Source organism: Streptomyces sp. NPDC043176 (assembly GCF_056436715.1).
Genome location: NZ_JBWKCA010000002.1, coordinates 1 through 55,228 on the forward strand (window position 1 = coordinate 1; position 55,228 = coordinate 55,228).

A 55,228-nucleotide genomic window follows, 5' to 3' on the forward strand; every position below is an offset into this window, starting at 1 on the left:
TTCATGCCGCCGGAGTAGGTGGAGGCGGGTTTCCTGGCGGCGTCGGTGAGGTCGAAGCGTGCCAGGAGTTCGGTGGTGACGCGGCGTCCTTCCTGTCGGGGGAGGTGGTGCAGGTCGGCCATGAGGAGCATGTTCTCCTCGCCGGTGATCAGGCCGTCGACGGCGGAGAACTGGCCGGTGACGCCGATGGCGGCGCGGACCTTGTGGGGGTCGGTGGTGAGGTCGTGGCCGGCGATTCGTGCCCGGCCGCCGTCGGGGGCGACGAGGGTGGAGAGGATCTTGACGGCGGTGGTCTTGCCGGCGCCGTTCGGCCCGAGCAGGGCGAAGACGGTGCCCTCGGGGACGGTCAGGTCGATCCCGTCGAGGACGGTCTTCTCGCCGTAGGACTTGCGCAGACCGACGGCGGAGATGGCGGGGTGCGACGGGGAGCTGTCCGCGTTTTTGGACGTGGACATGACAGACGAAGGCATGGAGCCCTCCTGTTTCGAGGGGCGAAGGGGTGGGGCGGGGCTGGGGTCCGCCGCGGGTCGGCGGGTGCGGGGGCGGCGGGGTGGCGCGTGTGGGGGTGGTGGGGGCCGCGGTCAGCCGCGGGCGCGGCGGATGTCGATGTTGCCGTGGCGGGTACGGGCACGGACCTCGACGGTGTCCTCGGTCTCCGCCGGGCTCTCGGACGCGGTGAGGGAGTTGCGCACCTGGCCGGAGCTGGAGTTGACGTCGAGCCAGGCGGCGGTGCCCTCGCGGATGCCGACCTCGATGGCGCCGTAGGCGGTCTCCAGCTGCACGGTACCGCGAGCGACCTCGCCCACGCGCAGGGTGCCGTGCGCGGTGGTGGCGACGACCGAGCCCCCGGCACGTGCGATGTCGATGTCGCCGTTGGCGCCGCTCACCCGCAGGTCGCCGGTCGCGGTGCCGACGGTCGTGGTGCCGTGCGAGTTCTTCAGGACGGCGGGGCCGTCGACGAGGCCGACGCGCAGGCTGCCGGAGCTGGTGGTGATCTCGGCCTTGCCCTCGACCCGGTCCACGGTGATCGAACCGTGTGCCGCCGTCAGGTGCAGCGGGCCCGTGGTGTCGAGGCGGACGTCACCGGCCGAGGTCTTCACCCGCACCTCACCGAGCCGGCCCTCGCCGAGCACCTGGGCCCAGGCGCCGGTCAGGTCGACGTTCGAGCCCGTGGGCAGTTCGACGGTCACGTCGACGGTGCCGGTGCGCCCGACGAGGTAGCGCTGCTTGGGCGTCTTGATGGTCAGGGCGCCGTTCGCGTACGAGACCTCGGTCTGGTCCGCCGTGCGGACGTCCTGGTCCTTCTTCGGGTCGCGGGGCCGCACCTCGACGACGGTGTCGGGGCGGTCGCCCGCGGTGAACTGGATGGAGCCGGCATCCACGCGCGCCGTGGCCGAGATCGGTGCGGGAGTGTCGAAAGAAGGCATGGCTGTCCCGTCCTCTTGGGTCTTCGGATCGTCCCCGCTGGTGGGACGTGGTGTGGGTGAGGTGGTGCGGGCCGGTGGGCAGGGGGCCTGTCGCTCCCTGGGAGTCGTCTTGCCGATCAGGCCGGGCTGATCGCCAGGCCCTAGCGCACCCATCCGGTGAAGGTCTGTCCGACGGTCTTGGCCTTCTCCGCCGTACGCGGCCGGGTGCCGCCGTCGACCGCCGCCGACACGGCGCGGACCAGCCACGCGTTGACCGACAGGCCTTCGCGGGCCGCGGCCTCCTCGGCGCGGGCCTTGAGGTGGGCCGGCAGGCGCAGGTTCACGCGGGCCGTGCCGCCCTCGTCGCCTTCGGCGGGTGCCGGGGCGGGGAGCGGTTCGACGGAAGCGGCGGGTTCGGCGGGGGTGGTGGTGCCGCTGGGCGGCGGCGTCACGACGAAGTCGGGGTCGAGGCCTCGCAGCCGTACGTCGACGGATCCGGGGGCGAGCTCGCGAGTGATCTCGTCCGTCGCCGCGGACAGCACGTTGAGCATGGTCAGCCGGGCCGCCGACTCCAGGGGAGCGGTCAGCCTGTCGGCCAGCTCGCGGGCCTCCTCGCCGCCGGCTTCGGCGGCCACCGCGAGTTCGCGGCGGAGGGTGTCGACATACGGGGTGAGGTCCATGACGCCATGATGGCACCATAATGGCGCCATGCGCAAGTGTAGAGCGGCCACTTCGTGGCGCTGGTTCCATGGTGTGGCTCTGACCTGCTGGAATCCGTCGCCAGTGGTGTGTTTGTCCATGGCGCCATGCGGGCTGGGGTGGTGTCAGGTGGCACTGGGTGGCGTCATGTGGTGCCACCTGGCGCCATTTCCGGCGCGGGCCGGCTCGGCCGGCGACTCGCAAGGTGCTGCTGCCTGAGTCGACCAGGGTGCTGCCGCCTGATCCGACCGCGGCGCTGCGGTCTCGTCCGACTGTGTGGCTGTTGCTCACCGAACAGTTCCGATATATCGTTGAAGCATCGCGACAGTTCGACGATGAATCCGATGGAAGGAGCGTTGCGATGCGTTCACATGGACACGAGTACGGAAACGGACACGGGGCCGGGCGTGGGGGTTGCGGGCCCGCGTTCCGGGGGGACTTCGAAGGGCGGCGGGCCGCGTTCGGCCCCTTCGGGCCCGGCTTCGGAGGCGGTCCCTTCGGGCCCGGCTTCGGGCGGGGGCGCGGTGGAGGCAGGGGAAGGGCGCGGCGCGGTGACGTGCGGGCCTCGATCCTGGCGCTGCTGAAGGACCGGCCGATGCACGGGTACGAGATGATCCGCGAGATCGGCGAGCGCAGTGACGGGGCCTGGAAGCCCAGCCCCGGCTCGGTCTACCCGACCCTCCAGATGCTGGAGGACGAGGGGCTGATCAGCAGTGCGAGCGAGGGCGGCAAGAAGCTGTTCACGCTGACCGACGCGGGGCGCGCCGAGGCCGAGGAAGGCCCGGAGGCTCCGTGGGAGGAGGCGGGTCGCGGGGTCGACTGGGAGGCCGTGAACGAGATCCGCCAGGCCGGCTTCGGCCTGATGGAGGCGTTCGGGCAGGTCTGGAAGACCGGCACTCCCGAGCAGCGTCAGAAGGCGGTCGGCGTGATCAACGAGGCCCGCAAGAAGCTGTACCTGATCCTGGCCGACGAAGACTGACCCGTACCCGTACCCGTACCCGTACGCGCGCGTGCGTGTGGGTGCGCGTGTACGGAAACGGAACGGATGGGCATGAGGAGGGCCCCGCGGCGGTGTGCCGCGGGGCCCTTCCGGTCGTGCGGGTCAGACGACGAGGCCCGACAGCTTGCGCAGGGACTCGGTCAGCGCCGCCGTCGCCGAGTCCCTCAGCTTGCCCGCCATGAGGGAGACCGCCGCACCGGTGAACTCCCCGTCGATCCGCACGGTCGTCGCGTCGCCGTCGGCCGCCAGCGAGTAGCGGGTGGAGACGATGACGCCCATCGGGCCCTTGCCCTTGATGGCGAAGGCCCGCTCGGACTCCAGCTCCTCGACCGTCCAGAGCACCTCGGCCGGGAAGCCCATGAGCTTCATGTTCTCGGTGAAGGTGGCACCCGCCTCCAGGGAGGCGGGGCCGCCGTTCGGGAAGTTGGTGTGGGTGGCGTTCCATTCGCCGTACGAGGCGAAGTCGGTGAGCTGCGCCCAGACCTTCCCCGTCGGCGCCTCGATCCGTGCCTCCGCGCTGACTTCGGCCATGAGACCACCCCTTCACGCGCGCCAACTGGGTTCCGGTGTCGCGGAACGTAGCGGGGCGGCCGTGAACATTCAATACTGATGAACCGTCAGTTCCACGGCGGCCGGGCCCGCCCCGTCGCCGATCCACCAGATCTCCGAGGCGTCGAAGCTGTCGGACGCGCGGGGCGCCCCGTCCTCCTCGTGGCAGTGGAAAGCGGCCCAGAAGAGATCGGCCGGCAGTGCTTCCCGGGGTGCGTACACCCGGTACACGTACTGCCGCCCGTCGATCGCGAGCAGAGCCACCATCCAGAACACGACCGGAAGACGTGCGGGGCGGGATCCGTGGTTGCGACAGGGGCGTGAGGCAAGGCGGCGCGCGCCCCTCGGAGGCGACGGGCGCGATCTCATCCGCAAGGAGGAGGAACCGCGCACCCGTGCCCAACTCCGGTGGGATGCGGACATGCTTCTCCCCGGTGATGCCCCGGCCGCTTCCGCCTGATGAGGTGGGAGGGTGCACCATCCCGTCCCGCTCCCTCCGCCCGTCCGGCAGCCCGTCGCCCTGCGCGCGGAGCTCGCGTCCTTCCTGGCGCCGTCGCTGGAGACGGTCGTGACGGGCGCGCGCCGCAGGGCGCTCCGGGGCGGTGACCGCCAGATCGACACCGCGCACCTCCTGCACGCGCTCGTCGAGTCGGACCCCGAGACCGCCGCCGCGTTCGACGACGGCCGCCGGCTCGCCCGGGTCCTCGGCTACCTGGCCCAGCGGTCCATCGGCTACGGCCTGCGCTGGCAGCGCACGGTCGAGGACTCCGCCGCCGGGCGCCTGCTCCCCGCCGTCCGAGGCGCCGCACCGCAGGGGGCCCGGGCCTCCGGCTGGTCGCCCGCGGCGGCCGTCGCCCTGGAGGGAGCCTTCCGGCGGGCCGCGGGGCGCGGCGAGGACCGCGTCCGCGGTCTCGACCTGCTCGTCGTGATGGCCGCCGACCCGGAATGCCGTGCCGTCGAGGTGCTGCGCCACGCGGGCGTGGACCCGGTCGCCCTGGTCGCCGGGATCGACGGCCGTACCAAGATCCCTGTCGACGTCGGCGCCGAGGGCCGTGGCGATGTCGGCGCCGAGGTTCGTGTCGACGTCAGTGCCGGGAGTCGTGTCGGGACCCGCGTCGACGCCCGTGGTGGCGCCTCTGCGGACGCCCTCGTGCTCGGCGGTGCGGACGTCCGTGCCGACACGCGCGGCGAGGAGCTGTCTCAACAGGTGTAACGGGGGTTACGCACCTGACGCCGTCCTGTCATCATGGCCGGATGCACGCGTCTCAGGGGAGAAGCGCAGGCCTGGGACTCGCCCTGGCCTCTGCCTTCGCATTCGGTGGTTCAGGTGTGGCGGCGAAGCCGCTCATCGAGGCGGGACTCGACCCGCTCCATGTGGTGTGGCTCCGGGTGACGGGCGCCGCGCTGGTCATGCTGCCCGTGGCCTGGCGCCACCGGGACCTGCTGCGCCGCAAACCCGCCCTCCTCGTGGGCTTCGGCCTGCTCGCCGTCGCCGGTGTCCAGGCCTTCTACTTCGCCTCGATCTCCCGGATCCCGGTCGGGGTCGCTCTGCTCATCGAGTACCTCGCCCCCGCGCTCGTCCTGGGGTGGGTCCGGTTCGTCCAGCGCCGCCCGGTGACCCGCGCCGCCGCCCTCGGCGTGGTCCTCGCCGCCGGCGGTCTGGCGTGCGTCGTCCAGATCTGGTCCGGGCTGAGCTTCGACCTCCTCGGCCTGCTCCTGGCGCTCGCCGCCGCCTGCTGCCAGGTCGGCTACTTCGTCCTCTCCGACCAGGGCTCCGACGAGGCCGGGCAGGCCGATCCGCTCGGCGTCATCGCGTACGGCCTGCTCATCGGTGCGCTCGTCCTCACGGTCGTGGCGCGCCCGTGGGGCATGGACTGGGCGCTCCTCGGCGGCCACGCCGACATGGACGGCAGCAGCGTGCCCGCGTGGCTGCTGCTGGGCTGGATCGTGCTGATCGCCACGGTCCTCGCGTACGTCACCGGCGTCATCTCGGTGCGTCGGCTGTCCCCGCAGGTGGCGGGCGTCGTGGCCTGCCTGGAGGCCGTCATCGCGACGGTCCTGGCCTGGGTCCTGCTCGGCGAGCACCTGGAGGCCCCGCAGATCATCGGCGGTGCGGTGGTTCTCGTCGGTGCCTTCATCGCCCAGTCGTCGACGCCGAAGGCGCCCGCGTCCGCGCCGGTGGCGGGCTCCGGGACCGCGCCGGGGGCCGTCGCCGAGGCAGGCGGGGACGGGGCCGGGACGGCGGACGCCGCCGGTGCCGGTGACGGCGTCGGATCGGAGTTGTCGGCCGGCCGGACCGCCCCCTAGGGTGTCGGCCATGCATTCGACCGTGCTTCCGCCTCCCGCCGCCTAGCGCGCGCGGAGACACTCCTCGACGAAGACCGGGCTCGGCCGGCCGTTCCTCGCCCCCGAGCGGTTCGTCGCTGCCCGCGCGCGGACTCCAGCGACCACCTTTCCCTCCTGTCTTCCACGGAGAAGTCACGTGTCGAACTCCTCGGAATCCGCCCTGTCCGTCGGGCGGAGCCTGCTCTATCTGATCGTCGCCGGGATCGCCTGGGGCACGGCCGGTGCCGCGGCCTCGCTGATCTTCCGGGTCAGTGACATGGGCCCGCTGGCCCTCTCGTTCTGGCGCTGCGTCGGAGGCCTCGTCCTGCTGCTGGGCGCGCTCGCGCTGCGACCGCGACGGGCCGCGTCCCGCACCGCCGGCGAGTCGCGCGGGCGGCGCACGGCCCGCGTTCTCGGCACGGGCATCGGACTCACCGTCTTCCAGAGCGCGTACTTCGCCGCCGTCCAGGCCACCGGTCTCGCGGTGGGCACGGTCGTCACCCTCGGCGCGGGTCCCGTCCTCATCGCGATCGGCGCCCGCCTCACCATGGGGGAACGCCTCGGCCGCGGCGGGTTCGCCGCCGTCGCCGGCGCGCTGGCCGGACTCGCCGTGCTCGTGCTCGGCGGTGGCGCGGCGGAGGTCAGGCCGGTGGGCGTCGTCCTCGCGGTCGTCTCGGCGGCCGGCTACGCGGCGATCACCCTGCTCACCCGGTGGCTCGGCAGGGACGGCAGCGGTACGGACGCGCCGGCGACCACCACCTGGGCCTTCGCGATCGGGGCCGTCGGCCTGCTCCCGGCGGCGCTCGCCGAGGGACTCGTACCGCACACGGACGCGCCCGTGAGCGTGGTGCTGCTGCTGGTCTACGTGGCGGCGGTGCCCACGGCGCTCGCGTACGCGCTGTACTTCGCCGGGGCGGCCGTCGTCCGGGCCGCCACCGTCTCCGTGATCATGCTCCTGGAGCCGGTGAGCGCGGCCCTGATCGCCGTCTCGCTGCTCGGTGAGGAGCTCACCGCCGCGATCGTCCTCGGGACGCTGCTGCTGCTCGCCGCCGTCACCGGTCTCGCGTTCGCGGAGGCCCGGACGGCCGTCGCGGAACGGAAGAGGGAGGCCGCCGTCGCGGTCTAGCCCGGGGTACGCGTGCGGGTGCGCGTACGACGACGGGGCGCGGGCCTGGTGGCCCGCGCCCCGGTCCGGGTGGGTGTCCATGGGGTGGCTGGGTGCCGCCCGTGCGGGTGGGGACGGGCGGCGCGGCCGGGTCGTCACGGTCCGGTCGGGCGCGGCGGTCCGGTCGGTGTCAGCCGGTGGCGCGGGCGGTCCGGTCGGTGTCAGTCGGTGGCGCGGCGGCGGAGCTGGTGGGAACGGGCGGCGTGGTCGTCGGGGCCGGCGCGCTCGGCGAGACGGTCGGCGACGCGGTCCTGGACGTCCCGCGGCTTGTTGCCCGCGTACTTGAACTTGGCCCGCACCTCGGTGACCGCCAGGTCCAGCACCCGGATTCCCGGGAGCATGCGGCCGAACGGCGCCTCGCCCGGGGCGACGGGCGCGGTGCCACCGTCCGGCTGGAAGTGCGCGACCTGACGGTTCAGGAGCGCGGCCTTCTCCGCCGGGTCGTCGACCACGCGCGCGGTGCAGCGCAGCTGGACGGCCGCGTAGTACGAGGTGGGGGTGCCGTGCTCGCTCGGCGCGCCCTCGGGGGCCGTCCACGGACCCGGTACGAAGACGTAGTCGTCGACCACGCTCAGCAGCACCGCCGGGTTCGCCCCGAGGGCGCGCCACAGGGGGTTCGGGCGGGCGAGATGCGCCAGCACGCGACCGTACGGGCCGGGCTCGGAGTCGTACCGGAAGTGCATCGGCTGGACCCAGGGCGGGTCGCCGGGCAGGCCGTTGACGGCGAGCTGGCCGAAGTCGTGGCGGGAGAGCCACGCGCGCCACTCGCCCTCGTCGCGGGCGGCGTCCCAGGGATGGATCAGCATCGTCGGTCCCCGTCCTCAGAGCGCGGCGAGGTAGTCGGGCAGGGGGACGGCCGGGTCGAGGTCGTCGGAGGGGACCGGCGTGCCGTGGGCGGTCCGTACGGGGACCACGCCGGACCAGTACGGCAGGGCGAGGTCCTCCGGGTCGTCGTTGGGGCCGCCGGTGCGGACCTTCGCCGAGACCTCGTCCAGGTCGAGCCGGACGACGGCGGTGGCGGCGAGCTCCTTGGCGTTCCCCGGGCGCGCATCGGCGGAGCGGCCCGGGACGACGTGGTCGACGAGGGCGTCGAGGGCGGTGCGCAGCTCCTCCGGGTCCGTCACCTGGTGGGCGGTCCCGTGCACGACGACGGAGCGGTAGTTGAGGGAGTGGTGGAACGCGGAGCGGGCGAGGACCAGGCCGTCGACGTGGGTCACGGTGAGGCAGACGGGCAGGCCGGGGGCCTTCACGCCGTCGCCCGCGGCGCGCAGCGGGCGCGAGCCGGTGGAGCCGTGGACGTAGAGCCGGTCGCCGACCCTGCCGTAGAGCGTCGGGAGGACGACCGGGGCGCCGTCGCGGACGAAGCCGAGGTGGCAGACGTACGCCTCGTCGAGTATCGAGTGGACCAGGGCCTTGTCGTACGAGGCCCGCTCCCGGGAGCGGGTGGGCACGGTCCGGTCGGTCGGCGCGTAGGTGTCGGCGGCGGTCATTGCGTACTCCATTGCACTAGTGCATAATCTCTTTTGTGCTAGGAGATTATCGGATCGAAGGTAGTCGCGCATCGGACATCGCCGCCAGCGTCGAGCGGGGGGTCGGCACGGGTGCGCTGGAACCCGGCCATCTCCTGCCGCCCATGCGGGAGTTGGCACAGACGCTCGGGGTGAACCCGAACACGGTCGCCGCCGCCTACCGCACCCTGCGCGAGCGCGGCGTCATCGAGACGGACGGCCGTCGAGGCAGCCGGGTGCGGCCGCGGCCCGCCACGACCGCGCGCGGTTCGATCCGGGTGGACGCGCCCGCCGGGGTGCGGGACGTGAGCAACGGCAGCCCCGACCCCGCCCTGCTGCCACCGCTCGGCGAGGCGTTCGCAGAGGTCGCGCGGGGATACGCCGAACACCCCGGGCTGTACGGAGAGGCCCCGGTCGACGAGGAGTTCGGGCGGCTCGCCCGCGCCGCCTTCGACGCGGACGGCGTTCCCGACGGCCCCGTCGGCGTCGCCTCGGGCTCCCTCGACGCCGTCGAACGCGTCCTCGCCGCCCGCCTCAGACCGGGCGACGCCGTCGCCGTCGAGGACCCCGGCTGGGGCAGCCTCCTCGACCTGGTGCCCGCGCTCGGACTGCGCCCGGTGCCGGTCGCCGTCGACGACGACGGACCGCTGCCCGACGAGGTCGAACGCGCCATCCGGCAGGACGGGGCGCGCGCCGTGATCGTCACCGACCGGGCGCAGAACCCCACCGGCGCGTGCGTCACGGCGGACCGGGCACGGGCCCTGCGCCGCGTCCTCGCCGCGCACCCCGACGTCCTCCTCGTCGAGGACGACCACGGGCACGGTATCGTCGCCCAGCCGCTCCACCCGCTCGCCGGCGTCACCGACCACTGGGTCCTCGTCCGCTCCGTCGCCAAGGCCTACGGCCCCGACCTCCGCATCGCCGCCTTCACCGGCGACGCCGAGACCGTCGACCGGGTGCTCGGCCGCCAGCAGCTCGGCCCCGGCTGGGTCAGCCGCCTCCTCCAACGCACCGTCGCCCGTCTCTGGGCCGGCTCCGCCGTCGATCCCGACGTCGTCGCCCGCTCCTACGGCAAGCGCCGCGACGCCCTCGTCCGCGCCCTCGCCCGGCGCGGCGTCACCGCCCACGGCCGCAGCGGCATGAACGTCTGGGTTCCCGTCGCCGACGAGACCGGCGCCGTGGCACGGCTCCTCGCCGACGGCTGGGCCGTCGCACCGGGCGCGCGGTTCCGGATGAACGCGGGGCCGGCGGTGCGGGTGACGGTGTCCGGGCTCGCGGCGTCGGACGTGGAGGGGTTGGCGGACGCGCTGGCCAGGGGGTCACGGGGGGTGCCGGCGCGGAGTTACGGGTGAGGGGGCATGGGGCGGTGCCCTGGGCCCCGGTCCCCGCGACGACCGGTGCGGGAGGTCACCCGGGCCCGGTGCGGGAGGCCACCCGGGCAGGGAAAACGCAACTTCGACAGGGGCCGCGGAGGCGGCTACCTTCACCTGGTCTTCGGCGAGCGCCCACGGTCGCACGGGAGTTCCTTCAGGCCGAGCCGCTCGCGACGGGACGAGCCGGTCATGCCGTGCGGATCCCGGCCTCCACCGCGTAAGCCACCGAACCGGGTTCGTACCCGGCACCCCCGACCAGGGAGAGACGCATGCCCCATCTTGCTCTGTACACATTCGGCGTCCTGAAATCACCTCTCGCCGATCCCGCACCTGCCACCCGCGAGTTCTACGACATCGGCGGGGCCGTCTACCGAGAGATCGGTCAGCATCCCGGGTACGTCGCACGTGCCGAAGCGGCAGGCGGTGACCGGGGCATGCTCTTCGAGGCGGACTGGGGGGCGTGGGGAGAGTTCGCCGTACCGACGTGGTACGGCAAGGGCCGGACCGTGGAAACCACCGCCCTGGCGGCGACCCTGTCGCTCTGGACCGACCTGAGCCTCGCCTTCGACGCCGTGTACGCCGGGTCGCACCGTGCGGCGCTGAGCCGGCGCCACGACTGGTTCGAGAGGACGGGGCATCCGAATCACGTGATCTGGTGGGTTGCCGAGGGGGTGATACCCACATGGCGGGAGGGGGTTTCCAGGCTGGAGCGACTCCGCGACCGCGGCTCGGTGCCGGACGCCTTCACTTTCCAGCGGTCGTTCGGCCCGGAGGGACGTCCGGTGCCTGGGCCCGCGCCGGTGGTGCGCCCGGCACCGGGGGCGGATTCGGGCGCGGAAGCCTAGGCCCGACAGGGGGCGCCGTCCGTCGTGGCCACCTGGTCCGCTCCGGCGGAACGACTGCCCACCACGGGGCGGGCGGGTACGGGGGTGGGCTCTGCTCCGGGGGAGCGGTTGCCGGCGACGGGGGTGGGGGTGGCGACGGGGGTGGGGCGGGGGCGGGGACGGGTGGGGGCTTGGGTGAGGGCGGCGCCGGCGAGGACGATGAGGGCGCCGAGAGGGGTGTTCCAGGTGAGGTGTTCGTCGAGGAGGGTGACGCCGGCGGTGGCGGCGATGACGGGGATGAAGTACGTGACCATGGAGGCGGTCGTGGGGCCGACCTCGGCGACGACGCCGTACTGGAGCAGCATCGCGTAGCCCGTGCCGAGCGCGCCGAGGGCGATCACGGCGAGGAGGGGGAGGGGCTCGACCGAGGTCGGGAGGGAGGTGAACAGGGGTGTGACGACCGCCAGTTGAAGGGTGGCGAGGCCGACCTGGGAGGTGGCGAGGGACAGGTGGGAGACGCCGGTGCCGGCGAGGGTGCGGCGGACGTAGATCCAGCCGACGGCGTAGCTGAAGGAGGCGAGGAGGGCGAGGGCGGTGCCGGTGACGTCCAGGCCGGAGAAGCCCTGCCAGGCGCCGAGGACCGTGAGCACTCCCATGAAGCCGATGCCCAGGCCGGCCGCGCGGACCCTGGTCGGGCGGTCCTCGGAGAGGGCGACGAGGGAGAGCAGCATGCCCCAGAGGGGTGTCGTCGCGTTGCAGATGCCCGCGAGGGTCGAGGGGATCGTCAGTTCCGCGTACGCGAAGAGGGAGAACGGCAGCGCGTTGAGGAGGAGGGCCGCGACCGCGAGGTGACCCCAGACGCGGGCACCGCGCGGCAGGCGGTCGCGCTTCACGACGAGGGCGACGGCGAGGACCACCGTGCCGAACAGGAGTCGGCCGAAGGTGACCTGGAACGGTGCGAAGCCCTCCGTGCCGACCTTGATGAAGAGGAAGCTGAAGCCCCAGATCAGTGCGAGCGCGCCGAAGCGGACGCGCCAGTCGAGCAGACGTGAGGGGCGGGCGGAGGGCGGGGCTGCGGGGCTCATGCACTCAGGGTGACCGGCTCCACGTCTTAGGACAAGCGAGATTTCCTCGACCCCTTCCCTTAGTATCGCTTACATGTTGAACCTGGAGCGCCTGCGCACCCTCGACGCCGTCGCCCGGCACGGTTCGGTCAGCGGCGCGGCCGACGGCCTGCACGTCACGACCTCCGCGGTCTCGCAGCAGCTGTCCAAGCTGGAGCGCGAGGTCGGCCAGCAGCTGCTGGCCAAGAACGGCCGTGGCGTACGGCTCACGGACGCCGGGCTGCTGCTCGCCGAGCACGCCGCCCGCATCCTGTCCCAGGTCCAGACGGCCCAGGCCGACATCGAGGCCCAGCGGGGCCAGGTGGTCGGCGAGGTGCGGGTCGCCGCCTTCCCGACGGCGGCCCGGGGACTGTTCCCGGCCGCCCTCTCCGCCCTGCGCGAAGGGCACCCCGAGCTCCGGGTGCGCACGACCGAGCTGGAGCCCGAGCAGGGGGTGCGCGCGGTGCTGCGCGGAGACGCGGACCTCGCCCTCGTCCTGGACTGGAGCAACAAGCGGGCCCCCGTGCCCGGAGGCCTGGAGCGCGCCCACCTCCTCGACGACTCGGCCGACGTCGCCCTGCCCGCCGGACACCGGCTGGCCGGCCGCGAGGCGGCGGACCTGGAGGACTTCGCCGACGAGGAGTGGGTGTCCTGGCCGGAGGGCGAGTTCTGCCACGACTGGCTGATGTTCACGCTGCGCTCGCAGGGCATCGAGCCGCGCATCGGGCACCTGGCCGGGGAGCACCACACCCAGCTGGCCCTCGTCGCGGCCGGACTCGGGGTGTGCGTCACGCCCCGGCTCGGCCGCCCGGTGCCCGACGGGGTCGTCTTCGTGCCCGTACGGCAGAAGGTGCGGCGGCACATCTACGCCACCTGGCGCGCCGACGCCGGACGCCGCCCCTCCGTGCGGGCGGTCGTCGCGGCGCTGCGTGCCGCGGCCGAACCGCTCGGCAGTTAGAGGGGTGTCCCGCCGATGTCGATCAGGCGCCGGCCTGATCGACAGGACACCCTCCGGGGCCTGTCCGGAAAGCCCCGCCCAACTCGTCCGCGGGGAGGGCCTTCCGCAAAGCCCCGCCCGGCTCGTCCGCGGGGAGGGCCTTCCGCGGTTCCCCCGCGGTCAGAGGCCGGCGAGTTTGCGGAAGTCCCAGGAGGCGATGGCGTCGGGGGTCAGCCGGAGCCAGGCGTGGCGGCCGTCGTGGGGCATGGTGTCCAGGCCGAAGTTCTTGGCGGCGAAGAGCTGCTCGGGGACGTCGAGTTCGGGGCACGGCTCGCCGGTGCGCGGGGCCTCGCCGACGAAGACGGCCGTGCCCGAGAGCTCCACCCCGCGGAGGTCGCCGTACTCCACGCCGTCGTCCACGACCACGGCGATCCTCGGGTCGGCGCGCAGTTCCGCCCAGCGGCGGCTGCGGGTCACCGAGTAGAGCCAGAGAGAGGTCCCGTCCCAGGCGAACCAGAGCGCGCTCACGTGCGGGCGACCGTCGGCGGAAACCGTCGCGACCCGGCAGGTGCGCTGTTCGGCGAGGAAGGAGTCGAGCTCGGCCGGGGTCATCATGATCCGGCGTCCACGGCGCTGTGCGACGGTCATCGTCCGCACCCTTCTGGATTTCTGATGAGACGTCAGAAAGCATGGAGGGTCATCCGCACGCGTGCAAGGGGAGACCATGGGTCAGAGTTCGACAGAACGGCTCGGGGAGCGGATCCGTCCGGACGGCGGCGTCGTCCTGCTCACCGTCGAATGTCAGCAGGGAGTCGTGGGGCCGGACGGCGCACTGCCCGAACTGGCCGCCGCCGCCCGTGGATCGGGCGCGCTGGACAACGTCGCCCGGCTGGTCGCCGCCGCCCACCGGGCGGACGTCCAGGTCGTGCACGCCGTCGCCGAGCGCCGCCCCGACGGGCGGGGGGCCAACAGCAACGCCCGGCTGTTCCGGGCCGCCGGCCGGCTCCCCGTCCAGCAGCTCAGCGGCAGTGCGGCGGTGCGGATCGCCGCACCGATCGAGGTCGCCGAGGAGGACCTCGTGGTCCGGCGCCTCCACGGACTCTCGCCGCTCGCCGGCACCGACGTCGACGCGCTGCTCCGCAACCTGGGCTGCCGGACGCTGATCGTCACCGGCGTCTCCGCCAACGTGGCCGTGCCCAACGCGGTCTTCGACGCCGTGAACCTCGGCTACACGGTCGTCGTGCCCGGGGACGCCATCGCGGGGGTGCCGGCCGACTACACCCCCGCGATGATCCGTCACACCCTCGCCCTCGTCGCCACGATCACCACGACGGACGAGGTGCTGGCCTGCTGGAAGGCGCCCCGGAGTTCAGGGGCGCCGGGCGGCGAAGCCAGGGGGTGACGCCCGGCGGTCGCTGCCGCCGGGGCTGATGCCATGGCGGCAGCGCGAGCGCCGCCGCCGTGTCCGGAGGCTGAGGTCCGGCGGCCGTCAGCCGAAGCTGATCTCCTCGCCGACGACCTGGATCGGGGTCGGCGGCAGGGACGAGGTCGCCGGGCCGGACTTCACGCTGCCGTCCGAGGCGTCGAACTTGCTCTGGTGGCAGGGGCAGACGATGACGCCGTCCTGGACGCTGCCCACGGCGCAGCCGGCGTGCGTGCACTTCGAGGAGAAGGCCTTGAACTCGCCGGCCTTCGGCTGGGTGATCACCACGCCCTTGTCGGCGAGCACCTTCCCGCCTCCCACCGGGATGTCCCCGGTCCGGGCGAGGGCGCCGCCACCGTCCGGTGTCGTGTTCTTGTCGTCCGTGCCGCCCCCGCAGGCGGCGAGCGCCGCCGCCAGGCCCGCGCTGCCCGCCGCCGCGACGACCGTCCGACGTGCCACTCCGCTCATGTACTGCCCCTCTTCCCTCGGTGCACAGGTGTCGGCCACGACGGTACGGCTGTGAGCTGTGTCCCGTTCACAGGATGGCGTCTTCGGCCGCCTTACAGTTCCCAGTAGAGTGTCGGAACTTGGACATCCTTCGATGAAAGTGTCCAGCTCCGGCGAACCCGGGGCCCGACACCGCCGGGACGGGGGACACCCGCATGCCGACGCACTCGGTCAGTGCCCACCACGTACGGGCCGTGCTCCTCGGCGCGGAGCGGCGAGGAGTGGCCGTGGCGTCGCTGCTCGCCCGTGCCGGACTGCCCTCGACCCTCGCCGACGAGCCACGCGCGCGCGTGCCCGCCGAGGAGTTCGGACGGCTCGTCAGGATGCTGTGGGCCACGCTCGACGACGAGCTGATCGGTTTCGGAGGAGCGCCCAGCAAGGTCGGCACCTTCGCGATGATGGCGCACGTCGCCGTCCACGGCAGCCGTGACCTGCGCGAGGCGCTCCGGCGCTGCCAGACGTTCTACTCCCTCTTCCCCGCCGGGCCGCGCTTCCGGCTGGTGGAGCCCGGACCGGCAGGCGGTGGCGAACCCGACGAGGCCCGCCTGGAGTTCGACGTCTCCGCGTACGACGACCCGCTCCACTTCGGCGCGGAGTCCACCGTGCTCGTCGCGCACCGCTTCGCCGGCTGGCTCATCCGGCGCCGGATCGGCCTGCGAAGGGTCGAGTTCGCCCACCCGGAGCCCCGCCACTCCGGGGAGTACGCCCTCCTGTTCGGTGCGCCGCGCGTCTTCGGCGCGGGCCGCACCGCCGCCTTCTTCGACCGGGCCGACCTGGACGAACCCGTGCTGCGTGACGCGGCGGCGCTCAAGGTGTTCCTCCGCCGGGCCCCCGTCGACGTGCTCGTCTGCTCCGACCACGGCAGTACGACGACGGCCCGTGTCCGGCACCTGATCGGGAGGGCGCTGCCCGCCGGCCCGGTGCCGACGCCCGAAGAGCTCGCCGACCGGCTGTCCGTCAGCCCCCAGACCCTCCGCCGCCGACTGGCCGCCGAGGGAACGACGTACCAGCGCCTCCGTGACCAGGTGCGGCGGGATCACGCCATCGCCGAACTGGCCGGCGGCCGGGTCTCCATCGAGCACCTCTCCCGCCGGCTCGGCTTCTCCGAACCCAGCGCCTTCCACCGGGCGTTCCGGCGCTGGACGGGCGAGACGCCCCGGGCGTACCAGGCACGGTCCCGGGTGCGGGGTGCCGTGGCGGACGTCGGTGGCCGCGTTCGGCGACCCTGAGTGCCCTTGAGTGCCCTTGAGCGGTGCGGTGCGGCGTCGGCGGTCGGGGCCGCCGGGCCGGAGCCGTACGGCGTCCGCGGGCGCCTTCGGCGTCTCCGGCGGTACGGCACGGGTGACCGCGGCTCCGGGCCGTACGGCGTCCGCGGGTGCGGTCAACAACCCTGAGCGGTACGGTCACAGCCGCCGCACGGTGCTCGTCCTATCGTCCGGCCATGACCGAAATCGACCGGTCCGGCGTCCTGTGGCCGCCGGCCCTCCTCAGCCGCCGGTGAAGGCGCGCCGGGTGGCCGGCGCCGTGCTCGGGGCCGGTGCGCTGTTCTGTCTGGTGGCCGGCGTGGCGGTGACCGCGCTCGGGGTCCGGGTCGACGGCACCAGCATGGCGCCGACCCTGCACCCCGGCGACCGGATCCTCGTCGCGCCGGGGTCGGCGGGGGAGGCCCGCCGGTTCGACGTGGTGCTGCTGCGGGCGACGGGCCGGGACGCGCTGCTGGTCAAGCGGGTGATCGGGCTGCCGGGCGACCGGGTCGCCGTCGTCTCCACGCCAAAGGAGCCGTTCCAGGTCCTCCTCCAGGAAGGCGGCCGCGGCCCCGTGTACCGGGTGGTGGCGCCCCAGTGGGAGGCCCAGGCCCACCGTACGGGCGCGTGCTGCGCGCCGGACGGCACCCGGTCGGCGCGGTCCGGCCTGCGGACCGTCCCCGAGGGTGCGTTCTTCTACCTGGGCGACAACCCCGATCTGTCGGACGACTCGCGGGCGTACGGCTGGGGAGCCATCGACCGCGTCGAGGGGCGGGTCGGCCTGCGGGCGTTTCCTGTCACGGCGGGGCGGGGCATCGGCAACCGGCCCGTTCTGCGGGAGTACCGGGGGCCGAGTCCGTAGGGACTTTCCCGAGAGTCCCGCCCGGCCTCCGGGCGGACGGCGCTCCTTGCCGGACGGGCCGCCCCCGGCCGCACCGGCCTCCGGGCGGGCGGCGCTCCTTGCCGACCAGGCCCCCCCCGGCCGCACCGGCCTCCGCCGTGTCGCGCCCCGCCCGCAGGCGCTACCGGGGGAGCTTCTCGTGGCCCGTGCTCAGGGCGACCCGCAGCACGGTGTCCGCGATGCGGCGGGCCGACGCCTCCGGCGAGGAGCCGGCCTGGACGATGTGACTGGCGGTCAGCCGGACGGCGGCGTCCACCGCCAGTTCGCGGGCCACCGGGTCGACGGTCGGCCATGCCTCGGTGACGTACGCGTCGGCCATCGCCGTCGCCGTCTCGAACGCCGCCGCCGAGCGGGTCGTCAGATAGGGGAGGAGTCCGTCCTCGCCGGTGCTGGTCAGCATGGCCTTGATCAGCGGGTTGCGGCCGGCCAGCGTGAGGGTGAAGCCGACGGCCGCCTCGACCGCCGCGTGGAGGTCGTCCCGGTGTGCGTCCAGGCCCTGCTGGATGCCGACGAGGCAGCGCTCCAGCTCGCGCTGGAAGAGGGCCTCGCCGACGGCCTCCTTGGAGGGGAACTCGGAGTACAGCGTCTGACGGCTGACGCCGACCGCACCGGCCAGGTGTGCCATCCGCAGCTTGTCGAAGCCGCGGTCCGCGACCGCCTCGTACGCGGCGTCCAGCAGGCGCTCGCGCAGCAGTGTCCGGACCGTTTCCCTGAACCGTGGCATCGGCCAAGCCTAGTCCAGCGGAATTCTTCCCAGGATTGTCCGAAGTGTTGACACTCCTTCCAAGAGTGTCCAATTCTCGAACAGGCAGCCGCAGAGTGTCATTCGACCAGTGCGGCACGACGGTTGGAGATCACATGCAGAACGAGTCCCGAGGTGTCACCCGCTGGCGCAGATCGACGTTCCTCGCCCTGCCGGCGACCGCGGCCGTCGCGGCCATGGCCACGGCGATGGTCCAGGGCGCGCTCGCCGCGAACCTCTCGCTGACCAGCGTCCCCTTCACCCTCAGCTCGAAGACCGTGGCCGCGCCCCAGGGCATCGGCGCCGTCATGCACACCATCGACGCCGGCGGGGCCAAGGGCGCCGCCGAGGTCGGCATCGCCAAGGCGGGCCTCGACGGCATCTGCGTCCACGCCACGCAGTCCGTCGACCTCCCGGTGATCGGCAGCCTCGGCACCTGGTCGCTCAACATCTCCTCGCCGGCCGCGGCGACCCCGCTCACCAGCGACCAACTCGTCGCCGGCGCCGGGCTCCAGGCGAACAAGCTCGTCCTGGACGCCCAGTCGCTGAAGGCCGCCACGGCCACGCTCAACGCGAGCGACACCACCCCGAACGTCATCGGCGCCGCCGCCGACGGCGCCGCGATCAAGGGCACCGGCATCAACGACGGCACCCCGGGCCAGTTCGGCCTGGACGCCACCGGTGGCCGCACCGACATCAAGAACCTGAACGCCGACGCCAACGGCGCCACGATCTCCGGCGCCATCACCCTGCCCGACCTCGCGATCGGCATCGCCCACGGCAACAAGGCCTGCTGACCCGCGCGACCGGACCGCCCCGACGGGCCGGGGCCCCGCGCATCCCGTACGGCGCGGGGCTCCGGCCCCCCTTCCCCGTCGACCCACCGCTGTGAGGCCTTCATGACCACCGATCCGCCGCCCGCGCCGGCCGAGGCGGTACCCTCCGCCGGGCCGGGAGCCTCCGACGTAACGGCCGAAGCGGTACTCTCCGCCGGGCCGGGAGTCCCCGACGTACCGGCCGAGGACGTACCGGCCGAGGCGGCCACCGGCCCTGCCCCCGCCCCGAGCCGACCGCGCCGGGCGCGCCTCGCGTTCCGCCGCTGGCGCCGCACCCGGCCCTTCTGGGCGGCCCTGTGGACCGGGGCCGGCGGCTTCGTCGTCTTCTTCCTGCCCATGGCGCCGCTCGGCAAGATCCTGCAGGTCGGCGTGGGAGGGATCGCCGGCATGGCCGGCGGGATCGTCCTCATGGCGATGGCCCTGCTCATCCTGCTGCTGCCCGGTCAGCGCCACACCGCCGGGACCATGGCGGTGATCGCGGGGGTCGCCTCCTTCCCCCTCTCGAACCTCGGCGGCCTCTTCGTCGGTATGTTCCTTTCCGTCCTCGGCGGCTCCATGGCCTTCGCCTGGCTGCCCGAGAAGCCCGCCGGGAAGCGCGGCGGCCCGTCGCGCCGCAGGAGCCGGCCCGTCGCCGAAACGCCCGTGACCCCCGTGTCCGTGGGGAGTGGATCCGCATGACACGCATGACAGACCGACTCGGCCCGTCCCTCGCCCGCGTCCGCGCGAGCGGCCCCCGCGCCGTCGCCGACTGGAACGCCCGGATGCTCGCCGAGGCGGCGGACGGCACCCGGCGGGGCACCCGTTGGGGACGCGGCGCGTTCGCCCTCGTCCCCTCGGTGCTCGCCGTCGGAGCGCTCGGCACGGCGCTGGCGCAGGGTGCGCTCGCCGCCAACTTCAGCGTCACCGGCCAGCCCTTCACCCTGACCTCCAACGGCGTCGCAGGCACCGGCTTCGGCGCCATCGTCAACACCCCGGCCGTGGGGCGCCCCGACGGCACCTCGACCACCGACACGGCCATGGCGCGGATCGGTTTCGCGAGCGCCGGGCTCGCCGGGCTGTGCGGGATCGTCCACCAGACGATCGCCGGAGTGCCGTACTCGCTGATCCTGACCGGCGGCCAGAAGGTGACGGCCACCCCGCCGGGGACCTTCGCCACCGACATCGACGCGTCGAACCTCTACATCCAGGCGACCGAACTCCAGGCGTACGGCCCCACCACCCTCCAGAACGCGGTGCTCGGCCAGTCCGCCGACCAGGTCACGGTGGCCGGCAAACCCCTCACGGGCGCCCTGCCCGGCGGCTTCGGCCTCGGCTCGGCGGGCGGCGAGGGCGGCAGCTCCATCAGGCTGCACGGCCTGAACGCCACCGCGTACGACGCCGAGATGGCGGGAGCGCTCGTCCTGCCCGACCTGAGGATCAGGGTCGTCGCGGGAACGGCCACGGCATGCTGAGCCGGGCGAAGGCCGCGTACGACTGGTTCCGCGCGTTCCGCCGCACCCGGCCGTTCTGGGGCGGTGTGTGGCTGGTCGCGGGAGGCTGGACCGTCCTCAAGTTCTCCCTCAGCTCCCTGCAGTTGATCGTCAGCACGGGCTTCGGGGGAGTGGCCGGCTACCTCGTCGGCGGCGGGATGATCCTCTGCGGGCTCGTGCCGATCGCGCTGCCCGCCCAGCGGTACACCTTCGGGCTGATCGGCGTGGTGCTCGCGGTCGTCTCGCTCGTCGTCTCCAACCTCGGCGGATTCCTCCTCGGCATGGTGCTCGGGATCCTCGGCGGCTCGATGACGGTGGGCTGGGGCGCCAAGCGGCCGCGCCGGGCGCGCGAGGCGGTGGAGAGGTGACCCGCCGAGCACGGCAGAAGGCGCTCGCGGTGCCGGCCGCGCTGCTGCTCGCGGTCGTCACCGCCGTCTGGTCGGGACGGCCGAGCAGCGCCTCCGCGCCCGCCGCCGCGGCCGCCGAACCGCTGGGAGTGCCCTTCCTCCCCTCGCCCGACCCGCTGCACGTGACGATCTCCAGCATGGTCGCCGTCTCCATGACCGTGGACAAGGACGTCACGATCCGGCTCTCCGACGGCACGACGCGGACGACGACGCAGTACACCTTCACCAAGCTGAAGATCCGCTCGCACATGAACGTCACCCAGCGGGCGGCCGGTCACACCGTCACCATCGACGTGCCCCAGGAGGGTTCCCTCGGCGGATACGACAGCGCGGGGAACCCCGAGACGACCACCATGTGGGGCGACATCACCCACGTCTGCGTCCGGGTCCTGGTCAAGATCTGCGGGGTGCAGGGCCTGCTCGACTTCTTCGGCTCGTTCATCCCCCTCACCGCGGGGGCCGAGGACTTCGTCGGCGACATCTACGCGATCCGGACGGTCGACGACCACGCCGCGCTCGACTCCACGGACAACCCCGTCCATCTCCCCGGGACCATCACGGTGACCACGCCATGACCACCTACCACCGCCTCGTCGAGGGGCGCACCCACTGGCTCCGGTCCCTCGCCGTCGCCGTGCCCGCGCTCGCCGCCGCCGCGGGCATCGGCTCCGCCCTGGCCGCCGGAGCACTGGCCGTCGGACTCCGGATCCAGGACCGGCCGGTCGACTTCACCACCAGCAGCCTGTACGGGACGCAGTACGGCGCAGCGGTCGTCGACCAGACCGTCGTGCGGCCCGACGGCTCCACCGCGACCGTACGGGTGCTCCGCATGGGCTTCGCCGACGGCGTGCTCAACGGCCTCTGCCTCAGCCAGCGCCGGCAGATCGCGGGAGCCACGTACACGCTGCTGCTGACCCTCGGCGACGACGACCCCGGCTCCTGGGAGATCAGGACGAAGAACACCGTCCTCGACCTGCGGGCCGCGACCGGCGTCCTCTACATGGACGGCGTCGTCGACCTCAACGTGGACGGCGCCGACGTGAAGACCGTCAAGGACGCCACCGGCGCGTACGTCCTCAACCCCCTGAACAGCCCGCGGCACCGCTTCGGCATCCAGGCCCGCTACGCCAAGTTCGACTCGATCGTCGGCACCGCCCAGGACTTCCAGATCCCGGGGATCCTCACCACCCCCCGGCTCGAACTCGCCGTGCGGCCGGGCACCGTGGCCTGTCCCGCCCCGGCCGCGCCGACGGGCACGCCCGGGACGCCGTGAGGCGGCCCGGGCGCGGAGGCCGCCCGGCGGGTCAGGAGCGGCGGCTGAGCGCGCCCGGCCACCACGCGCGCGGGCCGAGGTCGCGCACCAGCGCGGGGACCACGAGCGAGCGGACCACCAGGGTGTCGAGCAGGACGCCGAAGGCGACGATGAAGGCGATCTGCACGAGGAACGCCAGCGGGATCACACCGAGGGCGGCGAACGTCGCGGCGAGCACCACGCCGGCGGAGGTGATCACGCCTCCGGTCGCGGTCAGGCCGATCCGGACGCCTTCGCGGACCCCGTGGCGCAGCGACTCCTCCCGGACCCGGGACATCAGGAAGATGTTGTAGTCCACGCCGAGCGCGACGAGGAAGACGAAGCCGTACAGAGGCACCGACGCGTCCGTGCCGCTGAAGCCGAAGACGTGCTCGAAGACGAGCGCCGAGACGCCCAGGGTGGCCGCGAAGTTGAGCGCCACGGTGGCGACCAGCAGCAGCGGCAGCACCACGGAACGCAGGAGCGCCATCAGGATCACCAGGATGATCGCCAGCACCACCGGCACGATGAGCGCGCGGTCCCGGGCGGCGGTGCGCTGGGTGTCGTACGCCTGTGCCGTGGAGCCTCCCACCAGCGCGTCCGCCTCCGGAACGGCGTGGACGGCGGTACGGAGGCGGGCGAGCGTCTCCCGCGCCGCGTCGCTGTCGGACGAGCCGGTCAGGGTGGCGTCGATCCGCACCCGGCCGTCGACCACGAGCGGCGCGCCGGGCGCCGGGCGGCCCGCGGCATCCACCGCGAACGCCGAGTCGACGCCGGAGACCCCCTCGGCGGCGGCGACCACGCGGGCCGCTGCCGGGGCGTCGGCGATGATCACCGCGGGGTTGCCCGCGCCGCCCGGGAAATGACGGCCGAGGGTGTCCTGCGCGGCGACCGACGGCGCGTCGTTCACGAAGATCTCGTCGAGGGGCACGCCCCGGGAGTCGAGGGCGGGCGCGTAGGCGGCGCACGCCAACAGGGCGGCGACGGACACCACCCACACCTTGCGGGGCGCCCGGTCGACCAGGTCGGCGACGCGGTGCCAGACCGCACCGCCGCCCTGCGCGGGGGCGTCGGTTCCGGCGGGCTTCGGGCGGGCCGGCCAGTACGCCGCGCGGCCCGTCAGGACCAGGGCGGCGGGCAGGAAGGTCAGCGTGCTCACCACGGCGCAGACGATCCCGATGGCGCCGACGGGCCCGAGCGCCCGGTTGTTGGCCAGGTCGCTCGCGAGGAGGGCGATCAGGGCCAGGGCCACCGTGGCGGCACTCGCGACGACGGGCTCGAAGGAGCGGCGCAGCGCCTTGCCCATCGCGGCGAAGCGGTCCGCGCCGGGAGCGGAGAGCTCCTCGCGGTAGCGGGCGGCCAGGAGCAGCGCGTAGTCCGTCGCGGCCCCGATCACCAGGATGGACAGGATGCCCTGCACCTGGCCGTCGACCCGGACCAGACCGGCGTCGGCGAGCACGTACACGATCGCGCAGGCCAGCCCGAGGGCGAACACCGCTCCCAGGATGATCATCAGGGGCAGCAGGACGCTGCGGTACACGACCAGCAGGATGAGTAGCACCGCGATCAGCGCGACGCCGAGGAGGAGTCCGTCGATGCCGGCGAACGCCCCGGACAGGTCGGCCTGCGTGGCGGCGGGCCCCGCGAGCCACACCGTCGTCCCCGGCACGGACGCCGCCGCCGCGCGGACCGCGTCGAGCGTGGCCGGCAGCTCGTCGCCGAGCCCGGACCCGAGCGGGACGACGGACCGCAGCGCCTGGCCGTCCTCCGAGGCCACCGCGGGGGAGGGCGGCCCGGCGACGCCCGGACGTCCGGCCAGGGCGGCGACGGACCGCGTCGCCAGGGCCGTGGTCGCGGGATCCAGTCGTCCGCCGTCACGGGCGGTCCACACCACGATCGCCGGCACGGCCTCGGACGTGCGGAACGCCTTCTGTTCCTCGACGACCCGGGTGGACTCGGCGCTGCGGGGCAGGAAGGCGGCCTGGTCGTTGGTGGACACCTCGCCGAGGCGGCCGGCGAACGGGCCGAGCCCGCCGCCCACGACGAGCCAGACGGCGAGGAGTGCCAGGGGCAGGAGAAGGCGGGTCCGGCGCGGGGCGCGGGGCATGGGGACTCCGAACTTTGTCTCGACCATTAACTATCTCAATGATTGAGATATATGTGTACCACGGCTGATCAGCGACGGTTTCCCCGGGGGACGCCGGGGCCGCCCCGACCGCTCGGGACACACGACCTCCGGATACGCCGGGACCCCGAAGGCGCCCGCCGGACACGAAGGCTCTCGGCAGCTCCTTCGGGTCTCGGCACCCGAACGGACGCACCCGATTCAGCGTCGCGGAACGCGCAGCGCGCCCAGCTCCTCGTTCAGGGTGTTCAGGAAGCGCAGGGCCACCACGAGCTCGTCGGCGTCGAACCGCTCCCGCGCCCGCTCCGCGGCCTCCGCGAGCGGCAGGAAGTAGCGCCGCGCCGCCACCTTGGCCCCGTCCTCGTACCGCACGTGCACCACACGGCGGTCCGCGCTCTCCCGCGACCTGCGGATGTGCCCGGCCTTCTCCAGCCGGTCGAGGCAGGCCGTCACCGCGCCCGACGTCAGGCCGAGATGCTCCCGCAGCCGCCCCGGCGTCAGCGGCTCGGGGCTGTCCAGGACGACGGCCAGCGCCTGCACGTCCGTCGGGTGCAGCCCCTGTGCCTGGGCGAAACCGTGCACGAGGCGGTTGATCTCGCCCTGCGTCCGGCGCAGCGCGACGGCGAAACTCTGCAGGTCGCCCGTCACGCCCCCGGGGGCGCCATTCGTGTCTCGGTCTTCTTCGCTGGCCACGCGTCCAGCCTATAGACGTCGCTCCGCCGCATCCGTCCGGGCCGCGAACGGAGAAGAATCGCCGTGGCGCCCGCCCCGCGCGGGCGCGGCAAGCACCCGGGACGGAACGGAGCACAACCCCATGGCGACGCATCCCACGGCCGCGTCATCCGGCCCCCCGTCGGAACCGGATCCCGCGCCTTCCTCCCGGACGGCGCCCGACCCGGAGGAGCGCGCAGAGCCTGATCCGGACGAGCGCGAGGTGTCCGGCACGGACGAGCGCGCGGCGCCCGATCCGCCGTCCGAGCCGCCCGCCGGTCCGGCGCTGTGCCTGGTGACCGGCGCCGGCGGATACATCGGCGGGCGGCTCGTCCCCGAACTGCTCGGCGCCGGACACCGCGTCCGCTGCCTCGCACGTACCCCCGCCAACCTCCGCGACCACCCCTGGGCCGACCAGGTCGACGTGGTCCGCGGGGACGTCACCGACGCGGCGAGCCTGCGGGCGGCGTTCCGTGACGTGGAGGTCGCCTACTACCTGGTGCACTCCATGGGATCCGGGCACGGCTTCGAGGAGACCGACAGGCTCGCGGCCCGGACGTTCGCGAGGGAGGCCCGCGCCGCCGGAGTGCGCCGCATCGTCTACCTCGGAGGCCTCACCCCGGCCGGGGTCCCCGAGCGGGAGCTCTCGACGCACCTGCGCTCGCGGGCCGAGGTGGGCCGGATCCTGCTGGACTCCGGCGTCCCCACGACCGTCCTGCGGGCCGCTGTCGTCATCGGTTCCGGCTCCGCCTCCTTCGAGATGCTCCGCTACCTCACCGAGCGGCTGCCCGTGATGGTGACGCCGAGCTGGGTCGGCACCCGGGTCCAGCCCATCGCCGTGCGCGACGTGCTGCGCTACCTCGTCGGCAGCGCCCGGATGCCGCGGGACGTCAACCGGTCCTTCGACATCGGCGGCCCGGACGTCCTCACGTACCGCGAGATGATGATCCGGTACGCGGACGTCGCCGGACTTCCCCGGCGACTCATCGTCCCCGTCCCCGTCCTCACCCCGCGCCTGTCCAGCCATTGGATCGGACTCGTCACCCCGGTGCCCGCCGCCCTGGCGCGCCCACTCGCCGAGTCCCTCCGGTACGAGGTGGTCTGCGCCGAACACGACATCACCGAGTACGTCCCCGACCCGCCCGGCACCCCCGTCCCCTTCGACCGCGCCCTCACGCTCGCCCTCCAGCGGGTCAGGGAGGCCGGCGTCGCCACCCGCTGGTCCTCCGCCTCGCTCCACGGCGCCCCCAGCGACCCGCTGCCCACCGACCCCGACTGGGCGGGCGGCAGCCTCTACACCGACGAGCGGGAACGGACCGTCGAAGCGGGCCCGCAGGAGCTCTGGCAGGTCATCGAGGGAATCGGCGGGGAGAACGGCTGGTACTCCTTCCCCCTCGCCTGGGCCGTGCGCGGCTGGTCCGACCGGCTCGTCGGCGGAGTCGGGCTGCGCCGCGGCCGGCGCGACGCCCAGCGGCTGCGGGTCGGCGACGCCCTGGACTTCTGGCGGGTCGAGGAGATCGAGCGCGGCAGCCTGCTCCGCCTGCGCGCGGAGATGCGGCTCCCCGGCCTCGCCTGGCTGGAGATGCGCGCCGAGTGCGACGACACGGGCCGCACCCGCTACCGCCAACGCGCCCTCTTCCACCCCCGCGGCCTCGCCGGGCAGTTGTACTGGTGGAGCGTCGCCCCCTTCCACGCCGTCGTCTTCGGCGGCATGGCCAGGAACATCGCGCGGACCGCCGAGAAGGCGGCCGCGGACCTCCCGGCCACCACGGCCCGGACACAGCCGTGACGCATCAGGGCACCCGGCCCGCACGGACCACCCGGCGCGCACCCCGAGCACACGGCGCGCCGAGAGCACCCGGCACCGCCCGAGCTCCCGGCACCGCCCGACCTCCCCGGGCGCCCGGCACCGTTCGCGCTCCCCGAGCACCAGGTATCGCCCGAGTTCCCCGAGCACTCGGCACCGCCCGGGTTCCCCGAGCACCAGGCGCCCCCGAACAGCCAGTCCTCAGTACGTCAGCACACCAGCCCACCGGCTGCGGGCGGCCCTCCCGGGCCCCCGCCCGGTGACCGATCGCCAGGAGTGGCGCCATGACCGTCTCCGTCGTCCTGTTCACCTCCGACCTGCGCCTGCACGACCATCCGCCCCTGCGCGCCGCGGTGGACGCGGCGGACGAGGTCGTGCCGCTGTTCGTGCGGGACCCCGCGGTGGACCGGGCGGGGTTCGCGGCGCCCAACAGGCTCGCGTTCCTCGCGGACTGCCTGGCCGACCTCGACGCCGGGCTGGAGGAGCGAGGCGGCCGGCTCTTCGTGCGTGAGGGCGACACCGTCGACGAGGTGTGCGCCGTGGTGCGGCGGGCGGATGCGGACGAGGTCCACATGGCCGCCGGGCACTCGGCGTTCGCCCGGGGGAGGGAGCTGCGGTTGCGGAAGGCGCTGGAGTCCGCCGGGTGCCGGCTGTACGTGCACGACGCCGTGACCACCGTCGTACCGCCCGGCGACGTCACCCCGCAGGGATCGGACCACTACGCCGTCTTCACCCCGTACCTCAGGCGCTGGTCGACCGAGCCGCTCCGGGCACCGCTCGCCGCCCCGCGGGCCGTACGCGTACCCCAGGGTCTGCGCTCCGAGGGGCTGCCCGGACGCGCCTCGGTGGCGGACGTGTCCGAAGGACTCGCCACGGGAGGGGAGACGGAGGGGCGCCGGAGGCTCGGGGCGTGGCTGTCCCGGTACGCCGACACCTACGAGACCGGCCACGACGACCTCGCCGGCGACGCGACCTCGCGCCTCTCCCCGTACCTCCACTTCGGCGCGGTCTCGGCGACCGAAGCCGTCCACCGCGCGCGGGCCCGCGGCGGACCGGGCGCCGAGGCCTTCGTACGGCAGCTGTGCTGGCGGGACTTCCACCAGCAGGTCCTCGCCGCGCGTCCCGAGACGGCCGTCGAGGACTACCGGCCACGACTGGACCAATGGCGCCGGGGCGCGGAGGCGGAAGCGGACCTGCGGGCGTGGCGCGAGGGCCGGACCGGCTACCCGGTCGTGGACGCCGCCCTCCGCCAACTCGCCCACGAGGGCTGGATGCACAACCGGGGCCGGCTGCTCGCCGCGTCCTTCCTCGCCAAGACGCTCTACATCGACTGGCGGGAGGGAGCCCGGCACTTCCTCGCGCTGCTCGTGGACGGCGACGTCGCCAACAACCAGCTCAACTGGCAGTGGGTGGCCGGCACGGGCACCGACACCCGCCCCCACCGGGTCCTCAACCCCGTGCTCCAGGGCAAGCGGTACGACCCCGACGGCGCCTACGTCCGGCACTGGGTGCCGGAACTCGCCGGACTCCCCGGCGCCTCGATCCACGAGCCGTGGCGGCTGAAGGGCCTCGACCGTGCCTCGTACGACTACCCCGACCCGATCGTCGACCTCGCCGACGGCCTCGCCCGCTTCCGGCACGCGCGGGGCCGGGACTGACGCCCGGGCACCGGCCGTGCGCGGAGTCGGGGGTCCCGTATCTGACGGGCCGTGGGACCTGACAGACTGCGGCTCCCAGGCTCGATGCCCCGCGCGTGAGGGGGACCCGCCCAGCGCGGGGAGCGGCGAAGCGACTGATGGAGGCCTTATGGCGCAGCGGCCCGGTGACGCGCCCCGCACGGCCCGTACGAGCGGACACCACCGCCGGCCCACGAGGCGGCGGGCGCACGGGACGGCCCCGCGATGACGAGGTGCCGGACCCGCCGGGCCGAGTCGGGCCGCCTCGTCGTCCGCAGCGCGCCCTCGGCGCCCTCGGCGGCCGTCCTGCTGCTGCACGGCGGGCGCGCCGACGGGCCGGAGCCGCCGCCCGCGCTCAACCTGCCCGCGCTCCGCATGCGCCCCTTCGCCGCCGCCATCACGCGCGCCGTTCGCGGCCGGAACGTCCTGGTCGCCGAGGTGCGGTACGGCCGACGCGGCTGGAACGGGGACCGCGCCGACGCCGCCCGGGACGCCGAGGCCGCCCTCGCCCGGCTGCGGGAGGAGGCGGGCCCGGTGCCGGTCGTCCTCGTCGGACACTCCATGGGCGGCCGCGCCGCGCTCAGGACCGCCGGCGACCCGGCCGTGCGGGGTGTCGTGGCCCTCGCGCCCTGGTGCCCGGCGGGCGAGCCCGTGGACCACCTCGGCGGGCGCCGGCTGTACCTCCTCCACGACGAGGCCGATCGCGTCACCTCCGCCCGTGAGTCCTGGGACTTCGTGCGCAGGGCGCGGGCGGCGGGCGCCGACGCGGCGGGCATCCCGATGCCGACCGGCGGCCACTCCATGCTCCGGGGCGCGGGCCTGTGGCACCGCCGCGCGGCCGAACTCACCGCCGCGCTGCTCTCCCACGGCTGAGGCCGGTCCCGCCGTGACCCTGGGCGGGCACCGGGGAGCACGGGGTCACGGGTCGGCCCCCGGCGTGCCCGGGGTGCCGTCGTGCGGGCGCGCGTACAGGAACACGTCGCGGTAGCCGGACGCGGTCCGCACGCCGTCGCGCACGAGCCGTTCGCGCCGGAAGCCCGCGCGTTCGGCGGTCCGTACGGACGCCGTGTTCCACGGTTCGACCTGCAACTCCAGCCGTGCGAGGCCCAGGTCCCGCAGGGCCCAGTCCGCCACGGCCCGCACCGCGGCGAGGGCGGCTCCCCGCCCCCGCGCGGACCCGACGACCCAGTAGCCCACCGACGCGCGGTCGGGCTCCGGCCGCAGCCACAGCCCCGCGTTGCCGACGGGCCGGCCCCCGGGGTCCACGATGACGAACGGGTACCCCGTGCCCGTCGCCGCCCGGCCCCACTGCCGCTCGACGAACGCGACCCCCTCCGCTTCGGAGTACGGCGCGGGAACCGTCGTGATCTGCGGGATGTACTCGTCCTCCGACGCCTCGCGCACGAGCGGGAGATCCGACAGCCTCCAGGGCCGCAGCGTGAATCCGCCGCCTGCGGTCAGGCCGGGGACGTCGAGGGCGTGGTCCATCCGGACATCGTGCCGGGGGGCCGGCCCCGGACGCACCCGGATTCCGGCGGGGTGGCCGGGCCTCGGTCACTCGGATTCCGGCGGGGCAGCCGGACTTCGGGTCACTCGGATCCCGGCAGGGCAGCCGGGCCCCGGTCACTCGGATTCCGGCGGGGTGGCCACCGCCCCGGAACACCCGGGGCGGTGGCCACCCGCGGTGTCACCAGGACCGGTGGCCCTCGGCCGCGAGCAGGTCCGCGCAGGCGGAGCGGGTCGCGCGGTGCACGGCGCGGGCGAGGCGGGCGCCCCAGAGCGAGCGCGGTCCGGCGAACGCCTGGGCCTCGGCGCCGGTGGGCGAGGGGGCGGCGACGCACACGGCGTCGGTGGGCGTGCCGGAGGCGTCCGCCCCGAGCTCGACGAGGGCCTGGGTCTTCGCCTCGGTGGCCGTGGCGACGGCGTTCACGAGGGCGGCGTCCGTGAGCGGTACGGGCAGCGACACGATGATGTTGATGGTGCCGGGGCGCGGGGCCACCACGTCCCCGGCCCCCGGCGCCGCGGCCCAGCCGCGTACTCCTATACCGGCGGTCACCACGGCCCGCGCGCCGCCGTCCGCCGCGTACCGCCGGTCCGCGACCGAGGCCGCCGTCATGAGCCCTACGCCGGAGCCTTCCAGCCCGGCCCCCGAGGCCAGCTCGCGGAGATGCGCCACGGGATCGAGCCGGCCGTACCCCGGCGGCACCTGGGCGTTCAGCACCCACGCGCGTTCGCCGACGCCCCCGCCCAGCACGGCACTCGACACCATCCGCACGCCGGGGCCCGGCGCCCAGACCAGCAGCGGCCAGTCCCGTCCCTGATCCTCGTGGGTGAGCAGCGTGGCGTCGGCCAGCGTCGGGCCGGCGAGGAGGGAGCGTGGAGGCACGCCACACCCTAACGCCCAGGGGGAGTCGTACGGCCACAGGTCCGAGGTGACGCCGCGGCGCCCGGACTCGTTGGCCGGTCATGGCTTCCCGTGACACGACCCACGACACCCCGATATCCGGCCGCCGCCCCGCCCGGGAGGCCGCCGAGGCCGCGCTCGTCGAGAACTACTCCGGGCTGGTCCGGCTCGCCTACCTGATCCTGCCGCCCGCGCTGGGCCGCCACCGACGCGTCCTGACCGCCCACGCCCTCGTGCAGGGCGCGCTCCCCGCAGCCGCACGCCGGAGCGGACCGGAGACGTCACGCACCCGGAGGGCGCGTCCCGTGTCGCCCCACGCGGTGTCCCCGGACGCGGCGGACGCGCCGGAACCCGGATCACCGACCGCTCTGTCCGCTCCCTCCGTACCCGGTCGGCGGGGGGCCGAACGGCCCGCCCACTCCTGGCTCCGGGCCACCGTGGTCAGAGCCGCGCTCCGGCCGACCCGCCGGTACGCGGCGCTGGTGCCGCTGCCCCTCGTGCTGGGCCTGAGGCTCTTCCCCCGGGCCGGCGGATCCGAGGAGCTCGCTCTCGACCGCGCCCTGGCCGGGGCGTCGCCGGAGGCCCGGGCCGCCCTCGCACTCCGTACGCTCGAACACCTCGCCGAGGACGCCGTGGTGCGCCTCCTCGCCTCCGCGGGCGTCGCGGAGCCGTCCACCGCCCTGCGCGGAGCGGACCGGCTCGTCGCCGCCCACGGAGCCGACATCGAACGGCTCCTCCGCAGCGCCGAGTTCGACCCGTGCACGGTCCAGACCCGCCCCACGGACCTCCTGCGCCGCGGCAGGCGGGGGCGGCTCGCCGCGCTCGCGGGCGCGCTGCTGCTCGCCGCCACGGCCGCCGTCGCCACCGGAGGACTCCGGCCCGCGGACCAGGCGCCCGCAGGTCCGGTGGGCACCGCCTCCGGCGCCGGTTCCCCATCGGCACTCGACCCCGCCGCCCTGGTCCGCGCGCCCGCCGACCGCTGGGCCGACACCGCGCGGGTCGACTTCACCGTCTGGCCCGCCCGCGGATCCCGGACCGGGGACACGGCTCTGCTGAGCCGCGCCCTGGTGGCGTGGGGGCGCCGCGCCGACGGCGGCGCACGCGTGACGGCCACTCCCGGGACGCCGACGACACCGCCGGCCGACCCGCCCCGGCTCCTCTTCGCGGGCACCGTCGACGACACCACCGTGGTCCTCCTGCACGACGGGCGGCGCCTTGCCCGGTACGCCGAACCGCGCGACGGCCGCGGGCCCGTCACCGTCGGCCTCGCCCGGGCGGACGACGCCGACGTCACCACCGGCGCGGCCGTCGTGGTCGGCCGGACCGGGGCAGGGACCCGGTTCCTCCTCGCACCCTGGATCGCCGAGGCGGGAGTGCGGGACCTCGGCTCGCCCGGCACCGCCGCACGCCCCCTGGAGGTCGACCCGGACGGCGTCACCGCGCCCGTGCCGTACGACGCCGCCCCGGCCGCGGCGGCCAACTGCCCCCGCACGACCGTGCTGCAGCTCCGCTCCTCTCCCCGGATCGTCGAGGACCACGCCTTCCTCCTGGCGGACCTCGGGGAGCCCACCCCGGTCCACCTCACGTGGACGCCTCCGCCGGGCGCGGGCGCCCCGGCGCGCGCGCCGCGCGAGGCGACCGGTGCCCGGGGGCTCGCCGCCTGGGCCCGTTCCGCCTGCTCCCTCGCCGTGCTGCACGGCGCCGGGGTCCGCTCGGTCAACCGCTGGGAGTACGCCGAGCAGGCGCTGCCCGAACGCGCCGGCCGTGCCGTGTGGGTGTGCACGCGGGCGGACACCTGGGAGGGCGGCGGCCGGGTCGCCCTGTCGTTCGAGACCCCGGTCCGGCGCCCGGTGGCCGAGGTCGCGGACACCGCGGCGTGCAGCCGCTTCGGCCGGCACGTCCTCGCCGGCGGGTACTGGACGGCGCCGTCGGGCACGCGGTACCTCCTCGCCGCGGGCAGCCGGCACGTCGTGGGCGTCACCGCCGGGGGAGCGGTCTCCGCCACCGGCCGGGGACCGGTGCTGGCCGCCGAGGCGGACAGGGAGGGGCCCGTCCGGCTCGCGGGGCGCCTCGCCGACGGCTCGGACCTGTCGGGCCTGACGGCGACGGACGACGCGGCGCCGGACCGCGGAGCACGACGTGACGCCGGGACCGCGGCGGACGCGACGGCGGCGGGGCGGGCGGCCGTGCTCCCCGCACGGGGCGGCGGCCCGTAGCCCGTACTCCCGCACCGGACGGCGGGGCGGCGGTCCCTGCTCCCGCCACGGACGGCGGGGCGGCGGACGGGCGGGGCCGCCCCGGCAGGCCGTCACCACCCGTGTCGAGCGGCGGTTAGCCTGGCCGGATGCTTACCGAAGTGACAGCGACGCGCTATGTCACGCCTTTGCGTGAGGGCGGCTCGCTCCCCGGGATCGTCGAGGCCGACGACCTCGGCACGTACGTCATGAAGTTGTCTATCTGGTGGCGCTGACCTGCATCGATGCGGCTATGCCCACCCCTGACCTGCGCCGACAAGTCTTTCAGCGTCTTTCGGGATCGTGTTGCGTTACGCGGTCGATTCTCCCCACGCGCTCCCCAGGACCGTCGATACTCCCCAGATTCTCCCCAGGAAGCGACGTTGCGGCGGGCCTGGCGGCACATGACGTCATGCCACCGGAGGTGCTGCTGAGGGCACGTAGAGTGACTGTCTGCGAGGGCAAGGCAGAAGCCTGGCGCGGCCACCGGCAGGCAACGCATTCAAGCTACTTCTGGTGCGCTGGCGGTATACCCGACCATGCGGTTCCCGGGCCAGCGGGGGTGGGCAGTTCAGGGCCGGAGCCATTGGTCCGAGTCTTGGCCTCTCCCCAATGGGCCGGAGTACGGCCACTTGATGACGTCCCCTGGGTGGCGAGAAGGCCGAGGGGGGCGGGGACGGTACGACGTGGCCTTGGCCAACGTACGGGGCCTCGGGTCTGCGGCGTGGGTCGCACTGACGGGCACCTGCGTCGGGCGGGCGCCACCTTCATGAACTAGCGGACGGCTGTCTGGTCGACCAGGCCATCCGAAGCGCTGTCTGCACGCCCTGAGCGGTCATTGCAGAGGCATTGATCAACCACATCACGACCAATTACGTTGTGTGAGTGGAAGATGACGAGGGGGATCGCTTCTCCGACGCGATTCGGCTTCTGCTGCTCATTGCGGCGGTGTCCGATCCGTTGAACGAAGCAGAGCAGCAATCCGCACCGCAGGATGCGGTAGCTGTGCTGCGCGCTGAGGGGCGGCTGCAGAAGCTCGACTTCTGGCTGCGTAACCCGGACTACCTGGCCGATGAGCTCCTCAACGACTACGAGCGCGAGCAGGAGACCATCAACCTGGAGCTGGCCGGCAGCATCCTGGATTCGGACGAGCCGGAGGTCTGCGCCATACCGATGCTCCGCTACCTGTTCGGGGCGTTCGAGTACATCGACCAGGCCATGAGCATCCTGGCCGCCCCGCGGCTGGTGTTGGTGGTGCCGCGGCGCACCGCCAAGCGGGTGCTCCAGGACAACTACTACCTCACGGCCAAGGGACGGGAGGTCGCCGACCGGGCTACGGAGCAGTTCCCGGTCCTGGCCTGGTACACCGAGCGCGCCCGCCTCGTCCGGGCGCTGGCAGAGGCCACTGGGCACTCTGCCCTGGCGCTGCGCAAACGACAGTACTTGCAGCGTGACTACGCCGAGACCCCGCTGAACGAGGTCATCCCGTCGATTGCCGACCGAGCCCGCGCGCGCCTGGCTCGGCTGCGCACTGAAGCGGAGCAGGGGGACGCCGCGTGACCACAGAGCCTTTGCCGGCCCCGTCTGACAGTGAGCTGTATGAGCTGATCGCCGCCCGTGTGCCGTCCGCTGACGTGCAGAGGGTACGCGCTGCTCTCTCTGCCCACGGCATCCAGCTCACCAGCCCATTGCCCGCGCGACGGCAACTGATCGTGCACCGACTGTACTGCGAAGGCACCAAGACAGGCACGGACGACAACGACGGCGCCTTCACCGTCGACATGACGCTGGGGCCGGGCCCGTGGGCCATCGCCAGCACCATGAACAACGTCGGCAAGTCGAGCCTTCTTTGGGCGCTCAGCTACGCGCTGCGCGGGGACGGCTTCGAAGCCTTCAAACGGCCGGAAACGGTGGGCTGGTTCTCCTACGTCCGCGCGGACATCGAGGTCGCTGGCGTCGCCGCCTCCATCCGCCTGACCTTCGACAAACCCGACCGCCCCAGCTGCCGGCTCCTGTCCGCCGACACCCTCGAGCACCTCACAGCCCTCGAGGGCTCCCAGGAGACTGGTGCCGGCGTACGCGTGGCGGCCACCGCGGAACCTGACCGTGTCAAGGAGCTCATCGACCGCTTCATGCTCGACCGCTTGGGGCTGCGACCGCTGTCCCTGTGGGCGGCCGAGGCTGGCGCTCCGAAAAACGCCGACGGCAACCGCGACAGCGCAGAGCAGGTGCACGGCTGGGCCAGTTACTTTTATGCCGTTGCGTTGAACTCGGGCAACTCCAGTGTCCTGCTGGGCCCGACGGCGTTCAACCAGCTCCCCGTGAAGCTGATGCAGCTCTTCCTCGACGTCCCCTACGCGTCCGAACTGACCCAGATCAACACGGCCCGCAAGAAGGACAGCCAGGAGAGCAACCGCGTTCAGCGCCGGGCGCGAGAGGATGCCCATGCCCGCGAGCAGCAGACCGAGCCGCTGAGGCAGGCGCTCAGGGCTGCCGAGGAGAAGGTGGCGGCCCTGGAATCAGGTCAGCCCGACGTGACGGGCTTGCTCGCCGAGGTCGACACCGCCGCACGCCGGCTCGCGCACGACCAGGCGGCTCTCCAGGAGGCTGAAGAAAGCCACGCCCTGGCCCGCAAGGCGCGCTTGAAGGATGAGAGGGCCGTTCGCCGCGCTCAGCAAAGCAGCGCAGCCCGAGCTCTGTTGGGAGCCCTTGACCCGGAATCCTGCCCGCGTTGCGATCACGAAATCGACGATGCCCGCCGCACCGCAGAAGAGAGCGAACACCGATGCTCAGTGTGTGCGAGCCCTCTGCCGGAGGTGCATGACGACCCAGATGCGCGGGCCGCACTGCTCAGCAGGCTGGAGGGTCGAGTGAACGCCTCCCGCACAGCTGAAGACACAGCCCGGCAGGCCGTCGAGACGACCATCACCGCTCGCGACAACAGCCGTGCCGCGTACGACCTGGCGAACGCCCGCCTTACCTCGGCACGATCCGGTAGCTGGTACACACACCTTGAATCCGCAAGGGAGGCCGTCTACCAGTTGCGCGGCGCTCTGGCAGTCGCGACCGGCAACGGGACGGGACTGCCAGAGGTGGTCGGTGACTACGTCACCGCAACGACGAGCCCAACGGACACCGAGGAAGGCTCCGACGATGGCGATGCCATCCTTGAGGCGGCTGCCGAGGTGCTGTCGAAGGTGGTCGCTGACCACAGCAAGGCCCTGTTCGCCGACCTGAACGGCGAGATCGTCAGCATTGCCCACGACTTGGGCGTGGCCAACCTGACCAGCGTCGACCTGAGCCTGAATGGAAACCTCAACGCCCGCAAGACGGGCGCCAAACACCCCTTCAAGGCGTTCAGCCCAACCGACCGCCTCCGCATGCGCATCGCGGCCATCATCGGCATGATCAAAGTCGGCCGCAAACGCGGCATCATGTCCCACCCCGGCCTGCTGCTCATCGACGCGCCCACAGCAGAGGAGCTCTCCCACGGCAATGCGCGCCAGGCCATCAAGACCCTCTACGACACTGCGGCTGATGACCCCGGCATCCAGATTGTGATCACGTCGATTGACGACGCCGTTTGGGAGTTCTTCCCCGAGGACCGTACCGTGACCGGTCCCGACAAACGCCAGCTCTTCTAGGCCAGGCCACCAGGGGAATCCAGCAACGACGAGGGTGGTGGAAGCAGCGTGCACGTCATCGACGAACACCTAGCCCTTTGGTCCGCGCACGCCTCCCGCCCCCAACTGCGCGCCGGCCCGACAGTGCAGGACCTCGGAGGCATCGACGTCGTCCTCGCCTCCGCAGACCACCTCGCCCAGGGCCCTTTCCTTCACCACCTCATCCAGGCGACCGCTCAGCACCTCGACGCCTTCGGTGCCGAAGCGTGCATGTCGTTGTACGACGCCGTCCTCAACGGCCTTCGGACCAACAGCAACCACGCCGCCTTCGCCAGCGCCACCGACGCGCTTGCCAGCCGCCCCGATTTGGCACGTGAACTCGGCCCTCCACTGACCCGCGCGTTGCTCGCCCGCCTCCGGCAAGCCCAGGATGCCGGCGACGACCTCGCCGCGGCCCTCATCGGAGTGGAAGCCGCAGACTGTCTCGTCCAGCTCACCCTGGCCGGCATCACCAAGGCCGCGCGCCTCCTCGGCGCTCTGGACGAAGCAACCGAGGACCCGGCTGCCCTTCCCGAGGCGATGGCCACTCGCCTGCCGCGCCTCCTCGGAGTCCTCGACGCACACCACCCCGGTGCCGGGCTCCGCGAAGCCCTCGAACGCTGCCTGATGCTCGACCACACTTGCCGGGACGCCGCATTCGAACTCGCCCTCGGCGACCTGCGCGACGCTCTGGAGCAAGACGGTTTCGCGTCTATGGCTGAACAACTGCGCAAAACGCAGAATCGGTTGACTGAACTGATCACCCTCGACCCCGACCGCCTGGACGCCCAGCTCTACCACGCCGCCATCGAAGCCGTCCTCGGTCTATCCGCTCCCGACGCCCCCACACGCGTCCACACCGCCGCATCTACTCTCCGCGACACCCTCCACCTTTACCGGGACTATCGCTGCCGCACCCGCGTACCGGCCTGGGCACGACCACGCCAGAACGACTTGATCGCTTGGGCTGAACTCACTGTCATGCTGGACGGCGCCGCTGCTCACATGGCACACGACGATCCCTGGTACGCCGGCGGCCACGGCGTCCTCACCGCACTGCTCCGTGCGTACACCGCGCACAACACAGTCGCCGTCCTCACGGACACTCCTGCGGCTGCGGTCGTGGAGACTCTGGTCGCGCCCGTCATCGAGGACACCTTCCTCCAGCACGAGCACCGGCAGCGCTTTCTTCACCATGCCCTGGCCCACGACGAAGAACTCCGTCACGATCCTGCAGCCCAGCAACTCCACGCCGCCCTTCTTCACCGCACCAAGAGCAGGGGAGACTCCACCGATCAGCAGGCGGGTGATCAGGGAAAAGCGCGACGCTGGCAGCGGCTGGCTCACCAACTCAAGGACGACTTCGCCGCGTTCGCTAACCAAACTTCCGATCACGTCCTCGACCGCCTGGAGCTTGGTCTGCGGACCCACGACGATGTCCTTGCGGCCATCGCCGACCCCAAGTACGGCCGTCTCAAAGCCCGACTCCTCAAACAGCTGGAAGACTCCCGCGACTGGATTGCCGGTGTCGCCGACGAGTTCACCGCTCTTTTGGAAACCACGATCCGTTTCGCGTATCTGTGCTACGACATCGGCCGGAAAATGGGTGGCTCGTACACCGAATATCTCCGCAAACGTGATAAAGACGGCAAGAAACAGAAGGTAGACGAAGCTCTATTCCATCAGCACTACCGAGAAGTGTTGCAGTTCTCGGCGCTCTTCGGAATCGTCAGCTCGGAAGTCATTGACAAGGCAGGCGGAAGAACCGACATCCTCGTCTCCTTCGGCGCCGTGCAATTTAATGTCGAGTGCAAGATCGAAGAAAGTGACTCCAGTGAAACGGCGCTACGTGAATATGTCGCCCAGGCTGCCGAATATCAAAATACCAACGTTGGTTTCGCCCTCTTGCTTGCGCTCGATAAGACCGTCGACGCCGAAGGCGCCACCAACCTCTTTGACAGTATCTGGATCGAACCCGTCCAACGCCCCGGCGAATCCGAGCCGTGCCTCGTCGTCATCATCCGCATCCCAGGAGGACGCGAGAATCCAAACCTGCTGCGCCCCGGCCCCGCCGCTTCGTAGTGGCGTTAGTGGCGACTGGTCGGGTACCTCGGTGCCTTGGCAACTGGTCTCCGATGGCCGCCATGAGGGCTGTCGCATCGGGGCTTTTCGAATCCGCGCCGTGACCACCTGCCTAGCAGGCGGATAGTCAAAGCCGTCCCACCGGGGAGGGGCGGGCGCATCTCGGTGCAGGGCCAGCCGAAGGCTGCCTATGCCGGAATGTCATCGAGGGTCGTCCTTGAGCGTGAAATTCTTACCCTTCGCCAGGGTGTGGGTGCTTGCCAGGAGAGGCGCCTAATGGCTGGTAAAGAGTAACGGCGTCATGTGCAGTCTTAGGGCCATGTGATGGTGCGTAGAGCGGGTTCTGAGAAGACACCTGCTCTATCCACTGAGCTACACTGGCTGACCTGCGAAAATGCAGTCTTCCTAGCGCTCGTCCCAAGAACCTGTGGGACGTATGTGGGATGAGTGGATCCCTGGGAACCGTGGGACGCTAGCGCGCCCCGGTGGCCCGGACGTAGCTTCTCACACCATCTTCACAGGTCCGAAGACCCTCGCGGAAACAATCCTGCCCGCACCCGGCGTTGATGATCTCCGAGCCGAGGAGGGGAAGGTGTCGGGCCTGAAGTTGTTCCGCACGAACACGACGAATAGCGGCGTGACCGAGGTCACGCCGCGTCTTGCTGAGGTCGAGGCGGATGTGCAGGGCCTCGTCGAGGCGCACATGGAGACGTTGCTGGGCGTCCGTTTCCTGGCGAGCGAGTATGGGACGGGGCCGGTCCACGGCGGCCGGATCGACTCGCTCGGGCTGGACGAGAACGGATCGCCGGTCATCGTCGAGTACAAGCGGGGCGTCGATGCCGGCGTCATCAACCAGGGCTTGTTTTACCTCGCATGGCTGATGGACCACCGGTCCGAGTTCGAGCACCTGGTCCGCGACCGGCTCGGGGTGACGGCCGCGTCCCAGGTGCTGTGGAGCGGACCGCGCCTGATCTGCATCGCCGGCGACTTCACCCGCTACGACGTTCACGCCGTACGCGAGCACCGGCGCTCGATCGATCTGGTCCGCTACCGACTCTTCGGCAGCGACCTGCTCGGCCTTGAGACCGTGGCGTCGGTGAGCGGTGCGGCACAGGCGCCACGGCGGGCCCGCCGGCGAGCGGTCGCACGGGCCGCAGCCGATGTCCAGGGCGCGTCGATGGTGGAGCTGGCGAACGCGGTCGACGAGGCGTTGCTCGGTCTCGGCGAGGGCGTGAACCGCGTGGAGCGCAAGCAGTACCGGGCGTACCAGAGGCTGCGGAACTTCGCCTGCGTGTGCCCGCCCCAGCGGAGCAAGCTCCTGGTCTACCTGAAGGTCGACCCGACGCACGTCGACCTCGTTCCCGGGTTCACCCGGGACGTGTCCGGGCTCGGCCACCACGGGACGGGCGATCTGGAGGTGCAGCTCCGCACGCTGAGGGACGTGGAGCGGGCGCAGAATCTGTTCCGGGCGAGCTACGCAGCGGCGTGATCGTGTGCCGGCCTCTCGGCCGCACGCGCGTCACGGCTGGTGGTAGTCGTCGGGAGTTGCCTTTCGATGAGCGGGCAGGGCGTGGCGGTGGATTACTAATGGTGCGCGGGATCGCCGGTTTGGCTAACCGGCGATCCCGCGCTATGTTGCCCACCGTGCTGGGGGAGCGGGCCCCGGAGCTCCTGGGAATAGCTCCCAATTCCGCTGGTGGGCAGGTCTATGGGGGTGGCTATCAGCCCATGCAGGCCCTGCCGCGTGTGAGGTGCCTAGGGATGGGCTCATAGAGGTCGCGGCGCTCCTCATAGTCGTCCAGCTTGTCCTTGTAGAAGGAGGCTCTGTCCCCGCACCGGCGGGAGAAGCGGACTTGGAGTGCGCCTGGTTGCCCTGCGGTGCTACGGGCGTAGAAGCGGCAGCCCCAATAGGACTCAGGTGGCTGGTCGCAGGAGCAGTCCAGATGTGTGCCCACGATTGGCAGGCCGCATTCCGGGTCCGTCAAAAGATTTGTGAAGCCCTGGTGGTAGCACGGTGCGTCCGTCAGGGGCTCATTGATGTACTCGATGATCCATTCCGAGCCGCCGTCATCTGTGAGATTGGTCCAGGCCGTGGTGCTCAGGGGAACGCCGATGGTTCGGAACAATGGCGCGCGGCGCAGCAAGCCGCTGGCGAGCCAGGCGGAGGGCTTCTTTCGGTAGTGGTGCCGGCTGAGGGTGGTTCGGGTGGTCGGTTGCCGGAAGGGTGCTTCGCAGCGATGCCATCGGTGAGGGTGGCTGTCGTGGCAGAAGCGTTTTCCATCACCTTCATTCTCGTACCGTTGCAGGACCAAAGCGGCGGCCCAGTCCTCGGTGGGAATGCCTAAAATGGTGAGGGAGCCCAACAGCCCCATCCGTCGGATGTGAATGCCGTCGTTGTCCGTAGTGAAGCGGGCACCCGGAATGCCGCGCACTTCGCCATGCTCGTCGAAGCAGGGGACGAGGGCGCGGACCAGTTCCTTGGCCATGGATTCCGAGTCGACGAGCTGGGCGACATCGTTCTCGAACGTCAAGGTGAGGCTGCCGGTTCGAGCATCGACGGAGCGGATGCCCCAGGGGTTACGGGTTTCGACCATCGGCCAGGCGAGGCCCGACAGGACGTAGCATTCTAGGAGAGCTTGGCTGGCGTACGCCTCGGGAATCAGTCGCGAGTCCGGGGGCAGGGACTTCACTCGCTTGAGTGCTTCGGTCCAGGTCACGCCGGTGGACAGTTGAAGCTTTTCGGCGCGTCGTTCCAGACGGGTGCTTTTCACGAAAGGCTTTCCGCCGCGGCTGCCTGTCCCGACCCAGGATGCACGGCTGTCTTCCGCGGTGCACAAGCTGAACTAGAATGCGATGCCAGCCGAGTTGGCTCGTCTCAGTGCGCTCCGTCGGGTGGGCACACCGCACGTCGGACCTCGCTAGGCCCGTACGACGCACCCTACGGACATGGCATACATCGGGCCGTGTCTTTGGAACGGACACGCTGGAAGATTCACACGGTCGGGCTACAGCTGATCACGGCCTGGATTTCCACGGAGCCTGTGCGGCAACTGGCGGCTGCGCATTCTCTGCGACGCGCCCAAGCCGCACAGCCCCGCAATTACGCCCGGGGACAGGCTGCTCGTGAATCCCGTCTGGGGGACGCGGCGGAGAATGGCCTGCCAGAGTTCGGGTGCAAGGCGGCTGGGAGGACGCTCGATCGTCGCCCGGAAGTCAAGCACGGCCGTGTTGCTGACGTCGCCGAGGACGAACTGCTGGTCGCGGCCGTATTTTTCGTCCGTGTCACCGCGGAACCTCTTGAGGAGGAGAGGCAGACCGCACACCGGGTCCACCAGGGCGGCGATGAAGTTGTGCGGCCCTGGTCCCTGCTCGTGCACATGCGACGAGCGCAGCACCAGCCGTGCCACGTCGAAGGCGGCGCCTCGGTAGCCGTCGATCAGGAAGGTATTGGCGACGGTGTGCAGGAGGGCAGCGCGGCGGAGCAGTCCGCTACTCAACCAGGCCCCACGCTGTGTGACCTGGGTGTAGCGGTCGTTGTCGTCTTCCCATTGAGCGTGGTGCTCCCGCTCCACCTGAGTCCAGGACCGTGACGAGGAACGCCAACACAACTGCATCCTGTCGGGATTGATCCATTTGTCCAGGGTGCTCGCCTCGGCACTGCGCCAGAGTCTGGCTGGTAGCCCGAACAGCCGCAGCCGGGCGGGCTCTCCCAGTACCTGCAGTTCGATCGCAGTCCGATACCGGCGAGTGATGCGTAGGCCGGGCACACCTTGCACCTCTTCGTCTGAGGCGCATGACGGCAGCAGGTGGAAAAGAATCTCCGATGCCCGCTCCATGCTCTCAACAGCGAGGGCGATGCCGTGTGGTTCGGGGTGAACCATGGCGATCCCCAGGGGAAAGCGGGTGTAGACGTCGCGGAACTTCAGGAGCGCGAGGAGTACGCGGGCCTCAAGGTGCTGTTGAGCTGGCGAGGCGGCTTCTGGAATCGGTGATTTGCCCCCCTGCAGTCCATCGATCGCCCGGCGGGCCTGTTGGACGCTCTCGCCCGTGTAGAGGCGCCGGAGCAGGGACAGGTCTTGGTGCAGTGCGCTCATGGGTCTCCTGCACGTCTCGGCCCAGGACGTACGGAAACGAGATCCGGTGGGATGCGCGGAGATTCGTGTGCTGACCGGTTCACCCGAGCGTGGAGGATCAGGGCCGAATCACCTCCGGGGAGCGGTGGTCAAGCCGCAGTTGCATCGTAGATCACGCGGAAGCCCCTTGGCGGTGCCCCGGCTAGATTTCGGGCTCCTATCACCTGGAAGGGCGACTGTTCTCGCCTTCGCACCCACCGTCCTGCTGCCAGCACCTGATCTTCTACCCGGCCGCACTGTCGAGGCCACCGGCGAATTTCCTATCCATGAGGAAGGCGTGCGAGGCCGGCAGGTACATGTTGTCCCGTCCCTTGATCACCTGAGCCGCTGACTGCTGGGCGGGCGGATCGGCGAGGTAGGTGTTGAACAACGGGCTGTCGCGCATGTGCATCGGGAGACGTTCGTGGGCCGGTAGATATTCCATGTTGCACTTACGGCATAGCAGCCCTCGCACGCATTTGCCGCAAGATGAGCCAGGCCCGCAGCATGCGTGGTCGTGATCGATGTGCCAGTGGGACGTCTTCGCGTGCGGAATTCCGAAGTCATCTTCTTCTTCGTTATCGCCGCACAGTGCACACGCGAAGTCCTGTGACCGCAGGATGGCGTTGTATCGGGCGATCGTCAGGCTGTACCGCCACATCCGGCATTGCAGCTGTCGGCACTTGCGACATACCCGCCCGCGTACCAAGGAGCAGACCCAGTCTTCACACAGCGGGCACCACTGATCAGGGGCTATGTCGTCAAGCACGCTGGCAAGCTAACAGGAGCCTGTGAACCGGAGGTTGGCGGCAGACTGGTGTGGAGCGAGTCCAGGAGCTGCAGGGGAGGAGGCGGTTGCCGACGGCTGCGGCCCCTGCTTCACGATCTGTGAGTGACCGCGGACCCGATGTCAGTGGGGAGTGGTGGGATGGATGTGCGCCAGTTGCCGCCGTTCCAGGAGTCACCTGCATGAGTTCACGTATTACGGTCCCGCCCCCTCGCGAGCCGAAGATGACACCCGAGCGAGCCCGCCATCTCGCTCTGGTCGCACGGATCCGACTAGAGCGGCGAGCAGCTGGGCTGCACCCTGACGAGGCCCGGTGCGGCAGGCCCTTGAGCGACGGGATCCGGCAGTGCAAGTCATGGCCTCTGCCCGGCCTTGGCGGATGTGCCCGCCACCTCAACGATGAGGAATGGCAAGACACCATGGACTACCCGCACGCGTATCTCCGCGACGTGTCCGGTGGGTGTGTCCATTTGACGGTAGAGCAGCAGATCGAACGTAGGCTTTGGGCCGCCGAGCCACCTGCCTGCCACTCCTGGCCGTACCCGAGGGCGGTGCCGTTGCCCGACGAGGACCCCGTCGAACTGCTTGTTGCCTGGCAAGCGGGCCGTTGCGCCGGGTGCGGGCACTCGTTTCACGCTGACGCAGTGGTCGACCACTGCCATGAGACCGGCCTCATCCGCGGCCTCCTTTGCTCTCAGTGCAATAACGCCGAGGGAATCGCGCCGCCGCGTCATCCCCGGTGGTTCAGATACCGGACGATGCCGCCGGCGCTGATCCTCGGATTGCACCTCCGGTATGGGAAGCCGGTGCGCCGTCGTCTCAGCGAAGCACTTGCCGAGGCGGAAGGCGCGGCAGTCCCGGGAGGATGATCGACCGTGTTCCTCGTGTGCAGGCTGCCCTTCGGTCGCGGTGTACGGGGCGGACCGTCACAGGCTCCGGCTAGCTGACTGTTGGTTGGGGATCTGCGGAAGGTTGGGCGGCGTGGTGATGGGTGTGCCGTGCGCCGGGATGCTGTTGGCGCCGTGCGGGTGCCGGTGGCGTGGGCGAGGTCTTCAGCGAGGCTGGCCAGGAGCGGGGCGGGGGTGTAGGGGGATGCTTGGACGGCTCAGGTGGCACGGCTGACGTTGGGGCCGGCTCACACGGTCCAGGTCGCCAGGGTGCTGTTCGCGTTTTGGGCGGCGAAGGCGTCGAACTGGACACCGGCGTCCCCGGTCCGGTTCGTCCAGCGGATCCAGCGGATCCAGCGGATCCAGCGTCCGTCGACCGTGTGCTCCCGTCCGGCGTCGGTGAGGGGCCTGGTGGCCGCAGTAACGGTCTTCTCGCCGACCGGGCTGCCGACGGCTGTGTCCTAGCCGTCACCCTCGGCGAGGTGATGCAGCAGGGTCTGGAGCACAGGCGCCGGGGTGGCGCCGGTCGCGGTGACGTGCCATATGCGGTCGGAGACGGGTGTCTCGTACGCGGCCACGGTCCAGGCGGTCTCGCAGGGGTGGGCTTCGTGGACGCGCTCGATGCGCAGGGTTTGGGACCCGTGGATGGCGTGGGTCGTCTCGTCAGACCAGGCCCGCCACTTCTCCCAGTCGCTGTGGGCGTCGAAGAACGCCTCCAGCAGGGCATCGTGGTCGCCGGCATCAGCCGCGTACGCGGGAACCGTTTCCGGCTGAGGGCGTGGCGGCCCAGCATTCGCAGGGGGTACGGCGAGGGACGCTCGTGCTTGCGCGGCGGTGCGCTCGGTGTCGGTCATGGGCGCAGGACCCGGCCGCATGGCGGCGCCGTGGGCCTTCTCGAAGGCCACCAGGGCCTTGGCTGGCGAGTCGAAGGTGTCGGCGACCTGCCGCAGATGGTTCTGGCCGTGGAGGTAGACGCTCTTGCCGCTGCTGAGGTAGGTGCCGACGGCGACGGTGGTGTGGCGGTCCTCGGCGTGGGCGTGAATGAGGAGCTGGCCATGGCGGATGTCGTCATAGATCTTCTGGGCCGCGTCGGAGACCTCGCGGATCTCGCTGCGGGTGCACCAGGGCATCTGATAGTCGGCCCAGGTCCATTCTTCGGCCAGGGCCTCTTGGAGCCGCGGGGTGATCTCGACGCTGACACCGGCGGCGGCCAGTTCCTGGGCCGCCTTTTCGGCCCAGTAGGGCTCCTCGTGATCGATGCGGACCAGGACCAGGGTGTTCTCGGCCACGACGGTCCAGTCGGCGGCCTCGAGGCCCACGTGGGGGATGTGGGCCTGGGAGCCGGTCAGGACGGCGGTCACGGCACTGGGGTGAGTGGGGTGGATGTCGAGGCGGACGTGCGCGTCGATGGACTTGCCGGTGGTCACGTGGGGGTGTCGTCTTTTGTGCCTGTGACCGGGCCTTCGGGCCGGCCACAGGCGTGTGCAGGGGCTATCGGGTGGCGCGTGCGATGCGGGCGGCCGTGGTGGTCGGTGGCCCGGCGCGGGTGGTGGGCGCGGGGCGCGGGCGCTGCGGAAGGATCCGTCCGGTGGCGTGCTGCCAGCGGGTGCGGATGGCGCCGAGGTCGGCGAGGGACCGGCGGGCACCGACGACGAGCTGGAACGGTGTGTTCGCCGGGTCGTCGGCGTACGCCTCGATGCGGCGGCCGACGTGGTCGGCTGTGGCCAGGAGGGAGCGCTGCAGGGTGCGTTCGGCCCAGTGCTCGACGGAGCCGGCCGGTTCGGAGAGAAGGCGGAGCACGTCGCCAGGTTCGCTACCGTTCTCAAGAAGGCCGCGCTGTTGGGCTTCCCATAGGGCGGTGACGGGGTCGACGGGCTCGTGGCGGCGGTCGAGGGTGGTGAGGCATTGCCACAAGCCGGCGTGCAGCGGCTGGGTGAAGTCCTCGGGGAGCAGCCACCGTACGGACTCGATGTCGGCCGGGCGGGCGGTGGCGGTCGCGAGCAGCAACTGCTCCTCCTCCGCCGCCTCGGTGTGGTCGGGCACGACGGCCGGCGGGGACACAGGCGTGCGGGGCAGGGCGCCGGCGCGTGGAGGGAAGCGTGTGGCGATGTCGTCCACGACCGCGGCGAGCGCGTCGGCCTCGGCGAGCACTGCCGGGACGGGCTCCGGAAGGGCGCCGTCGTGGGCGGTCTGGAGGAGGTGCTCGGCCCCGGCGCGTAGCCGGCGGCGGGCGTATTCGGCCTCGACCATCCGTGCGTAGGCCGCCGCGTGCCTAGGCCAGGGACAGACCTGGACGAGGGTGTGCAGGTAGGAGGCTGTCAAGCCGCGTGCCTGCTCCCGGCCCGAGGCGAGCACCTTGTTGAGCCACGTGATGTTCTTCGCGTGCTCGTCCGGGTCGGGCGGCGGCAGGGCGTTGATCGCGGCGAACAGGCTGGCGTGCGCGGCGGTGGAGAACGAGTCGGCGCAGATCCCGGTCACGTCGCCGAGACGTTGCGGATCGAGAAGAAGGGCGCCGAGGAGGGCTTGCTCGACATGGAACACCGGCGGCGGCGCCGGGATCGTGCCGAGGTCGTCCTCGTCCGGATCGGGGCTGTGGGGCATCAAGCGGCCAGGGCGAAGTCGGTCGGGTCGAGTGTGACGCCGAGGTGCGGGGCGAGGAGGTGAGCGGCCAGACGCGGGGGGACCGCGTTGCCGATCTGCGAGAACTGCTGGCCTTTGTTCCCGGCCCACGGGTAGTCGCCGGGGAAGGTCTGCAGCAGGCCGGCCTCGCGAGCGGTGATTCGGATCGGTTCCGGCACCGCGGGCACGTCCCCGTCCTGCGGCGACGTCGGGACCGGTTCGGCGACCCAGGTGCACTCATTGGCACGGTGTCCGAAGAACAGCGTGCCTGCCGGCTCCTCGATGGACCGGACGGTAGCGTTGGCCTGGTTGTTGCTGCGCAGAGACCACGACCAGCGATGCGCCTCGGCGGTGAACGTCGGCGCCGGGGCGGTGGCGGCACGGTTCTCGTGGGTGCCGTGCCGGGCCACCCACCCTGCGCCTTCGCGGCGGGAGTTCAGCATCACTCCGTCCGGATGCGGCATCCAGGTGCCGCGCTCCCGCGCGTCGCTGAGGGTCTTGCGGGAACCTGACGGGAACGGCTCGGGTCCGCCGCCCGGCCCGCCGCCGGCGCAGACGGTCGGGACGGGGCGGTCGGTCGCTCCCCAGCCGAGGGCCTCGGCCATGGACACCCAGCGGGCGCGGCCCGGCCCGAAGAGGCTCTCGGGTTCGGCGACCTGGGCGTGGGTCGGCGTCGGGGGTTCGGCGGTACGGACGCGGGAGGCGAGCAGGATCGCCCGCCGCCGGGTCTGCGGCACCCCGTAGTCCGCGGAGTTGAGGATGCCGCACCACACGAAGAAGCCCCAGGACCTCAGAATCTGCGCGTACTGCTTCCACAGCGGCAGCACGTCAGGAACCTCTTCCATGGCCACCCACTCCGGCTCGCCCACCGTGTTCAGGGCGTGGAGGTAGCGCATCGGCTCGGCCGCGAGCAGGGAGCGTTCGTCGCGACAGGCGGCCAGGAGCTTGGTGCGGGTGTCGAGGCCGGCGGCGAGATCGGCGACCGCCTGGTGGACGAGTGGCTGGTCCACCACGCCGAGGCGCTTGCCCGCCATGGACCATGCCTGGCACGGCGGCGAAGCGATGAACCCCCGGACCCTGCCGGCGAAGATCCATGGCGGGTACATCGCCACATCGGTGCGTATCGTCAGCAGGCCGGCCGCCGCCCTCGTCTTGCAGGCCCACTCGTCCCATTCCAGCCCGACGTCGCGGATCCCGAAGCGGTGCAGGGGGACGCTCCAGCCACCGGGCCCGGCGAACAGGTCGAGCACGAGCCCCTTCGGCGGGATCACGACGCGAGACCGAAGTCATCCTGCTCGGCGTCGCCGCGACAGCTCCAGGGGGAGCAGCCGTTCACCACGCCCAGCTCGGCGGCTTCGGCGTCGTCGAGGGCGGCGCGCTCGGCTCTGGTGACGTGATCGATCGGCGCCTCGCCGAGCGGGACGCGCGAGCGGTGCAGGAACGCCTCGCCCAGCAGGGTGTTCCCGGTGGCGTTGGCGCGGGCGTTGCCCTTGCGGATGGCCGCGTCGAACTCGACGACGTCCTCCCACTCCGAGGGCGAGGTGTCGCGAATTTTTCGCCACTGGGAATTTCCGTGATAAGGGCAGCCGAGGCGCGAAGATTTCGGGGTGTCGGCCAGGCCGAGGGAGGCGAGATGACGGACGCAGTCGGAACGCGACCAGCCCATGTCGATCAGTGGATGCCGGTTTTGCATGTACTTCACGTCGGCATCCTTGGCGTGATGGAACTCGTCGGTGGATATGCCGATCCACTGCTCGACGAAGACCCCCTTAGGAACCGGGGCCGGATAGGGGTAGCCGAGAATTTCGCGGATCTTCCTTTTGATCGGCTTTACCTTATATTCCCCGGTGTACTGGCGCCTCGTCATCCCAGGGCGGCCGTCCTTGTTCAAGATGTAGAGGGGCATGGAGGCGAAGCGGTGGTCCGGGTTCAGTGCGTCATCGCGAATATTTCCCGAGGAAACCCGGAGGATCGGTATTCCGGCAGGTTCTGCTATCTCGCGTTCGAGGCGGTCGAGATGGCGGTAGACGGCTTCTTGTTCCCATCCTGTGTCGGCGAAGATCGCATAGTCGATCTTGGGGAGAATTCCTTCTGCCGAGAGTGCGAGGAGTGCGCTGGACTGCACTCCGGCTCCGAGGGGAAGGGCGCGATACTGAGGGGAGGGGGAATGTGAAATGTGAATTCCTTAGGCGGGGTGAAAGGGGAGCGTCGCGAAGGGTGCAGACGCGTCAGCGGCTCTTCGCCGCGTGGGGCGTGACGGCGTGACGGCGGGAGGCGCGGGGGGGAAGGGAGGGCAGGGCGGAGCCGGCCCGGAGAGCGCGGCCGGGAGTTCCCGGCTGGAGACGAGAGGGCGAGGGCATCAACTTGACGGCAGCATCCCGGAGTTCGATGGCCGCTACGTCGAGGATCTCGTCAGCCGCCTCGCAGCACCCGGACACCGTCTTGTTGACCTCCTGGCGCGGAAGCTCCAGGTTCGGCGGGCTGCCCCGGTGCGCGGGGTGGGTGGTGAAGTTGTAGTGCGCGATCTCCGCGTGCATACGGCCGAGCTCTGTCAGCGCCTCGCCCAGCGGGGCGACGGCGTTGCTGTACGCCTTGAGCGCCGCCTTCGTCGACTCTCCGGACATCAGGTCGGACAAGCAGTGCCTGATCTCGGCGCTCACGGCTGTGGTGATGCCGATCAGGTCCTCGACGCGGGCGGAGACGCTGTCCACGGACGGGATCGAAGGTGCCGGCGGCAGGGTCCGCAGCTGGAACCGGAGGCGGTCGAGCCGGCCGGCCATGTCGTAGAGGGCGAGTGCATGAGGGATGTTGGGCAGGACGGTCTCCTTGTTCGGATGCCTCGGTCAGCGCCGGGTGCGGGCGCGAGGGATGGGAGGCGGCGCCGGGGGAGTCGGCGCGGGTGAGGCCAGCGGCGCAGTGGAGGTGTACGGCGGGCCTGGCGGCGGGTAGGGCCTGCGGACGGTGAGGACAGGCTCGGGGCCCTCGTCCGTCGAGACGCCGACGATCCGGTCCCCTGGACGGAGCTGCTCAGCTGGTATCGCGACCAGGTCGTGCACCGTGCCGGACTCGGCGCGCGGGCTCCAGCCCAGGGCGTTGAGGGCGGGCTCCAGCGGGATGTCGTAGGAGCCCATGACGTGGCGCAGCGTGCCGGCGGGGATCTGCGTATGCCGGGCCCAGTCCTCCAGCCCCATGCTGAGCCCGAAAGCGCGGTGAGGCACGCCGCTGCCCAATGTCGACCGGTTCTGCGGCTCCTCGGTAATGGCCTGCTCGGGATCCCACCCCGCGGCGATACGGCGCCGCATCGTGATGACGGAGCAACCGGCACGCGGGTCGACGGCCCAGTGGGTCAGGGGCTTCGTCTCGCCGAACGCCGTGACGGGCAGGGTGAAGTGGGGGCCGTCAGAGCCCTTGAGAAGGGCCTCCTCGAACGTCATGCCCCCCTTCGTGAGGCGCTGGTGAAGGGTCGCGTACTTGATGCCCGACTGCTCCGCCCAGCCGCGGAGCGTCAGAGTCCGTCCTTGGTAGGTGAATTCCAGGACGGGCTTGTCGTGGCGCTCGCGCGTGATGGCGTCCTCGGGCAGCCACCCCAGGGCGAGCCGTGTCCGCAGTGCCTCGCGGTTGACCGCGCATCGCGGGTCCTGGGCCCATGCGGACAGCGGCTTGGCCTCTCCGAACGCGGTGATCGACCCGCGGGCCAGCTCCCAGTTGTAGCGGTCGGTACGACGGTCTTGAGACGTGGATGCTCGCGGTGGGGCACCACTGTCCGCAGGAGGCGCCGGGATTCCGATCACGTCGTTCACCGGCCCGTCCTTCCGGCAGTCTGGCCGGGCCGGCGTGGCGCCGATGCCGCCGGCGCGGGCGCCAACTTGCCTTCAGCCTCGCAAGGCTCGGGCCGGCTCATCGTTGCCGCGAGGACCAGCCGGCCCATCGGGGTGGACGCGACGCGGATCTCGGCGGCCCAGGAGACGGACGGTTCCTCGGTGATCAGGCCCAGTCGTTCAAGATGGAGGAGGACGCCCGGATCGACGGAGTCCTTGTTCAGGCCGACCCAGGTGTGGCCGTCCTCGTCGACCGCAACCGCTCCTGCGGCGACGAGCCGCAAGACCTGGTGGTGCTCGGCTGTGAGAGCGACGTGGGCGCCGACCTCCGCTATCGAGTAGGCGCTGCTGTACCGGTGCATCTCGGCGGCGACCTGCTCGGCGACGGCGACGAGGTCGGTGGCGGAGGTGGCGAGCAAGTACCGGGCTTCATCCACGCTGGCCTGCCTGACGTCGACCGAAGCGAACGAGGCGGGGTCGAACTCCTCGACGGCCCTGGTGAGCGCGTCGACCGCAGCCCGGGTGACGACCTGGAGCTGCGCGAGCCTGGAGCGGACGGTGCGGTCGGTGTGGTCGATGAGGGACATCGGCAGGTCTTGGTGGGACGCACGTACTTCGGCGGTCGTCTCGACGAGCGATTCGATCGTGGTGCGCAGGCGGTTGATCCGTTCGGTCGCCTCCGGCGTGCCGAGGGTGGGGTCGTTGAGCGCGTCGAGGCACCGCGTGTACACGGTCGCGAGGGACAGCGTCCGCAGGCAGACGGTGAAGTGCGGTGCCTGGGGCAGGTTTGGGGTCATCGGAAGGGCTTTCTGGCCTGGGCGGCGAGGGCCGGCTTCAGCGGGTGCGTGCCGGCGGCGACGGGAGCGGGGCCGGGAGCGGTGCAGGGCTGTGGGCGCGGCGGGCGGCCAGGTAGGCGGCGGCCTCGCGGGCGTCGGCCACGGCGGCGGTGTAGTGGGGAAGGACGCGGTCGGTGATCTGCCAGGCGGCGCGGACCGGATCGAGCGGGACGGCGACGGACGGCGGCGCGGGGAGGTGGTCGGTGATGTCCTCGTGCAGATCGAGCGGCACGACCGGGCAGACCAGAGCGCGGTCTTGGCGGTGCTCGACGAGGTAGAGCAGCAGACCGTCGGCCCCCAGAAGGAGCGCTGCGCGCAGGCGGGGCGCGAGACCCGGGCGGTCGTCCCAGGGGGTCCAGATGCGGCCGGTGTCCATGGACTGGTCGAGACGACGGTCGTAGGACCGCGGCTGCGCCGCCCAGGTGCCGGGGAGGCGTTCGGCGGCCTGGTGAGCGAACAGGTGAAAGAGGTGCATGGGGTGTTCCTCGGAGTTCAGCGGACACGGGCTCATTGGGCTGTGCCGCGAGCGCGGGCAGGGGCGTCACCGGCGCGTACGCGCGGGTCGCGCGGGAAGAGGGCCGTTACGCGGCCTGCTCGAAGTCGCCCCTGGGCGGTCGCTGTTTGGCGACGGCGCGGGCGGTGATGGCCTGTGAGGCGCGGGCGGAGGCGGCGGCGAGCTCTTCGGCACCGGGCTCGGCGTACCAGGGGCGCAGGTCGAGCATGGCGACGCGCATGCCGGTGGCCAGGCACAACGCGCTGCCCTTGGGCAGGGCGCGGATGGCGTCGGCGGGCAGGATCCGCTCCTGCCGCATGCTGATCGAGGTCGACTTGCCGGCCTCGGAGACCGAGGTGGAGGTGGTCTCCACGTCGTGGTCGCCGACCATCCGCGAGAGCTTGTCGGCGAAGTCCGGGTCGTCGATGCCGGAGCCGATCACCTTCACCGTGGCCGCGGACCACATGGCGTCCATGCCGGCGTCGCCCCAGACTTTCTGGCCCTGGCGGTAGCTCTGCAGGATGGTGATCGGGATGATGCCGCGGGAGCCGAGGTGGGAGTACAGGTCGGGCAGGTCGCTGATCTTGCACACGTTGGCGGCCTCGTCGAGGATCGCGAGCATCGGCGGGTCGAGTCGTCCGCCGGCGCGCTCGGCCTGGGCGGTCGCCGCACGCATCACGGAGTCCGCGCACGCCGCGATCAGCGCGCTCGCGCCGCCTCCGCCGTCCTTCGACAGCAGGAACAGGGTGTCCGTGGAGGTCACGAAGTCGGCCGGCCGGAACTCGGGGACGTTCTTCTGCGGGGTGACCCAGGCGGCGATCTCGCTGTTGAGGAGGGCGGAGGCGTACTGGCGGGCGGTCTCGTAGATGCCGTCGCGCGTCTCGGGCGGCCCCTCGACGGTGCCTTTGAGCTGGGCTGCGACCGCGGCGAAGCCGTGATCGCGGAGGATGTCGAGCGGGGTACGGTCGGCCGGGAAGGCCAGCCACTGCATGATGTCGGTGATCGGCCGCCCGTCCAGGGCTGCGGCCAGGAGCAACTGGGACAGGATGTTGCTGCCGGCCTTCGACCAGAAGTCGCCCTGCTGGGAGGCATCGACGCTCGCGGCGAGGAAGTGCCCGGCGAGCCGGCCGGCGCCGTCGAGGGTCTTGGCGTCGGCGAGCGGGTTCCACCACATGGTCCGCTCGGCGTGGGCGATCTGCTGCGGGTCCATCGACCACACCCGTCCCACGGCGGCGCGCGCGTCGAGGCACGCGGTGTAGGCGTCGCCGGCCGCCTTGTTCGAGGTCAGCAGGACCGGTCCGGGCGCGGCGAGGATGGAGGGGATCGCCAGGCTGGTGGTCTTACCGGAGCGCGGGGCCATGATCGCGACGGCGACATCCTCGAAGCCCATGCGGACCTCGTGACGGGTCCCGGCGAGGTTGCCGAGGAGGACGCCGGCGTCGCGCGGCTCGATGTGCTTGGTGTTCTTCAGGCTCGGCCGCAGTGAGCGCGCCTTGGACTCGATGGCCTTGGCGAGCAGCGGTTCGATGTCGCGGGCCTTGGCCATCCCGTCGACCTTCTTCTTCCGGCCACCACCTCGGTTCTTGTACCGCAGCCACACGGCTCCGCCAGTGGCGGCGAGCAGCAACGTCACCAGCACGGGGATGACGCGGGTGGTCAGGAGCAGAGACGTTTCTCCGGCCTGCGGCCACAGCTGTTCGGGGCGCAGGAGAGCATCGGCCGGCCGGTAGGGCGCCCAGGTGCCGGTGCCGGTGGCCCAGGCGGCGAGGTTGCCGCCGAGCCAGGCGACGGAGGCGAGGGGAAGGCCGACGGCGAAGGCGCCGAGGAGGACCTTCAGGGCTATGTCGTAGCCGTCGGAACTGGAGGAGGGAGCGGAGCGCAAGCGGTGGTTCCTTGAACGGTGCGGACCCTTGGTGGGGCGAGGAGCGTCAGCGGGCGCGGCGGGGCGCCGGCGGCGGGGTGGGAGGCGCGGGTGGTGGCGGGCTGACGCGGCGGGCGGCGAGGCGCTCGATCCGCTCCGGCAGCGTGCGGGCGACGCTCTCGGCCGGCCACTCCTGCCAGTGCAGGGTGATCCTTCGGCGGGAGAGGCCGACGGTCTGCTCGTGGGAGCGGCGTACCGGCTCCGGATCGGCGAGTGCCTGCATGAACGCGGCCACGAGGACTAGGGGCGTGCCGCTGCTGAACCAGGCTTTCCACACGGGGTCGTCCTCGTCGAGGCTGGCCGTGATACGCCAGTTGCGGCTGCCGGAGAGATTGAAGCGCTCGCCCCTCACACGGCCGTCCGGCGAGCGGAACTCCCCGTTGCGAATGGAGTTCCATCCGGCGTCCCACAGCGGCTGGTAGGGGGCGGAAATCGCCCGCGCGTTGTAGCCGGGGTCGGTGAGCGCGTCGGTGACCGAGGCGATCAGCTCGACGGGCGTCCCGCCGTCGAAGGAGGCGTTCCAGACCGATCCGGTGCGGCCGTCGCGATGCGAAAGGTGCCACCACGGCTCGTTCGGATGGGGCTCGAGGCGGAGCATCGACTTCTGGTCGGGGCTGGTCAGGATGACCCGGGGCATGAGCGGGTCGTGGCCGTGGCTCCACCCGGCGCCGGCGTGAAGGGCGGCGGTGACCCAGGCCGGGTCACCGGGGCCGGCGAGGTAGCGGGGCGAGATGAGCGCCTGCTCGACCTTGACGCTCACCCGCGCCTCCCCGCCGGGCGCCGTACCGGCGACGCCGCCGGCGCCGGTACGGCACCCAGGATCCGAGTCGGTGCCTTGAGGGCGACGGCGTGGATGTCGAGGAGGGCCCGGCCCTGGGTGGCCCAGGTGTCCAGGGAGTCCCATGCCTCCTCGTTGCGCTCGGCAAGAGAGTCGACGAACTCCTCCTGCGACACCGGTGGCAAGTCCTTCCGGGCTTCGCGGACTTCGGCATGTCCGCGCCGGAGCGTCTCCAGCTTCTCCATGGCGCGGGCGAGCTCGGCGAGCTGCCACGCCCAGCGGGGCTCGATGTCTCCGGCGTTGATGTGCTGGAGCTGGACGGCGGCCGTGGCGAGCAGCTCGCGGGCCGCGGGGCGGACCTCCTGGAACGCTCTCCAGGTCTCGGAGTCCCGCTGGACCATGCGCCAGCCGTACGACACCTCGTCGTACGGCCAGCCGTCGGCGTCGGTGTGCTCGTCGGAGTAGGCGTCCCAGGCGGCGAGGATCGCCTCGCTCTCGGCCAGGAACACCTCCAGCCGCCGCAGCAGGAGGGCGTGCCGGTCGGACGGGAAGGTGGTGGACGGTGTG

At 71.9% G+C, this 55,228-nt stretch carries 53 protein-coding genes and 3 pseudogenes; 26 read left to right on the plus strand and 30 right to left on the minus strand.

What is annotated here, in order from left to right; genetic code table 11:
- From AC067A_RS02580 to AC067A_RS02590, 3 genes are all read right to left on the minus strand, one after another.
- Positions 1-470: ABC transporter ATP-binding protein (locus AC067A_RS02580; protein WP_478613526.1), on the minus strand; the 470-nt coding region annotated here is incomplete at its 3' end.
- A 111-nt stretch (positions 471-581) separates the two neighbouring features.
- Complete coding sequence (locus AC067A_RS02585) at positions 582-1,427, minus strand: DUF4097 family beta strand repeat-containing protein (protein WP_478613529.1); 846 nt, start codon at positions 1,425-1,427, stop codon at positions 582-584.
- 140 nt (positions 1,428-1,567) lie between these two features.
- On the minus strand, positions 1,568-2,086 hold the full coding sequence (locus AC067A_RS02590; protein WP_478613532.1) for a toxin-antitoxin system HicB family antitoxin: 519 nt from the start codon (positions 2,084-2,086) through the stop codon (positions 1,568-1,570).
- A 380-nt stretch (positions 2,087-2,466) separates the two neighbouring features.
- On the opposite strand from AC067A_RS02590, the gene AC067A_RS02595 reads away from it, so the two are divergent.
- Entirely contained in the window at positions 2,467-3,084 is a 618-nt protein-coding gene (locus tag AC067A_RS02595; protein ID WP_478613535.1) for a PadR family transcriptional regulator, read from the plus strand.
- A 123-nt stretch (positions 3,085-3,207) separates the two neighbouring features.
- Here AC067A_RS02595 and AC067A_RS02600 read toward each other — a convergent pair whose 3' ends face one another.
- Together AC067A_RS02600 and AC067A_RS02605 are read right to left on the minus strand one after the other, a co-directional pair.
- A complete protein-coding gene (locus AC067A_RS02600) occupies positions 3,208-3,636 on the minus strand; it encodes a type II toxin-antitoxin system Rv0910 family toxin (RefSeq protein WP_478613538.1) in 429 nt (142 codons plus the stop codon).
- A gap of 69 nt (positions 3,637-3,705) precedes the next feature.
- Entirely contained in the window at positions 3,706-3,930 is a 225-nt protein-coding gene (locus tag AC067A_RS02605) for a hypothetical protein (RefSeq protein WP_478613541.1), read from the minus strand.
- A gap of 196 nt (positions 3,931-4,126) precedes the next feature.
- Here AC067A_RS02605 and AC067A_RS02610 point away from each other — a divergent pair.
- The 3 genes and pseudogenes from AC067A_RS02610 to AC067A_RS02620 form a co-directional block, all read left to right on the plus strand.
- Positions 4,127-4,639, plus strand: a pseudogene (locus AC067A_RS02610) (Clp protease N-terminal domain-containing protein); the annotation flags it as partial.
- Between the two features lie 269 nt (positions 4,640-4,908).
- Positions 4,909-5,961 (plus strand): EamA family transporter, encoded by a 1,053-nt coding sequence (locus AC067A_RS02615; protein ID WP_478613543.1) that lies wholly within the window; start codon positions 4,909-4,911, stop codon positions 5,959-5,961.
- A 175-nt stretch (positions 5,962-6,136) separates the two neighbouring features.
- Entirely contained in the window at positions 6,137-7,105 is a 969-nt protein-coding gene (locus tag AC067A_RS02620) for a DMT family transporter (RefSeq protein ID WP_478613546.1), read from the plus strand.
- Between the two features lie 200 nt (positions 7,106-7,305).
- Here AC067A_RS02620 and AC067A_RS02625 read toward each other — a convergent pair whose 3' ends face one another.
- Together AC067A_RS02625 and AC067A_RS02630 are read right to left on the minus strand one after the other, a co-directional pair.
- Entirely contained in the window at positions 7,306-7,950 is a 645-nt protein-coding gene (locus AC067A_RS02625) for an FMN-binding negative transcriptional regulator (protein WP_478613549.1), read from the minus strand.
- A gap of 15 nt (positions 7,951-7,965) precedes the next feature.
- Positions 7,966-8,634 carry a pyridoxamine 5'-phosphate oxidase family protein gene (locus AC067A_RS02630; RefSeq protein WP_478613552.1) on the minus strand — a complete coding sequence of 223 codons (669 nt, stop codon included), beginning with the start codon at positions 8,632-8,634 and terminating at the stop codon, positions 7,966-7,968.
- A 35-nt stretch (positions 8,635-8,669) separates the two neighbouring features.
- Between AC067A_RS02630 and AC067A_RS02635 the strand changes: the two genes are divergently transcribed.
- Together AC067A_RS02635 and AC067A_RS02640 are read left to right on the plus strand one after the other, a co-directional pair.
- The gene (locus tag AC067A_RS02635) at positions 8,670-10,004 is read left to right on the plus strand and encodes an aminotransferase class I/II-fold pyridoxal phosphate-dependent enzyme (protein WP_478613554.1); all 1,335 of its coding nucleotides are present in this window, start codon (positions 8,670-8,672) and stop codon (positions 10,002-10,004) included.
- A 290-nt stretch (positions 10,005-10,294) separates the two neighbouring features.
- Positions 10,295-10,870, plus strand: a complete 576-nt coding sequence (locus AC067A_RS02640) for a DUF3291 domain-containing protein (RefSeq protein ID WP_478613557.1) — start codon at positions 10,295-10,297, stop codon at positions 10,868-10,870.
- Here the strand turns inward: AC067A_RS02640 and AC067A_RS02645 are convergent.
- The gene (locus tag AC067A_RS02645; protein WP_478613560.1) at positions 10,867-11,934 is read right to left on the minus strand and encodes a DMT family transporter; all 1,068 of its coding nucleotides are present in this window, start codon (positions 11,932-11,934) and stop codon (positions 10,867-10,869) included. The two genes, AC067A_RS02640 and AC067A_RS02645, sit on opposite strands and share 4 nt — an antisense overlap.
- A gap of 73 nt (positions 11,935-12,007) precedes the next feature.
- On the opposite strand from AC067A_RS02645, the gene AC067A_RS02650 reads away from it, so the two are divergent.
- Entirely contained in the window at positions 12,008-12,910 is a 903-nt protein-coding gene (locus AC067A_RS02650) for a LysR substrate-binding domain-containing protein (protein WP_478613562.1), read from the plus strand.
- Positions 12,911-13,069: 159 nt separating this feature from the next.
- Here AC067A_RS02650 and AC067A_RS02655 read toward each other — a convergent pair whose 3' ends face one another.
- Positions 13,070-13,537 (minus strand): pyridoxamine 5'-phosphate oxidase family protein, encoded by a 468-nt coding sequence (locus tag AC067A_RS02655; protein WP_478613565.1) that lies wholly within the window; start codon positions 13,535-13,537, stop codon positions 13,070-13,072.
- A 76-nt stretch (positions 13,538-13,613) separates the two neighbouring features.
- Between AC067A_RS02655 and AC067A_RS02660 the strand changes: the two genes are divergently transcribed.
- Entirely contained in the window at positions 13,614-14,291 is a 678-nt protein-coding gene (locus AC067A_RS02660; protein ID WP_478613567.1) for a cysteine hydrolase family protein, read from the plus strand.
- An 87-nt stretch (positions 14,292-14,378) separates the two neighbouring features.
- On the opposite strand, the gene AC067A_RS02665 is transcribed toward AC067A_RS02660, so the two are convergent.
- Complete coding sequence (locus AC067A_RS02665; RefSeq protein WP_478613570.1) at positions 14,379-14,780, minus strand: Rieske (2Fe-2S) protein; 402 nt, start codon at positions 14,778-14,780, stop codon at positions 14,379-14,381.
- Between the two features lie 194 nt (positions 14,781-14,974).
- Here AC067A_RS02665 and AC067A_RS02670 point away from each other — a divergent pair, with 194 nt between their 5' ends.
- The gene (locus tag AC067A_RS02670) at positions 14,975-16,048 is read left to right on the plus strand and encodes an AraC family transcriptional regulator (protein ID WP_478613573.1); all 1,074 of its coding nucleotides are present in this window, start codon (positions 14,975-14,977) and stop codon (positions 16,046-16,048) included.
- A gap of 283 nt (positions 16,049-16,331) precedes the next feature.
- The gene (lepB, locus tag AC067A_RS02675) at positions 16,332-16,925 is read left to right on the plus strand and encodes a signal peptidase I (RefSeq protein ID WP_478613576.1); all 594 of its coding nucleotides are present in this window, start codon (positions 16,332-16,334) and stop codon (positions 16,923-16,925) included.
- A gap of 160 nt (positions 16,926-17,085) precedes the next feature.
- Here lepB and AC067A_RS02680 read toward each other — a convergent pair whose 3' ends face one another.
- Positions 17,086-17,688, minus strand: a complete 603-nt coding sequence (locus AC067A_RS02680) for a TetR/AcrR family transcriptional regulator (protein ID WP_478613579.1) — start codon at positions 17,686-17,688, stop codon at positions 17,086-17,088.
- A 134-nt stretch (positions 17,689-17,822) separates the two neighbouring features.
- Here AC067A_RS02680 and AC067A_RS02685 point away from each other — a divergent pair, with 134 nt between their 5' ends.
- The 6 genes from AC067A_RS02685 (at position 17,823) to AC067A_RS02710 (ending at position 21,691) form a co-directional block, all read left to right on the plus strand.
- Complete coding sequence (locus AC067A_RS02685) at positions 17,823-18,503, plus strand: DUF6230 family protein (RefSeq protein ID WP_478613582.1); 681 nt, start codon at positions 17,823-17,825, stop codon at positions 18,501-18,503.
- Between the two features lie 102 nt (positions 18,504-18,605).
- Positions 18,606-19,220 (plus strand): DUF6114 domain-containing protein, encoded by a 615-nt coding sequence (locus AC067A_RS02690; RefSeq protein ID WP_478613585.1) that lies wholly within the window; start codon positions 18,606-18,608, stop codon positions 19,218-19,220.
- Positions 19,217-19,993: a DUF6230 family protein gene (locus AC067A_RS02695; RefSeq protein ID WP_478613588.1), complete on the plus strand. Its 777-nt coding sequence runs from the start codon at positions 19,217-19,219 to the stop codon at positions 19,991-19,993. Before AC067A_RS02690 ends, AC067A_RS02695 begins: the two co-directional genes overlap by 4 nt.
- Positions 19,987-20,379, plus strand: coding sequence for a DUF6114 domain-containing protein (locus AC067A_RS02700; RefSeq protein ID WP_478613590.1), 393 nt, complete (start codon positions 19,987-19,989; stop codon positions 20,377-20,379). Before AC067A_RS02695 ends, AC067A_RS02700 begins: the two co-directional genes overlap by 7 nt.
- Positions 20,376-20,993: a hypothetical protein gene (locus AC067A_RS02705; RefSeq protein WP_478613593.1), complete on the plus strand. Its 618-nt coding sequence runs from the start codon at positions 20,376-20,378 to the stop codon at positions 20,991-20,993. Before AC067A_RS02700 ends, AC067A_RS02705 begins: the two co-directional genes overlap by 4 nt.
- A complete protein-coding gene (locus AC067A_RS02710) occupies positions 20,990-21,691 on the plus strand; it encodes a DUF6230 family protein (RefSeq protein ID WP_478613596.1) in 702 nt (233 codons plus the stop codon). The genes AC067A_RS02705 and AC067A_RS02710 overlap by 4 nt, the downstream gene beginning before the upstream one ends.
- Positions 21,692-21,722: 31 nt before the next feature.
- Here the strand turns inward: AC067A_RS02710 and AC067A_RS02715 are convergent, their stop codons facing one another.
- Positions 21,723-23,816, minus strand: coding sequence for an MMPL family transporter (locus AC067A_RS02715; RefSeq protein WP_478613599.1), 2,094 nt, complete (start codon positions 23,814-23,816; stop codon positions 21,723-21,725).
- Between the two features lie 219 nt (positions 23,817-24,035).
- Entirely contained in the window at positions 24,036-24,527 is a 492-nt protein-coding gene (locus AC067A_RS02720; protein ID WP_478613602.1) for a MarR family winged helix-turn-helix transcriptional regulator, read from the minus strand.
- A 121-nt stretch (positions 24,528-24,648) separates the two neighbouring features.
- Here AC067A_RS02720 and AC067A_RS02725 point away from each other — a divergent pair, with 121 nt between their 5' ends.
- The 3 genes from AC067A_RS02725 (at position 24,649) to AC067A_RS02735 (ending at position 28,901) form a co-directional block, all read left to right on the plus strand.
- Positions 24,649-26,334: an SDR family oxidoreductase gene (locus tag AC067A_RS02725; protein WP_478613605.1), complete on the plus strand. Its 1,686-nt coding sequence runs from the start codon at positions 24,649-24,651 to the stop codon at positions 26,332-26,334.
- A gap of 302 nt (positions 26,335-26,636) precedes the next feature.
- Complete coding sequence (locus AC067A_RS02730) at positions 26,637-28,010, plus strand: cryptochrome/photolyase family protein (protein ID WP_478613608.1); 1,374 nt, start codon at positions 26,637-26,639, stop codon at positions 28,008-28,010.
- A 243-nt stretch (positions 28,011-28,253) separates the two neighbouring features.
- The gene (locus AC067A_RS02735; RefSeq protein WP_478613611.1) at positions 28,254-28,901 is read left to right on the plus strand and encodes an alpha/beta fold hydrolase; all 648 of its coding nucleotides are present in this window, start codon (positions 28,254-28,256) and stop codon (positions 28,899-28,901) included.
- Between the two features lie 45 nt (positions 28,902-28,946).
- On the opposite strand, the gene AC067A_RS02740 is transcribed toward AC067A_RS02735, so the two are convergent.
- Both AC067A_RS02740 and AC067A_RS02745 read right to left on the minus strand, forming a co-directional pair.
- Positions 28,947-29,516, minus strand: coding sequence for a GNAT family N-acetyltransferase (locus tag AC067A_RS02740; RefSeq protein WP_478613614.1), 570 nt, complete (start codon positions 29,514-29,516; stop codon positions 28,947-28,949).
- A 199-nt stretch (positions 29,517-29,715) separates the two neighbouring features.
- Entirely contained in the window at positions 29,716-30,414 is a 699-nt protein-coding gene (locus AC067A_RS02745; RefSeq protein WP_478613617.1) for an adenosylcobinamide amidohydrolase, read from the minus strand.
- A gap of 80 nt (positions 30,415-30,494) precedes the next feature.
- Here AC067A_RS02745 and AC067A_RS02750 point away from each other — a divergent pair, with 80 nt between their 5' ends.
- The 6 genes and pseudogenes from AC067A_RS02750 (at position 30,495) to AC067A_RS02775 (ending at position 39,899) form a co-directional block, all read left to right on the plus strand.
- Positions 30,495-32,648 (plus strand): hypothetical protein, encoded by a 2,154-nt coding sequence (locus AC067A_RS02750; RefSeq protein ID WP_478613620.1) that lies wholly within the window; start codon positions 30,495-30,497, stop codon positions 32,646-32,648.
- A gap of 128 nt (positions 32,649-32,776) precedes the next feature.
- Positions 32,777-32,887 (plus strand): annotated as a pseudogene (locus AC067A_RS02755) (HipA family kinase); the annotation flags it as partial.
- A gap of 664 nt (positions 32,888-33,551) precedes the next feature.
- The gene (locus tag AC067A_RS02760; RefSeq protein WP_478613623.1) at positions 33,552-34,226 is read left to right on the plus strand and encodes a hypothetical protein; all 675 of its coding nucleotides are present in this window, start codon (positions 33,552-33,554) and stop codon (positions 34,224-34,226) included.
- Positions 34,223-36,310 carry a hypothetical protein gene (locus AC067A_RS02765; RefSeq protein WP_391085231.1) on the plus strand — a complete coding sequence of 696 codons (2,088 nt, stop codon included), beginning with the start codon at positions 34,223-34,225 and terminating at the stop codon, positions 36,308-36,310. The genes AC067A_RS02760 and AC067A_RS02765 overlap by 4 nt, the downstream gene beginning before the upstream one ends.
- A 48-nt stretch (positions 36,311-36,358) precedes the next feature.
- Positions 36,359-38,410 (plus strand): hypothetical protein, encoded by a 2,052-nt coding sequence (locus AC067A_RS02770; protein ID WP_478613628.1) that lies wholly within the window; start codon positions 36,359-36,361, stop codon positions 38,408-38,410.
- Positions 38,411-39,002: 592 nt separating this feature from the next.
- Positions 39,003-39,899, plus strand: a complete 897-nt coding sequence (locus tag AC067A_RS02775) for a DUF5655 domain-containing protein (RefSeq protein ID WP_391085225.1) — start codon at positions 39,003-39,005, stop codon at positions 39,897-39,899.
- A gap of 232 nt (positions 39,900-40,131) precedes the next feature.
- Here the strand turns inward: AC067A_RS02775 and AC067A_RS02780 are convergent, their stop codons facing one another.
- The 4 genes and pseudogenes from AC067A_RS02780 to AC067A_RS02795 form a co-directional block, all read right to left on the minus strand.
- The gene (locus AC067A_RS02780; protein ID WP_478613631.1) at positions 40,132-41,181 is read right to left on the minus strand and encodes a hypothetical protein; all 1,050 of its coding nucleotides are present in this window, start codon (positions 41,179-41,181) and stop codon (positions 40,132-40,134) included.
- 234 nt (positions 41,182-41,415) lie between these two features.
- Positions 41,416-42,504, minus strand: coding sequence for a hypothetical protein (locus AC067A_RS02785; protein WP_391085219.1), 1,089 nt, complete (start codon positions 42,502-42,504; stop codon positions 41,416-41,418).
- Between the two features lie 262 nt (positions 42,505-42,766).
- Positions 42,767-42,934 (minus strand): hypothetical protein, encoded by a 168-nt coding sequence (locus AC067A_RS02790; RefSeq protein ID WP_391085319.1) that lies wholly within the window; start codon positions 42,932-42,934, stop codon positions 42,767-42,769.
- A gap of 42 nt (positions 42,935-42,976) precedes the next feature.
- Positions 42,977-43,183: pseudogene (locus AC067A_RS02795) on the minus strand (endonuclease domain-containing protein); the annotation flags it as partial.
- A gap of 545 nt (positions 43,184-43,728) precedes the next feature.
- On the opposite strand from AC067A_RS02795, the gene AC067A_RS02800 reads away from it, so the two are divergent.
- The gene (locus tag AC067A_RS02800) at positions 43,729-44,178 is read left to right on the plus strand and encodes an endonuclease domain-containing protein (RefSeq protein ID WP_478613635.1); all 450 of its coding nucleotides are present in this window, start codon (positions 43,729-43,731) and stop codon (positions 44,176-44,178) included.
- A gap of 479 nt (positions 44,179-44,657) precedes the next feature.
- Here AC067A_RS02800 and AC067A_RS02805 read toward each other — a convergent pair whose 3' ends face one another.
- The 11 genes from AC067A_RS02805 to AC067A_RS02855 form a co-directional block, all read right to left on the minus strand.
- Entirely contained in the window at positions 44,658-45,623 is a 966-nt protein-coding gene (locus tag AC067A_RS02805) for an SPDY domain-containing protein (protein WP_478613637.1), read from the minus strand.
- Positions 45,624-45,687: 64 nt separating this feature from the next.
- On the minus strand, positions 45,688-46,797 hold the full coding sequence (locus AC067A_RS02810; RefSeq protein WP_391085314.1) for a DnaB-like helicase N-terminal domain-containing protein: 1,110 nt from the start codon (positions 46,795-46,797) through the stop codon (positions 45,688-45,690).
- Entirely contained in the window at positions 46,797-48,086 is a 1,290-nt protein-coding gene (locus AC067A_RS02815) for a DNA cytosine methyltransferase (protein ID WP_391085209.1), read from the minus strand. The genes AC067A_RS02810 and AC067A_RS02815 overlap by 1 nt, the downstream gene beginning before the upstream one ends.
- The gene (locus tag AC067A_RS02820) at positions 48,083-48,940 is read right to left on the minus strand and encodes an adenine nucleotide alpha hydrolase family protein (RefSeq protein ID WP_478613641.1); all 858 of its coding nucleotides are present in this window, start codon (positions 48,938-48,940) and stop codon (positions 48,083-48,085) included. Before AC067A_RS02820 ends, AC067A_RS02815 begins: the two co-directional genes overlap by 4 nt.
- A 103-nt stretch (positions 48,941-49,043) precedes the next feature.
- Positions 49,044-49,526 carry a hypothetical protein gene (locus tag AC067A_RS02825; RefSeq protein ID WP_478613644.1) on the minus strand — a complete coding sequence of 161 codons (483 nt, stop codon included), beginning with the start codon at positions 49,524-49,526 and terminating at the stop codon, positions 49,044-49,046.
- A 132-nt stretch (positions 49,527-49,658) separates the two neighbouring features.
- Complete coding sequence (locus AC067A_RS02830; protein ID WP_478613647.1) at positions 49,659-50,615, minus strand: hypothetical protein; 957 nt, start codon at positions 50,613-50,615, stop codon at positions 49,659-49,661.
- Positions 50,612-51,430 (minus strand): hypothetical protein, encoded by an 819-nt coding sequence (locus AC067A_RS02835; RefSeq protein ID WP_478613650.1) that lies wholly within the window; start codon positions 51,428-51,430, stop codon positions 50,612-50,614. The genes AC067A_RS02830 and AC067A_RS02835 overlap by 4 nt, the downstream gene beginning before the upstream one ends.
- Before the next feature lie 37 nt (positions 51,431-51,467).
- A complete protein-coding gene (locus AC067A_RS02840; protein ID WP_478613653.1) occupies positions 51,468-51,944 on the minus strand; it encodes a hypothetical protein in 477 nt (158 codons plus the stop codon).
- A gap of 106 nt (positions 51,945-52,050) precedes the next feature.
- Positions 52,051-53,844: a type IV secretory system conjugative DNA transfer family protein gene (locus tag AC067A_RS02845; RefSeq protein WP_478613656.1), complete on the minus strand. Its 1,794-nt coding sequence runs from the start codon at positions 53,842-53,844 to the stop codon at positions 52,051-52,053.
- Between the two features lie 46 nt (positions 53,845-53,890).
- On the minus strand, positions 53,891-54,643 hold the full coding sequence (locus tag AC067A_RS02850) for an SPDY domain-containing protein (RefSeq protein WP_478613658.1): 753 nt from the start codon (positions 54,641-54,643) through the stop codon (positions 53,891-53,893).
- The gene (locus AC067A_RS02855) at positions 54,640-55,170 is read right to left on the minus strand and encodes a hypothetical protein (RefSeq protein ID WP_478613661.1); all 531 of its coding nucleotides are present in this window, start codon (positions 55,168-55,170) and stop codon (positions 54,640-54,642) included. The genes AC067A_RS02850 and AC067A_RS02855 overlap by 4 nt, the downstream gene beginning before the upstream one ends.
- Positions 55,171-55,228 lie beyond the last annotated feature (58 nt).

What these genes read in the sequence shown, in the direction of transcription:
- AC067A_RS02835 (WP_478613650.1), bottom strand. Translation starts at nt 51,430, where the DNA reads ATGACCCCAAACCTGCCCCAGGCACCGCACTTCACCGTCTGCCTGCGG.
- AC067A_RS02660 (WP_478613567.1), top strand. Translation starts at nt 13,614, where the DNA reads ATGGGTCAGAGTTCGACAGAACGGCTCGGGGAGCGGATCCGTCCGGAC.
- AC067A_RS02710 (WP_478613596.1), top strand. Translation starts at nt 20,990, where the DNA reads ATGACCACCTACCACCGCCTCGTCGAGGGGCGCACCCACTGGCTCCGG.
- AC067A_RS02590 (WP_478613532.1), bottom strand. Translation starts at nt 2,086, where the DNA reads ATGGACCTCACCCCGTATGTCGACACCCTCCGCCGCGAACTCGCGGTG.
- AC067A_RS02665 (WP_478613570.1), bottom strand. Translation starts at nt 14,780, where the DNA reads ATGAGCGGAGTGGCACGTCGGACGGTCGTCGCGGCGGCGGGCAGCGCG.
- AC067A_RS02700 (WP_478613590.1), top strand. Translation starts at nt 19,987, where the DNA reads ATGCTGAGCCGGGCGAAGGCCGCGTACGACTGGTTCCGCGCGTTCCGC.
- AC067A_RS02690 (WP_478613585.1), top strand. Translation starts at nt 18,606, where the DNA reads ATGACCACCGATCCGCCGCCCGCGCCGGCCGAGGCGGTACCCTCCGCC.
- AC067A_RS02715 (WP_478613599.1), bottom strand. Translation starts at nt 23,816, where the DNA reads ATGCCCCGCGCCCCGCGCCGGACCCGCCTTCTCCTGCCCCTGGCACTC.
- AC067A_RS02625 (WP_478613549.1), bottom strand. Translation starts at nt 7,950, where the DNA reads ATGCTGATCCATCCCTGGGACGCCGCCCGCGACGAGGGCGAGTGGCGC.
- AC067A_RS02840 (WP_478613653.1), bottom strand. Translation starts at nt 51,944, where the DNA reads ATGCACCTCTTTCACCTGTTCGCTCACCAGGCCGCCGAACGCCTCCCC.
- AC067A_RS02640 (WP_478613557.1), top strand. Translation starts at nt 10,295, where the DNA reads ATGCCCCATCTTGCTCTGTACACATTCGGCGTCCTGAAATCACCTCTC.
- AC067A_RS02650 (WP_478613562.1), top strand. Translation starts at nt 12,008, where the DNA reads ATGTTGAACCTGGAGCGCCTGCGCACCCTCGACGCCGTCGCCCGGCAC.
- AC067A_RS02680 (WP_478613579.1), bottom strand. Translation starts at nt 17,688, where the DNA reads ATGCCACGGTTCAGGGAAACGGTCCGGACACTGCTGCGCGAGCGCCTG.
- AC067A_RS02785 (WP_391085219.1), bottom strand. Translation starts at nt 42,504, where the DNA reads ATGAGCGCACTGCACCAAGACCTGTCCCTGCTCCGGCGCCTCTACACG.
- AC067A_RS02730 (WP_478613608.1), top strand. Translation starts at nt 26,637, where the DNA reads ATGACCGTCTCCGTCGTCCTGTTCACCTCCGACCTGCGCCTGCACGAC.
- AC067A_RS02790 (WP_391085319.1), bottom strand. Translation starts at nt 42,934, where the DNA reads ATGCACATGCGCGACAGCCCGTTGTTCAACACCTACCTCGCCGATCCG.
- AC067A_RS02615 (WP_478613543.1), top strand. Translation starts at nt 4,909, where the DNA reads ATGCACGCGTCTCAGGGGAGAAGCGCAGGCCTGGGACTCGCCCTGGCC.
- AC067A_RS02740 (WP_478613614.1), bottom strand. Translation starts at nt 29,516, where the DNA reads ATGGACCACGCCCTCGACGTCCCCGGCCTGACCGCAGGCGGCGGATTC.
- AC067A_RS02670 (WP_478613573.1), top strand. Translation starts at nt 14,975, where the DNA reads ATGCCGACGCACTCGGTCAGTGCCCACCACGTACGGGCCGTGCTCCTC.
- AC067A_RS02750 (WP_478613620.1), top strand. Translation starts at nt 30,495, where the DNA reads ATGGCTTCCCGTGACACGACCCACGACACCCCGATATCCGGCCGCCGC.
- AC067A_RS02585 (WP_478613529.1), bottom strand. Translation starts at nt 1,427, where the DNA reads ATGCCTTCTTTCGACACTCCCGCACCGATCTCGGCCACGGCGCGCGTG.
- AC067A_RS02645 (WP_478613560.1), bottom strand. Translation starts at nt 11,934, where the DNA reads ATGAGCCCCGCAGCCCCGCCCTCCGCCCGCCCCTCACGTCTGCTCGAC.
- AC067A_RS02685 (WP_478613582.1), top strand. Translation starts at nt 17,823, where the DNA reads ATGCAGAACGAGTCCCGAGGTGTCACCCGCTGGCGCAGATCGACGTTC.
- AC067A_RS02600 (WP_478613538.1), bottom strand. Translation starts at nt 3,636, where the DNA reads ATGGCCGAAGTCAGCGCGGAGGCACGGATCGAGGCGCCGACGGGGAAG.
- AC067A_RS02655 (WP_478613565.1), bottom strand. Translation starts at nt 13,537, where the DNA reads ATGACCGTCGCACAGCGCCGTGGACGCCGGATCATGATGACCCCGGCC.
- AC067A_RS02695 (WP_478613588.1), top strand. Translation starts at nt 19,217, where the DNA reads ATGACACGCATGACAGACCGACTCGGCCCGTCCCTCGCCCGCGTCCGC.
- AC067A_RS02800 (WP_478613635.1), top strand. Translation starts at nt 43,729, where the DNA reads ATGGACTACCCGCACGCGTATCTCCGCGACGTGTCCGGTGGGTGTGTC.
- AC067A_RS02735 (WP_478613611.1), top strand. Translation starts at nt 28,254, where the DNA reads ATGACGAGGTGCCGGACCCGCCGGGCCGAGTCGGGCCGCCTCGTCGTC.
- AC067A_RS02595 (WP_478613535.1), top strand. Translation starts at nt 2,467, where the DNA reads ATGCGTTCACATGGACACGAGTACGGAAACGGACACGGGGCCGGGCGT.
- AC067A_RS02810 (WP_391085314.1), bottom strand. Translation starts at nt 46,797, where the DNA reads ATGCCCCACAGCCCCGATCCGGACGAGGACGACCTCGGCACGATCCCG.
- AC067A_RS02725 (WP_478613605.1), top strand. Translation starts at nt 24,649, where the DNA reads ATGGCGACGCATCCCACGGCCGCGTCATCCGGCCCCCCGTCGGAACCG.
- AC067A_RS02630 (WP_478613552.1), bottom strand. Translation starts at nt 8,634, where the DNA reads ATGACCGCCGCCGACACCTACGCGCCGACCGACCGGACCGTGCCCACC.